The following is a 57,209-nucleotide window of genomic DNA, read 5'->3' on the forward strand; positions in this document are numbered from 1 at the left end:
GCGTGCCGCCACGGTGGCCAGGATGTCGGGGTTTTGCGCGAACTGCAGTTCCGGCACGGAGCCGTCGGCCTGCTTTTTCATCTTTTGTTCGCTGGCGTTGGCCACGCGCCAGTCGGCCACGGCGGCCACGGCGACAAAGACATGCTGGCCGTCGACGTGGGCAAGAACCGCATCATGCATCTGCTGCGCGCTTTGCACATCGATGCGGCGCACGCCGAAGGGCGCGTCCAGGGCCGTGGGGCCGGAAATGAGCAGCACCTCGGCGCCCGCTTCGCGCGCCGCGCGCGCCACCGCATAGCCCATCTTGCCGGAGGACAGATTGGTGATGCCGCGCACGGGGTCGATGGCCTCAAAAGTAGGGCCGGCCGTGACCAGCACGCGCCTGCCCGCCAATACCTTCGGCTGGAAGGCGGCGATCAGCTCCGTCAGCAGCTGCTCCGGTTCCAGCATGCGGCCCAGTCCCACTTCGCCGCACGCCTGTTCGCCGGCGGCCGGTCCAAACAGCTTGATGCCGTCGTCGCGCAGCTGCTGCACATTGCGCTGCGTGGCGGGGTTCTGCCACATTTCCACGTTCATGGCCGGCGCCACCAGCAAAGGCAGGTGGGCCGGGCGGGCCAGGCACAGGGTCGACAGCAGGTCGTCGCACACGCCGTGCGCCAGTTTGCGCATAAAGTCGGCCGAACACGGGGCGATCAGGATGGCGTCCGCATGGCGCGTCAAATCGATATGCGCCATGTTGTTGGCTATGCGCGCATCCCACTGGCTGGTGTGCACGGGGTGGCCGGACAGCGCCTGCATCGTGACGGCCGTGATGAAGTGGCTGGCCGCATCCGTCATCACCACCTGCACCGAGGCACCGGCCTTTGTCAGCGCGCGGCACAGTTCCGCCGCCTTGTAGCAGGCGACGCCGCCAGAAAGTCCCAGGACGATTTTTTTGCCGGACAATTCCATGCCGTTCTCCTGCGTGTTTATTTGTTTACCCGGCGCAGTTCATCGATGATGAACAGGGCCACGCCAATGACGATGGCACTGTCGGCGATATTGAAGGCGGGGAAGTGGCCCCAGCTTTTCCAGTGGAAGTCGAGGAAGTCGACCACGTGGCCATACATCAGGCGGTCGATGGCGTTGCCCAGGGCGCCGCCGAGTATCAGCGCCAGGGCCCAGCAGAACATGCGCTGGCCGGCGTGCTTTTTCAGCAGATAAATGATGTAGATGGCCGCCCCGAGGGCGATGGCGGTGAAGAAATAGCGCTGCCAGCCGCCCTGGTCGGACAGGAAGCTGAACGCGGCGCCCTTGTTATACGCGAGCACCAGATTGAAATACGAGGTGATGACCATCTCCTGCGCATAGCGCAAGGTCTTCAGGATCGTGATCTTGGTGATCTGGTCGAACAGGATGACGATGGCGGCAATGCCCAGCCAGGGCACCAGTGACGCCGAGGAGGACGATTTCGATGAAAAACGGTTTTTAGTGGCCATATTTTTCCAGGGAAGATAAAGCCGCCGCCTGGTGGCAGGCGGCGGTTGGACACGGGACGCAGGCAGCGCCCCGGGGTGACAGTCTATGCGAATCGGCGAACCTCGCCCTTGCCAAACAGGTTGCTGACGCAGCGGCCGCACAGGGTAGCATGCGCAGCGTCCGTGCCCACGTCGCTGCGGTAGTGCCAGCAGCGCTCGCACTTCGGCGCCGTCGATGCGGCCACGACCACTTCCTCGGCCGCTTCCTCAGGCACTTCGACCACGCTGGCCTGCGAGGTGATGAAGACGAACTTCAAGTCCTCGCCCAGGGTGGTCAGCAGCTTGTACTTCATCGGCGCGGCCTTGATCGTCAATTCCGCCTGCAGCGAGGAACCGATGGCGCCCGAGGTGCGCAAGTCTTCCAGCTGTTTTGTCACGTCCGTGCGCACGGCGCGCAGTGCCGTGTATTTCTCCAGCAGGGCGGCGGCGTCCGTTACTTCCGGCAGCTGCCACCAGGTTTGCGTGAAGATGGTTTCATCGCTGGCGGCATAGGCCTCCGCACCGGCGAAGACGGCCCACGCTTCTTCGGCCGTGAACGACAGCGCAGGCGCCATCAGGCGCAGCAGGCTTTGCGTGATGTGCCACAGGGCCGTCTGCGCCGAACGGCGCGCGTGCGACGTCAGGCCCGAGGTGTACAAACGGTCCTTCAGGATGTCCAGGTAGAAGCCGCCCAGGTCTTCCGAGCAGTATGTCTGCAGCTTCGACACCACCGGGTGGAATTCGTAGCGCGCGTAGTTGTTCTCGATCTGCTGCTGCAGCGAGGCCATGTTGGCCAGCGCATAGCGGTCGATTTCGAACATTTCCGCCACCGGCACGGCGTCCGTGGCCGGATTGAAGTCAGACGTGTTGGCCAGCAGGAAGCGCAGGGTATTGCGGATGCGGCGATACGATTCGGTCACGCGCTTGAGGATCTCGTCGGAGATCGACAGTTCGCCCGTGTAATCGGTCGAGGCGATCCACAGGCGCAGGATATCCGCGCCCAGGGTGTCCGAGATCTTTTGCGGCGCCAGCGTGTTGCCCAGCGACTTTGACATCTTTTTGCCTTCGCCATCGACCGTGAAGCCGTGCGTCAGCAGGGCTTTGTACGGCGGACGGCCATTCAGCATCGACGACACCAGCAGCGACGAGTGGAACCAGCCGCGATGCTGGTCCGAGCCTTCCAGGTACAGGTCGGCCGGGAATTGCAGCTGCGTCGAGTGCGAACCGTGCGCTTGCGGGCCGCCCAGCACCGTCTGGTGCGTGGCGCCGGAATCGAACCACACGTCCAGCGTGTCCTTGTTCTTGGCGTAGATGGCCGCTTCGTCGCCGATCAGGTCAGCCAGGTCCAGCGCCTGCCATGCTTCGATGCCGTTCTTTTCGATCAGCTTGGCCACTTGTTCCAGCAGTTCCGGCGTGCGCGGATGCAGGTCGCCCGTTTCCTTGTGCACGATGAAGGCCATGGGCACGCCCCACTGGCGCTGGCGCGACAGGGTCCAGTCAGGACGGTTGGCGATCATGCCGTGCAGGCGCGCCTGGCCCCAGTCCGGGAAGAACTCGGTGTCGGCGATGCCTTTCAGCGCCGTCTCGCGCAGGGTCGCGCCGCCATCCTTCGGCGTCACGTCCATGCCGGCGAACCACTGCGAGGTGGCGCGGTAGATGATCGGCGTCTTATGACGCCAGCAATGCATGTAGCTGTGGTCGAACATCTTGACTTCGAACAGGGCTCCCGCTTCGCGCAGGGCGTTGCAGATCGGCTTCGACGCTTCCCAGATGGTCATGCCGCCGAACAGGGGCAGGGTCGAGGCAAACTTGCCGTCGCCCATGACGGGCTTGATGATGTCGTCGTCCTTCATGCCGTGCGCCTTGCACGAGATGAAGTCGTCCAGGCCGTAGGCGGGCGCCGAGTGCACCACGCCCGTGCCGCTTTCCGTGGTCACGTATTCGGCCAGGTACAGGGGCGACAAACGGTCATAGAAAGCGTCGGCCGCATGCAGCGGATGGCGGAAGCTGATGCCGGCCAGGGCCGCGCCGTCGCAGGTGGCAATCGTCGTGCCATCGAGCTTGAAGCGCGCCAGGCTGGCCACGACCAGGTCTTGCGCCAGGATCAGCAGCAATGGCTGGCCATCGCGCTCGGCTTTCACCAGCGAATATTTCACTTCCGGGTGCACGTTCAGCGCCTGGTTGGACGGGATGGTCCACGGCGTGGTGGTCCAGATGACGATGAAACCGTTATCGGTTGGCAGGGAAGGCAGGCCGAAGGCGGCCGCCAGTTTTTCCGGCTCGGCGAACTTGAAGCCGACGTCGATGGCGGGATCGCGTTTTTCCGCGTATTCCACTTCTGCCTCGGCCAGCGCCGACTGGCAGTCGAAGCACCAGTTGACGGGTTTCAGGCCGCGGTAGACATAGCCTTTTTCCAGCAGTTTGCCCAGCGCGCGCAATTCGTCGGCTTCATTGCCGTGCGCCATCGTCAGATACGGGTTGTCCCACTCGCCCAGTACGCCCAGGCGGATGAAATCCTTCTTCTGGCGCTCGACCTGCACGTTGGCGTAGGCGCGGGCCTTTTCCAGCACGTCGGCCGTCGGCAGGTTCTTGCCGTGCAGTTTTTCGATCTGGATCTCGATCGGCATGCCGTGGCAATCCCAGCCCGGTACATACGGCGCGTCGAAGCCGGCCAGCGAGCGTGACTTGACGACCATGTCCTTCAGGATCTTGTTGACGGCGTGGCCCAGGTGGATGTCGCCATTCGCGTACGGCGGGCCGTCATGCAGGATGAATTTCGGACGGCCGGCGGCAGCTTTGCGCACGCGCTCGTAGATTTTCTTGTCTTGCCATTGCTGTACCCACTGCGGCTCGCGCTTGGCCATGTCGCCGCGCATCGGGAATGGGGTTTCCGTCATGTTGACCGGGTATTTGCTTTCAGGTTTCTTGTTCTGCTTGGGCGTGGCTGGCTTGTTTTGATCGGACATAGTCTTCTTTAATGGTATCGAGTATATTTTTGCAGCGGGTTTGCGGCGGCGTGAGCCACCAGGCGGCGGAATTGGCCGGCGTCAAATTCGGTCGGTGGCGGTAATGGTGCCGCTGCGCTGCTCGAACCAGGCGCGCGCCTGCTTCGAGTCGCGCTCGATGGCGGCCGTCAGGGTGGGCAAGTCGTCGTACTTTTCTTCGTCGCGCAGTTTTTCCAGGAATTCCACGCGCACCAGCTTGCCGTAGCAGGATTGATTGAAATCAAACAGATGCACTTCCAGCAAGACGCGGCCGCTGTCGTCGACGGTGGGGCGCACGCCCAGGCTGGCCACGGCCGGCAGCGGCAGCGGCCCCAGGCCATGCACTTGCACGATGAAGATGCCGGACAGGGCGGGACGGTGCGCCACGCGCAAGTTCAGAGTGGGGAAACCGAGGGTACGGCCCAGTTTCTGGCCGTGGATCACATGGCCGGAAATGGCGTACGGATGGCCCAGCAGCTGCGTGGCCAGCGGGAAATCGCCGGCGGCCAGCGCCAGGCGCACGGCCGAGGACGAGATGCGCGTGCTGCCGCTCATCACGGTAGGCAAGGTTTCTACATGAAAACCATATTTGCGGCCCGCTTCCTGCAGCATGGCCACGTCGCCGGCGCGCCTGGCGCCATAGCAAAAGTCGTCGCCGACCATCAGCCATTTCACGTGCAAGCCGTCGACGAGGACTTTTTCCGTGAATTCCTGCGGCGTCAAGGCGGCGAACTGGGCACTGAAGTGTTCGACGACGACACGGTCGATGCCGGCGTCGTCCAGCGACTGCAACTTGTCGCGCAAGTTGGCGATGCGCTGAGGGGCTTTGGACAAGTCGCCCGCGCGCTGCGCAAAGAATTCGCGCGGGTGCGGTTCGAACGTCATCACGGCCGCTTCAATGCCGAGCTCGGTGGCAGCGTCGCGCACGCGCGCCAGCAAGGCTTGATGGCCGATGTGGACACCGTCAAAATTGCCGATGGTCAGAGCGCAAGGCGCTCGTGCCTGGGCATTGGGAAGTCCGCGGAATACCTTCATAGGAATCTGATGAAAAACTGTGCCAAAAGGGGGATTATACGGACTGTTTCAGGGATGCACACCCGGCAGGGCGGGCACAGGGCGAATTTCACTGCTGAAATAACAAAAAGCGTTGCCGGCGGGTGTGCTGGCAACGCTTTTGTATTGATTCAATGCACTCTCAACGTCGAACCCAAGCGTAGCGAGCGGCAGTGAGGCTCGGCGCCCCCTTGTGGCCAAGAAGCGCAACCGTACGCTAGTACGGTGAGCATCACAGGCTGCAAAGCGCGACGCGCAGTAGCTTGGGTTTGATGTCAATTACTTGTTCATTAAGGTCCAGTAGCGGGCCAGGTCAGCCGCGCCATCCGTGCCCTTGACGGCTTTGAGTGCCGTCGTGGCATTGGACTTCTTGCCGGCGTGAATGTAAGCGATGCCCAGATGCAGCTTGGCTTCTTCCGCATATTTGGCGGTGCCCATTTTCACGGCGTCATTCATCAAGCCCAGGCCCTTGTCGGCCTGACCATCGTACACGAGGGCGAAGCCCAGCTTGCTCAAGCTGTCGGCGTCCTTGTTCTTGACGTATTCCGCTTCCGACTTGGCGGCGCTGGCTTTCAGCTCGGCCTGGGTTTTCAGGGCCAGGTCTTTCAGGCGCTGGTGACGTGGCGCATCGGCGCCCGTGCCCAGCACGCCTTTTTTGTAGCCTTGCTCGATGATGCTCAACGCTTCGCCTGGATTGCCGGCTTGCAGGGCCAGCTGGCTGATTTCCATGTATTCGGAAGGCTTGGTGAACAGGCCGTTGGCCAGGCGCAGGCGCTGGACGTCCAGGCCCAGGCGCTGCGAGAAGCCAGGTTTACCCGAAACGCGGTTCAGCAGGTCGGCCCAGTAGCTGGTTTTCGGATAGCTCGATGCCAGTTTTTCCAGGGTGGCGACATAGCCGCCCTTGTCGTTTTGCTTCAACTGGATGTTGGCCAGCATTTGCAGGCTCGCTTCCGAGTTGCCGCCGCGCGCTTGCAGCTCTTTCGCCGCTTCGGCGTAGTTGCCGCTGACGTAGTAGGTCTGGATCAGCAGTTCGCGCATCTGTGGATCTTCGCGGTCTTTCAGCGAGCGTTTGATCCAGGTGATGGTGTTCGGCCAGTCCTTGGCGCGGTAGTACATGCCGGCCAGTGCTTGCGTGAATTTGGGGGCTTCGGCGGCGCTCAGGCGGCCGGAATTGATGACGGCTTCGAAGGCCTTGATGGCGGTGCCGTTGTCGCCAGATGCTGCGGCGGCCGAAGCGCGTACGCGTTCGATCTGGTAGCTTTCAAAGGCGGTCTTGCCGCCGACGCTGTCTGCTTCACGCAGTTTGGCCAGCGCCTCCTTGTTTTTGCCGCTGCTAGCGAGTTTTTGTGCTTCTTGCAGTGGCTTGCCGACTTCGGCGCGCACGGTGTCCGCGGCATATGCCAGCGAGCCCAGGCCGATTACAGGAGTTGCTGCGGTAAAACCGATAGCGGCCATGACGAGACCGAGATGAGCGAGACGAAACTTGGACATGAGAAAGTCTTTCAGTAAAAAGCGAATAGGCAGGAAGTCCTGCCTATTCGGATGTAAAGATAACCTGATTGCTACAGCTTACTGGAATTGCTCGTTGCCGACCAGACCGATTTTGGTCACGCCCAGACGCTGCGCCGACGCCATCACACCGGCGACGACTTTGTATTCCACCAGCTTGTTAGGACGCAGATGCACTTCCGGCTGATCTGCTTGCGCAGCAACGTTGCTCAGCTTGGCTTCCAGCGTATTACGATCAGGTACGACCTGATTGTCCCACAAGATAGTGCCATCAAAATCGACATCGATCGTGACGACCACTGGTTCGGTTGTCGGTGGCGGCGGGGTGCCGACCGGCATGTTCAGGTTCACCGAGTGGTTTTGCTTAGGAATCGTGATGATCAACATGATAATCAGCACCAGCATCACGTCGATGAGGGGCGTCATGTTCAGTTCCATCATTGGTTCCGGATCCGCGCCTGCTGCGCTTCCCGAACCGACATTCATACTCATAGTGTTTCCTTTAAGAAGTCCAACGAAGCACCGGGCGAAACTGCCGCCCGGTCAGCTTCTGGCAGTGGCGTCCCCATGTTGCCGGGACGCCGCTGTCAGTCGCTATCAGCCCTTGTCAGGTGGTTCGGTGATGAAGCCGACCTTCTGGATCCCGGCACGTTGGGTCGTGTAAATAACCCGGCCGATCGATTCGTAGCGTGTTTCTTGGTCGCCACGAACGTGTACTTCCGGCTGCGGTACTTTCACTGCTTCAACTTTAAGATAATCGAACAATTCGTTCGTGTCTTTCAGTCTGGTCTGGCCCAGGTAAATCTCACCATCCTTGTTAACAACGATGTTGACGTTTTCTGGCTTGCTTTGAAGGGCTTGGTTGGCCTCGATCGGCAGATCGATTTTCTGCAATTTGAGGACAACCGGACTGGTGATCAAGAAAATGATCAGCAAAACCAACATGATGTCGACGAGCGGCGTCGTGTTGATTTCTGACATTACTTGATCTTCATCTCCGCTGTCGGAGCCGACGGACATCGACATGATTCTTATCCGATCTTTTTAGCGCCGGCAGCACGGCCAGCTTCGCTGGTCGACATTACGCCGGAAACCAGAACCGAGTGAACGTCGGCGCTGAACGAGCGGATGTCTTCCATTGCCGACTTGTTGCGGCGAACCAGCCAGTTGTAACCCAGAACGGCAGGAACGGCGACCAGCAGACCGAAAGCGGTCATGATCAGTGCTTCACCAACTGGACCTGCAACTTTGTCGATCGATGCGTTACCGGTCATGCCGATCGCGGTCAGCGCGCCGTAAATACCCCAAACGGTACCGAACAGACCGATAAACGGTGCGGTCGAACCAACGGTTGCCAGGAACGACAGGCCATCTTGCAGACGCGATTGGACTTTGTCCGAAGCGCGCTGGATCGACATCGTCACCCAGGTCGACAGATCGATTTGTTCCAGCAGGGCGCCATCATGGTGAGCCGTTGCCTTGGTGCCCGATTCAGCGATGAAGCGGAATGGCGAGCCTTCGCTCAAGGTTGCCGAACCAGCAGCGATCGAAGGTGCTTTCCAGAATTTGGAAGCGGCTTCTTTGGCTTGCTTGAAGATCTTCATTTGATCCAGCAGCTTGGTGATGATGATGTACCAGCTGCCGATCGACATGATGGACAGGATGATCAGGGTGGCGCGTGGCACGAAGCCGCCGTCCCATACTGCTTGCAGGCCGAACGGGTTGTGCACTTCTTCGGTTTTGGCTGGAGCTGCTGCGTCAGCGGCTGGGGCTGCTGCGTCTGCTGCTGGAGCGGCGGCATCTGCAGCAACTGGTGCTGGTGCAGCGTCTGCCGCAGGAGCCGTAGCGGCAGCCGATGCTGGCGCGTCAGCGAATGCCGGAGCTGCTACCAGAGCGGTAGTAGCGGTAACGGACAACAGAACCGCGGCAAAAAATGCGGACAAACGGGTATTCTTAAACATGCTTCCTCCAAAATTAAAAATAACAGATCGCTGAACGTAATGACAACGAAATCATGGTGTGAGACAGGGGATAACTGTCTCGGGTTTTAATCCAGCGACCAAACGTATTGCATTTGCTGCCAGCCTTGTTCCGGCTTGCCGTCAACTGTTGCCGGCTTAAATGTACAGCGGCTGATACCTTGCACCGCAGCTTTGTCCAGGTCTCTGAAGCCGCTTGACTTCACGATCTTCGAATCAGCGACCTTGCCGTCGACACCGATCAGGAACGACAGTGTCACCACACCGGTTTCCTCATTGCGCTGCGACGACTTTGGATAAGCCGGTTTTTCGCAGACACTGAAGTCAACCACGGCCGGCGTACGCACCGATTTGGCTGGTCCAGGAGTTGGCGCAGGCTGTGCAGGCTGTGCAGGCGGTGCCAATACATTCGTGGCTGGCTTCACGGCAGTCGTATTTGCAATCACGTTCTGCTGTGGTGGCGGCTGCTGCACGTTCACCTCGACTGGCGGAATGAATGGCGGCGGTGGCGCTTTCATTTCTGGCGGCGGTGGTGGCGGTGGAAGATCCTTCGGTGGAGGCGGTTTGACTTCCTCGATAATCTTGGTTTCAACCGGTTCCATCATTTTGGTAACTAACCGCTTGCCCAAGCCCGTCGCGATCCCGTAAGCCGCGAGAACGTGCAGCAGGACAACGACAGTGATGCCTGTGTAGTTCTTGGGACTTTTCTCGTTCGAAAAATTCATGCCTGCTTTCTCCAAATACCATCTCTTGTCTTGCAACTGAACCCCAAAATGACGACACAAAGCTCCAGCCGTATCCGGGACGTCGCCGAATTATACATACGAATTCTTTATTTTACACAGATTTTTAACGCCTAAAACCGGTTAAATTTTTGGCGCTTTTGCGCCCTGAAAACGTACTTGCTTATGTCATCTTTGCACGCTTTCGGACAGAAAAAAAGGCGGTCTTATCGGTTTTTCACAGCCGTTTTGGGCGACCGCTGCTAAGTTCTCCGATGTGCCTATCTGGCGGAATTATATTTCGTGATATTCAATATGGAAACTGCTAAATTTGGAGAAAAATCTTTCTTTTATGAAATGTTTTAGCTCTGAACCAGACCACTTAGCCATCCTGACGCACCAAACGGGTGCGAAAGACACTTTATCCAGGTCAAAAAAGGCGCTCCTGGCGGCACTTTTGACGCCGCCAGGCCATACGGAATTCCTATACAGGCATAGGATGCGCTTATATTCTTGCTAAAATTCTTGTCAAGAAAGCTATATCAAGGCCGTGCCGGCGCATCGTCGCGCCGGTTGCGCTTCTCGCGCCGGCAATTCAGGGTACCCAGGACGACGCCCTGCGGATCGACCGTATCGAGGTGCACATCGAAGCCCCACAGCCGTGCCACATGCTTGAGCACCTCGGCCGCTTGCTGGTTCAGCGGGCGGCGCTGGAATTGCGTGTGGCGCAGGGTCAAGGCGCGGTCGTCGCGCGTATTCACGGACCAGACCTGGATGTTCGGCTCGCGGTTGCCCAGGTTGTACTGCTCCGCCAGTTGCTGGCGCACGTAGCGGTAGCCGGCATCGTCGTGGATGGCGGAAATGGCCAGTTTTTCATTCTTGTCGTCGTCAAGCACTGCAAAGAAGTGGAATTCGCGGATCAGCCGCGGCGACAGATACTGGGCGATAAAGCTTTCATCCTTGAAATTGCGCATGGCGAAGTCCAGGCTCTTGCGCCAGTCGCTGCCGGCCATGTCGGGGAACCAGGCGCGGTCTTCGTCGGTCGGGTGCTCGCAGATGCGGCGGATGTCGCTCATCATGGCGAAACCCAGCGCATACGGGTTGATGCCGCTGTAATACGGGCTATCGATGGGCGGCTGGTAGACCACGTTGGTATGGCTTTTCAGAAATTCCATCATGAAACCGTCGCCCACCACGCCTTCGTCATACAGCTGGTTCAATATGGTGTAGTGCCAGAAAGTGGCCCAGCCCTCGTTCATGACCTGGGTTTGCCGCTGCGGGTAGAAATACTGGGAAATCTTGCGCACGATGCGCACCATTTCGCGTTGCCACGGTTCCAGCAGCGGCGCATACTTTTCGATGAAGTACAGCAGGTTTTCCTCGGGTTCGGGCGGAAAGCGGGGCGCGGCCTTGCGCTGCTCTTCCTCGTCTTCGTCTTCGTCGCGCCGGGGCAGGGTACGCCACAGCTGGTTGATCTGCGACTGCACATAGGCTTCGCGATCTTTCTGGCGTGCATATTCCTTCACCATCGACAGTTTCGCCGGGCGCTTGTAGCGGTCGACGCCATAGTTCTGGATGGCGTGGCACGAGTCGAGCAGCATTTCCACGGCATCGACGCCATGGCGCTGTTCGCATTCGGCAATGTAATTCTTGGCAAACACCATATAGTCGATGATGGCGTCCGCATCTGTCCAGGCGCGGAACAGGTAATTGCCTTTAAAGAAGGAGTTATGGCCATACGCCGCATGCGCGATCACCAGCGATTGCATGGTCAGGCTGTTTTCCTCCATTAAATAGGCGATGCACGGGTTCGAGTTGATGACGATCTCGTAGGCCAGGCCCATCTGGCCCCGCTTGTAGCTTTTCTCGGTAGACAGAAAGTGCTTGCCGAACGACCAGTGGTTGTAGGAGACGGGCATGCCGACCGAGGTGTAGGCGTCCATCATCTGTTCGGCCGTGATGATTTCCAGCTGGTTCGGATAAGTGTCGAGGCCGAACTGTTGCGCCACTCTGCGGATTTCCTCGTGGATTTGCTCGATCAGCTCGAACGTCCATTCCGACTGCTCGGGCAGGGCGTTCGGGTGGCGCAGGCGCACGAACGGTTCGCCCGGGGTGTTGCTGGCGCGGTCAAAGGCTGCACTCATCATTTCACCTGTTTCTTGAACAGTTCGCGGAAGACCGGGTAGATATCAGCCGGCGTGACGATCTTTTGCATGGCGAAATGGGCGTGATGGTCGAGCACGCCCGCGTATTGCTCCCACAGGTTTTGCTGCGGGCCATCGGTGATCTCGACATAGGTGTAGTACTGCACCTTGGGCATGATGGTGTTGATCAGCAGTTGCCGGCACAGTAAGGAATCGTTGTCCCAGTTGTCGCCGTCGGAGGCCTGCGCCACATAGCTGTTCCATTGCCCGGCGCCATAGCGTTCGTCGATGATGGTATTGAGCAAGTGCAGGGCGGAAGACACGACGGTGCCGCCGGACTCGCGCGAATTGAAGAATTCATGCTCGTCCACTTCGGCCGCCGCCGTATGGTGGCGGATGAAGACGACCTCGATCTTGTCGTAGGCGCGCTTGAGGAACAGATACAGCAGGATGAAGAAGCGCTTGGCCGTGTCCTTGCGCGACTCGTCCATGGAACCGGATACGTCCATGATGCAGAACATGACGGCTTGCGTCATCGGCTTGGGCACCTTGATGCGGTTGCTGTAGCGCAAGTCGAACGGGTCGATGAAGGGAATCGCCAGCAGGCGCGTGTGCAGATGATGGATCAGGCGGCGCAGTTCCACCACCAGCGGGTCGCTGTCGGGCGCGCCTTCGTGCAGCAGTTCGGCCAGGTCTTCCTCGGCCTGCGCCAGCTGCTTGCGGGCGCCGCCGCCGACGGCGATGCGCCGGCCCAGCGCGCCGCGCAGGGAACGCAGCACATGGATGTTCGATGGCGTGCCCGACATATTGTAGCCGGCGCGCTGGTTCTTGAATTCCGTGGTGGCCGTCAGCTGGGTTTTCACCATGTGCGGCAATTCCAAGTCCTCGAAGAAATAATTCATGAATTCTTCACGCGACAATTCGAAGATGAAATCGTCTTCCGTCGTTTCGTCGCTATTGCCCGCCTTGCCCCGGCCGCCGCCACCGCCGCCTTTCGGCCGGGTGATCTGGTCGCCTTTCAGGTATTCCTTGTTGCCGGGATTGACCACTTCCCACACGCCGCCATGCGCGTGGCCGAACGACGGTTCGCCCACATCCTTGACGGGGATGCTGACCTTCTCGCCATTCTCGACGTCCGTGATCGAGCGCCCCTTGATGGCGCGCCCCACGGCATCCTTGATCTGGCCCTTGTAACGCCGCAGGAAACGCTCGCGGTTGACGGCGGATTTATTCTTGCTTTGCAAGCGCCTGTCGATAAGGTATGTCAAAGGGTGCCTCCTTGCCTCTCGTCTCGCGCGCCCCGCCATTCATCGGGCGGGAGCGCGCCTTCGCTGTCCGCGCTATGACGACTTGCGTACGCGCAAGTACCATTCGCATAACAGGCGTACCTGCTTGGCCGTATAGCCTTTTTCCACCATGCGGGCGACGAAGTCGGCGTGCTTGTTGGCATCGTCGGCGCTGGCCTTGGCATTGAAGGAAATCACGGGCAGCAATTCCTCCGTATTCGAAAACATTTTCTTTTCAATCACGGTGCGGAACTTTTCATAACTGGTCCAGGCGGGATTCTTGCCGCCGTTCGAGGCCCGCGCGCGCAGCCCGAAGTTTACGATTTCATTGCGGAAATCCTTCGGATTGGAAATGCCCGCCGGCTTCTCGATCTTTTCCAGTTCATTGTTCAGCGATTCGCGGTCGAAACTTTCGCCCGTGTCCGGATCGCGGTATTCCTGGTCCTGTATCCAGAAATCGGCAAACGTCACGTAGCGGTCGAAAATGTTCTGGCCGTATTCCGAATAGCTCTCCAGGTAAGCCGTCTGGATCTCCTTGCCGATGAATTCCACATAGCGCTGCGCCAGGTGCTCTTTGATATACGAGAAGTAGCGCTGCTCGAGTTCCGGCGCGAATTGCTCGCGCTCGACCTGCTGTTCCAGTACATATAATAGATGCACGGGATTGGCGGCCACTTCGGAATTGTCAAAGTTGAACACTTTTGACAGGATCTTGAAGGCAAAGCGCGTCGACAGGCCGTTCATGCCCTCGTCCACGCCCGCGTAATCGACGTATTCGTGCATGGACTTGGCTTTCGGGTCCGTATCCTTGAGGTTTTCGCCATCGTAGACGAGCATCTTCGAGAAAATGCTGGAGTTTTCCGGATCTTTCAGGCGCGACAGGATGGCGAACTGGGCCATCATGCGCAGGGTGCCGGGCGCGCACGGGGCCTTGACCAGCGAGGAATTGGCCACCAGCTTGTCGTAGATCTTGATTTCATCGGTCACGCGCAGGCAGTACGGCACCTTGACGATATAGATACGGTCAAGAAACGCTTCGTTGTTGCGGTTGTTCTTGAAGGTCTTCCATTCCGACTCGTTCGAGTGGGCCAGGATGATGCCGTCAAACGGAATCGCGCCGAAGCCTTCCGTGCCCTTGTAATTGCCTTCCTGCGTGGCTGTCAGCAGCGGATGCAAGACCTTGATGGGGGCCTTGAACATTTCCACGAATTCCATCAAGCCCTGGTTGGCCAGGCACAGGCCGCCCGAATAGCTGTAGGCGTCCGGGTCGTCCTGCGCATAGTCTTCCAGCTTGCGGATGTCGACCTTGCCCACCAGCGAGGAAATGTCCTGGTTGTTTTCGTCGCCCGGTTCCGTTTTCGAGATGGCGATCTGTTTCAGCACGGAAGGATAGCGCTTGACGACGCGGAACTGGTTGATGTCGCCATTGTATTCATGCAGGCGTTTCACGGCCCACGGGCTGGGGATGTTGCGCAGGTAGCGGCGCGGGATGCCGTAATCCTCTTCCAGGATGGTGCCGTCCTCCTGCTCGTTAAACAGGCCCAGCGGCGATTCGTTGACGGGCGAGCCTTTCAGGCAATAGAAGGGCACGTGTTCCATCAGCGACTTGAGTTTTTCCGCGATGGACGACTTGCCGCCGCCGACAGGCCCCAGCAAATACAGGATCTGTTTGCGTTCTTCCAGGCCTTGCGCCGCGTGGCGGAAATACGAGACGACTTGCTCGATGACTTCCTCGGTGCCATAGAACTCGCGGAAGGCTGGATAGATCTTGATGACCTTGTTGGCGAAGATGCGCGACAAGCGCGTGTCGTTGCGCGTGTCGACCAGTTGCGGCTCGCCGATGGCGGCCAGCATGCGTTCGGGCGCGCTGGCATAGGTCAGCTTGTCCTTCTTGCACAGGGCCAGGTATTCGGTGAGCGACATTTCCTCTTCGCGGGTGCGCTCGTAGCGTGCTGCATAGTTATCAAAAATGGTCATGTCAATGTCCTTTAATGTAAACCCGTACTGCCAGTCACCATGGCCGCCCGCCTGGCACTCGCCTGGGCTTGCCGTCTGAACTTTTCCTGTACCCCGTATCGATTTTTATTGTTGTTTCAAGCCCGGCTGTCTTTGCGAGTCCGGATTGCCCGGACCAAAAAACTGGCGCTTGATGCCGTGCGCTGACGTGGCCAGCCGGCTTTTTTTTACTGTTGATAGCGCTTGTTGCACCTACCATTACCCCATGAAATTTATTATTGCTCTAAAGGATCAGGAAGTCAAAAGATATGTCAGCATATCCTTAATAATTGTTTGTAAATTGTTGATTTAATTGGATAAATCATGAAATTTTTCATCGGTTTCAATGCATCTTTTTGTACCTTTTAAAGCATCATACGACAATTCGCCAGCGCGTGCCGGTGCCGGCCATGGCGCTGCTGCCGCCGGCGCCACGGCGGCCGCCCGCCGGTGAGGCCGGCCATCTTGCGCTAAGATGCCTGCATGTCTGATGGCCCTGCGCGCCGCGCGTGCGCGTGCCAGCACTTTTATCGTCACCCTATGAGGAACACCCATGATGAACCCCCAATTGCGCGCGATTGTCCGCGGCATGCCGAAGGCCGAACTGCATATCCATATCGAAGGCTCGCTGGAGCCAGAACTGATTTTCGCACTGGCAGCGCGCAATGGCGTGCCGCTGGGCTATGAATCGGTGGAACACTTGCGCAGCGCCTATGCTTTTACGGATTTACAGTCTTTTCTCGACATTTATTACGCTGGCGCAAGCGTGCTCTTGAAAGAGCAGGATTTCTATGACATGACGCAAGCCTATCTGCGTCGCGCCGAAGCCGATAAGGTGCTGCACACGGAAATCTTCTTCGACCCGCAAACGCACACGGCGCGCGGCGTGGCCATCGCCGATGTGATCAACGGTATCCATCGCGCCTGCCAGGACAGCCCCGTCAGCGCGACCCTGATCCTGTGTTTCCTGCGCCATTTGAGCGAGGAAGAAGCCTTCGAGACCCTGGAAGACGCCTTGCCACACCGTGACAAATTCATCGGCATCGGCCTCGATTCCTCGGAAGTGGGCAACCCGCCCGAGAAATTTTCGCGCGTGTTTGCCCGTTGCCGCGAGCTGGGCCTGCACCTGGTGGCCCACGCGGGCGAGGAAGGTCCGCCAGCCTACATCCGCACGGCGCTCGACGACTTGCAGGTCGAGCGCATCGACCATGGCGTGCGCTGCTTGGAGGATGCGGAACTGACGGCCCGCCTGGCGCGTGAACAGATCGCCCTGACTGTCTGCCCGCTGTCGAACACCAAGCTGCGCGTGTTTGACCAGATGCATGACCATAACCTGGTGCAACTGCTCGACGCGGGCCTGCTGGTGACGGTGAACTCGGACGATCCCGCCTATTTCGGCGGCTATATGAACGACAACTTCGACGCCATCTTCGACGCCTTGCCGCTGGGCCTGTCCCACGCGCAACGCCTGGCGCGCAACGGATTCATCGCCGCCTTCCTGCCGCAGGCGCAGAAAGACGCCTTCCTCGCCACTGTCGACGCGTATTTCGCGCAGCACGCGGCCGCCCACGGCATCGCGCAATAACGCCTCACAATCAACTCGCATAAAGACCCGCCGCCCATGCTCCGCCTCTCCCTGAAAATGACCGGCCGCGACTGGCGCGCCGGGCAACTGCGTTTCCTGCTCGTCGCGCTGATCGTCGCCGTGGCGGCCCTGTCGGCCGTCGGCTTCTTCGTCGACCGCCTGCGCGCGGGCTTGAACCGCGACGCGCACCAGTTGCTGGGTGCTGACCTGGTCATCAACGCCGACCAGCCCGTCAATGCGGCCTGGCGCGCCGAAGCGCAAAAGCGCGGCTTCCTCCTGGCCGACACGGTAACGTTTCCCAGCATGGCGCAGGCGGGCGAGGGCGAGCAATCGCTGTCGCAGCTGGCGTCCATCAAGGCTGTCTCGCCCGGTTACCCGCAGCGGGGCAAGCTGAAAATCACCACCCAACCGAGCGAAGCGCAGGATGCCGTGGGGCGGCCCACCGACCAGGTGCCGGCGCCCGGCACCCTGTGGGTCGATGCGGCGATCCTGTCCAGCCTGAACGCGAAGCTGGGCGACAGCCTGACCCTGGGCGACAAGGCCTTTACGGTCACGCAGCTGATCGCCAGCGAACCGGACCGCGGCGCTTCCTTCCTCAATTTCGCCCCCCGCGTGATGCTGCCCTTGAGCGATCTGGCCGCCACGGCGCTGGTGCAGAACGGCTCGCGCGTGTCGTACCGGCTGCTGCTGTCGGCGCCGCCCGCCAAGGCGGCCGAGCTTGTGCAATATCAAGCCTGGCTGGAAAGCCAGATCAAGACGCAGGCCATCAAAGGTGTGCGCATCGAGTCGCTGGAATCGGGCAGCCCGCAGATGCAATCGACTCTGGACCGTGCCGACCGTTTCCTGTCCCTCGTCGGCTTGCTGTCGGCCATGCTGGCGGCCATCGCCGTGGCGATGGCGGCGCGCCGCTTCATGCTGCGCCACCTGGACGCCTGCGCCATGCTGCGCTGCCTGGGCTTGACGCAAAACCAGGTCACGGCCATGTACGTGATCGAATTTCTCCTGGTTGGCCTGGCCGGCAGCGTCGTTGGCGTAGCCATCGGCTTCGGCGGCCATTTGGTGCTGCTGGAGCTGTTGGGCAAGCTGGTGCAGAGCGATTTGCCGCCCGTGTCCCTGCTGCCCGCGCTGCAGGGCGTGGCCACCGGCATGTTGCTGCTGCTGGGCTTTGCCCTGCCGCCGATTTTGCAGTTGCGCAATGTCCCGCATAACCGCGTGATCCGCCGCGAGCAGGAGCCGCCGCAGGCGCTGGCCGTGGCGACCTATGGCCTGGGTATCGCCGCCTTTGTCGTGCTGCTCTTGTGGCAGGCGGGCGACGTGAAACTGGCGTTGCTGACGGCGGCCGGTTTTCTCGGCGGCTTCGCCCTGTTCGGCCTGGCCGGCTGGCTGGGCATCCGTTCGCTGAAAACCCTGCGCGGCGCCTTCAATCACCAGGGCTGGCGCTTTGCCGTGACTTCCCTGCAGCGCCGCCCGGGCGCCACCGTCATCCAGGTAGTGTCCCTGGCCCTGGGCCTGATGGCCTTGCTGCTGCTGACGGTGGTGCGCGGCGACTTGATGGTGGCCTGGCGTAATGCCACGCCGCCGGACGCGCCGAACCGCTTCATGATCAATATCCTGCCCGAGCAAAAAGACCCGATTGCCGCGCGCCTGGCCCAGGCCGGCGTGCTCAACGCGCCTTTGTATCCGATGATACGCGGGCGCCTGGTGGCCGTGAATGGCAATGCCATCACGGAAACCACCTATGAGGATGACCGCGCCAAGGGCCTGGCCGACCGCGAATTCAACTTGTCGACGATGGCCACCATGCAGGAAGAAAACAAGCTCGTCGCGGGCAAGTGGTTCGGCAATGCGCCGGGTGCGCCGTTTGAGGCGTCGGTGGAAGAAGGCATCGCCAAGACCCTGAAACTGAAACTGGGCGACAAGCTGCGCTTCGACATCGCCGGCCAGCCCGTGGAAGCGGCCATTACCAGCCTGCGCAAGCTGGAATGGGGCTCGATGCGCGTGAATTTCTTTGTCATCATCAATCCGGCCGCCATGGCGGACACGCCGCAGACCTGGATCACGGCGTTTCACCTGCCGCCCGCGCAGGCGGACCTGAGCAACGCCTTGCTGCGCGACTACCCGAACCTGACGGTGGTCGACGTGGGCGGCGTGCTGAAACAAATCCAGGGCGTGCTGGACCAGGTGGTGACGGCCGTCGAATTCCTCTTCGCCTTCACCTTGGCCTCGGGTTTGCTGGTGCTGTATGCAGCGCTGATGGGTTCGCAAGACGAGCGCACGCGCGAAGCGGGGCTGCTGCGCGCGCTGGGTGCCACGCGGCGCCAGCTGGCGCAGGCGCAGCTGATCGAGTTTTCCCTCGTAGGCGCCCTGGCCGGCTTGCTGGCGGCCACGGGCGCGGCCGCCATGGGCTGGGCCCTGGCCACTTACCAGTTCAAGTTCGCCTGGAGCTTCGCGCCCGGCGTGTGGGCCTTCGGCCTGCTGGCCGGCGCCCTGTGCGCGATCGCCGGCGGCTGGCTGGGCTTGCGCAATGTCCTGAAGCATCCGCCGCTGCAAACCTTGCGTGAAAATTAAGGTAGCAACTACGCGCTGACGCTGTCGCCTGCGCCTGCGCGTAAAAATTGCGCATACGACATGACCGGTTGTCCCAGCTGGTGCGGCGGCACGTCGAACAGCGCCCAGAAGTAGCTGACGCGCCCCAGGCAGATGGTCGGCGCGGCGCAGTAGCGGAACCAGTTTTCGCCGATGTGCGCCGCATACATGCCGTCGCTGTCGGCATCGGAAAAATACGGGATCACGCGCATTTCCAGCAAGGCCAGCAGCAAGGACTCGGGCGCGTCGCTGTCACGCGCCATTTCGTATTGCGTGTGCAGGCCCCGTTCCGTCTCGATGATCATCAGCTTGGCCTGGCCGTCGCGCGTGAAGAACAGGATGCCGCTGGGATTGGGGAAAATATAGTATTCGACAAAACCATGGCGCTGGCACAGCTCGTGCACGACGGCGGCCAGTGCTTCGTCTTGCAGGAAGCGATAGTCGTGCAGCAATAGCAAGTCGCGCACGGTGTCCGATTGCTGCAGGAAGAACTCGCGCTGCAGGGTAACGATTTCCTGTTCCAGGATGTCGAGCGCGTCGTCGTCGCTCTTCTTGATGTAGCGGTCGATCAAGCCCCGGTTAAAGGCCGTCACGGCCACTTTTTCATCGGCCGCGCCTGTAAATAGAATCTTCTTGCACGGCAAGTCGCGCACGGCCTGGCAGAATTCCAAACCATTCATCTGCGGCATCGAATAATCGACTACCAGCACGGAGGGCATGGCAAAGCGCTGCGCCTGGCCGCTGATGCGCCAGATGCGTTCGAGGTCGAGCGCCACGTTGCACTGGTCGGGTGGCAGGTTTTGCGTGTCGAAATTGACGTGCAGCGGCGTTTCGCCCGGTTGCGCGCTATGGCGCAGCCAGTGCAGGGCGCTGCTGGTGTCGTGGAAAGTCTTGCGCGTCAGGCCCGGATCGAGCTGGAACGCCAGGCTTTTCAGGAAGGAATCGCTGTCGTCGATCAAGACGGTCAGGGTCGGATGGGTGTAGACGGGCAGTTGCATGCGTCACCTTGCGGGGGAAGAGGGTTGGAAGCGGGCAGGCACGGGCTGGGGAAATTCCAGGATGAAAATCGCATACGCGTGCTCGCGCGACACGCAGCGGATGCGCGCCTGCCAGGCAGTGACGATCTGCCGGCACAGGGCCAGGCCGATGCCGCTGCCGTTATGCACGGGATAGGAGTAAAAACGCTCGAAGATCAGCGGCAGGCGGTTTTTCGCGATGCCGCAACCCGTGTCGATGAACAGCAGCCTGGGCACGGGGCGGGCGCCATCGATGATGATGCGCACGCGGCCCTTGCCGGCCCGCTGGATGGCTTTCAGCGCGTTTCTCAGCAGGTTCAGCAAGATCACCACGCACAGTTCGTCCTGGCCGGCGAACTGGAAGTCGGCGCGCACGTCCACCTTGACGCTGCTGCGCTGGCTGTTGCCGGTAAACGGATAGCGCTTGAGCACGCAGCTCACCATCGCCAGCATCGATAGCGTCTGGCTGGGCTGCAGATTGCGGTTCACGGCACTGGCGCTCATCAGAAACAAATCGATCATGTGATGCATGTGGCGCACTTCGAACTGGATGCGCGACAGGGCTTCCTGCAACGGCGGCATGTCGTCCGCCTGGCCGGCCAGCTGCGCCAGCAGCCGGCGCATGCCCCGCACATTGGCTTCCACGCTGGTCAGCGGCGTGCGCAGCTCGTGCGCCACGGAACCGAGTCCGGCCGCCAGGCCAGCCAGCCGTTCCAGTTCCAGCACCTTGCTGCCCACTTTCACCACGGACAGCGCGGCAATGGTGAACCAGTGCACGGGCAGTTGCTGCAGCACTTCACGCTGCAACAGGAAGCCGCCTTCTCCTTGCAGGATGACGGCGAGGCAGGCGGCGCTGGTGCCGATCAGGTAGGCGCGGCAAGCCAGTTTCGTCTCGAAATGAAACAGCACGACCAGGCCGATCAGCAGCGATTCGCTCCAGATGGACGAGGCATGGTTCATCAAAAACATGAAAGTAAAGAAGAAGGGCAGGATGTAGCTGAGCGCGAACAGCAGATAGCGCGACAGCCAGCGGGCCGCGAAGCGGCGCGCAAACAGGCCCACCACGCAGATGCCCACGCCCGTCAGGCGCAGGGTCAGGTTTTCATAGGTTTGCGGAAAAAAATAATGCCATAGCAGGTAGTACAGCGGCATCGCCACCGTGCCCACGGCGGCCAGCATGGCGACTCTGCCGGCCAGGTTCTCATGCTGCAGGCGCTCATGCAGCAGCGAATGGAGCAGGCGCCTGCGCCAGTATGTCCATCGTCCTTGCCATTGCTGCGTCATGACTCTGCCTTGATACTCTTCAGAGCATGATCATCGCGTACATTTTCCTGGTTGAATGCTTATCTCACTGGAGCTTGATATACGTCAATGGATGGGTTGGCGACACAGTCAAGGTTTTAAGTTGCAACAAACTTTTCCCCAGGAGAAAAACCATGACCATCGCTACCAGCTTGCACCACCCATCCTTCGCCCGTGCCGAACACTGCCTGCCAGACTACATCGTGCGGCGCATGGATGCGCATCACATCACGCGCATCGAAAAACTGCTGGGCGGCCAGCATCCCCATGCCTGGCAAGCGACACCCGCGCATGCCATTTTCCTGGCCGGCAACGATTACCTGTCCATCGCCGCCGAGCCGGCGCTGGTGGCGGCCCAGGTGGCGTGCCTGCAGGCGCATGCGGGTGGCATGCTGATGTCGGCCGTGTACTTGCAGGAAGGCAGCGAACAGCACCGGCTGGAAAGCCGGCTGGCCCGCTTCATGGGCTGCGAGGATGGCATCCTGGCGCAGTCCGGCATGGCGGCCAACGTGGGTTTGATCCAGTGTATCGCCGGCCCCGGCATTCCCGTCTACCTGGACATGCAGGCCCATGCCTCGCTGTGGGAAGGCGTGCTGTCGGCGCAGGCCCAGGCTGTCCCCTTCTTGCACAATGACATGACGCACCTGCGCCGCCAGGTGGCAAAGCAGGGCCGCGGCGTGATCGTCGTCGACGCCCTGTACAGCACCAACGGCAGCCTGGCGCCGCTGCTGGAACTGCTCGATATCGCCGAGCGCAGCGACTGCGTGGTGGTGGTCGACGAGTCGCATTCGCTGGGCACGCATGGCCCGCAGGGCGCGGGCCTGGTGGAAGCCTGGGGATTGGGGCATCGCGTGCATTTCCGCACGGCATCGCTGGCCAAGGCCTTCGCGGGACGGGCCGGTTTCATCAGTTGTTCCAGCCGTTTCAAGGGATATTTCCTATCCGAATCACGCCCCGCCATTTTCAGTTCCTGCCTGCTGGCGCATGAGCTGGCGTGGCTGGGCGCGGCGCTCGATTTCATCATGGCCGCCGATGCGCGCCGCGCCACCTTGCGGCGCCATACGCTGCAGGTGCGCGAGGGCTTGCGCGAGCTGGGCTACAACGTCAGCGATGGCACGGAGCAGATCGTGGCGCTGGAGGCGGGCGGCGAACCGGCCACCCTGGCGCTGCGCCAGGCGCTGGAACGGCAAGGCATTTACGGCGCCATGTTTTGTGCCCCGGCAACGGCGAAGAACCGCGCGCTCGTGCGCCTGACCCTCAACGCGGGACTCGACGAGACTGGCATCGCCCGACTGCTGGCAGCCTGCGCAGCGGTTCGCGCCGAAGTGGGCGTGGAACACTGGCCGTCGACGCAGCGCCTGCGCAAGCTGGCGCTGGTGTAAGCAGTGGCGCCGGCTGGCAGCGTCAGCCGGTCAGCCGGCCCAGGATGGCCGAAAGGGCTCCCAGCTGTTCTGCCGGCGCGTCCTGCAGCAATTCGCGGCCCACCGCATGCGCCGTGGCGCTGGCATGTTCCAATAATTCCTGACCGGCGGCAGTCAGCACGGCATAGCCGACGCGGGCGTCGCGCACATCGGCCTGGCGCGTCACCAGGCCGATTTTTTCCAGCGGCATCAAGGAGCGCGTGACGCCCGAGGCCGTCAGCGCCAGGCGTTCAGCCAGGTCGATGCGGCGCAGGCGCGCACCGGGGGCGCGCTGCAGCTGGTACAGCAATTGATAGTCGCTGAAGCTCAGGCCATGCAAATTGCCCAGGGTGCTGTCGAAGCGGCGCACGATGAGCGCCTGGGCGCGTGCCAGGCGCAGGCAAAAGTCCAGCGCGCCATCGCTGTCCGGCGACAGGGGAGTGTGATCGTTCATGGCTTCCATTTTATTCGCTGCGAAATGCTTGAGTACGCAAGTGTAATGCACCGCAGCTCAATACAGTGGTTGACCCTGTTCCAGCCACTGTGCGCGGTGCAGGGCCAGCAGGGCGCCCAGTTCGGCGTCCGCATCGAAGGCGGGGTCATCAAGCAGCCTGACGGTGTCGATGATCTCGCAGGAAAAGGCCGCCGCGCCGTCGCGCCGCCAGTCCGCCTGCAGCAGGGCGTTACGGTGCTTGCCCAGGTTGAGCTCGAAGCGGTGCCGGTTCAGCATGCCGGGCGCGTTACGGCTGCATTCGAGCAAGGTTCGCCCGCTGGGCAGGTGCCGCAGGGCGATGATGCCCAGCGGCGGCGGCTGTTGCCGGTAGTGTGCTTTCAATGTTGCCTGTCGTGTCTTGTCCATGTTTCATTGCTCTCCTATCGTTTGTTTACATCGTTTCTGGTCCGGCGATGCGCGGGATGGCCGTGCCGGCCGGGATGGCGAAGGCGGACGCGATGCCCAGCGCCAGCGCGGCCGCATACGCCAGTGCCAGGCTGGCCTGGTCCAGCATCAGCAGCCCGGCCAGCAATAGCAGGATGGCGGCATTGGCCAATTTGCTCGCCAGCAGCACGCGCCGGGGTGTATAGCGGTCGGCAACGGTGCCGCCCAGCAATATGAGCACGGCGCGCGGGGCGCCCATCAGGGCCAGCATGCTGAACTGGTCGCCCAGCATGGAAACGAGGCCGCCACCCAGCAGCCAGCGGAAGTTGCTATTGCGCATCATGTGCGGTTCTGCGGCGGTTGACATGTTTTTCCTGCTTGCATTTAAAGATTGCATAGTAGTTGATATAAGCGTGAGTAGTCAAGTATATTGCTCTTTATTGTCGCAGCGGCAGCGGGCGCCGCATGGGCCGCCGGTGCTTGCGCTATCATGGCGGCCATGACTGATACCACTGCCCCCACCCTGTACGAGACCATCGGCGGCGCCCCCGTGCTGCGCGAAATGGTCGACCGTTTTTATGACTTGATGGAACTCGAAGCCGAGTTTGCCGGCATCCGCGTCATGCATCCGCCCTCGACGGACGGCTCGCGCGACAAGCTGTATTTCTTCCTGACGGGCTGGATGGGCGGCCCAGACCTGTATATCGAGAAATTCGGCCACCCGCGCCTGCGCGCGCGCCACTTGCCTTACGCCATCGGCACCAGCGAGCGCGACCAGTGGCTGCGCGCCATGGCCTGGGCCATGGAAGACACGGGCATCGAAGAGTCCCTGCGCGTGCGCCTGATGGAATCGTTCTATCAGACAGCCGACTGGATGCGCAACAAACCTGATTGATACCCATGAGCCCAATCGAGTTTTACAGCCTGCTGGGCGCCGCCATCGTCGCCATCGTCTTGTTGCTATTGATCTTGCTGCGTCCGCGTGGCGCGGCCGGCGATGGCGCCACCACCCTGGCCCTGGTGCAGCAGCACCAGCAGCAAAGCCTGGAGCGCATCGACCGCGTCGAGCGAGAAGTGCGGCTGCAGCTGCAGGCGTCGGCGCAAGCGACGCGCCAGGATCTGGCCAGCAGCCTGGCGCAATTCCAGGCGGCAACCCTGCAACAGCTCGACAGCCTGCGCACGCAGATGCAGGCGCAGGGGAAAGTCGGGCGCGAAGAACAGGCGCAAAGCCTGGCGCGCTTTGCCGAGAGTACCAATCAAACTCTGGCGCAACTGACGGAATCGAATGCGCAGCGCATGCTGGAAGTGCGCGCCACCCTGGAAAACAAGATCCGCGATTTGCAGGCCGACAATGGCGCGCGCCTGGAAGAGATGCGCAAGACGGTCGACGAGAAACTGCACGCCACGCTGGAAACGCGGCTTTCCGCCTCGTTCCAGCAAGTGTCCGAGCGGCTGGAAAAAGTGCATCAGGGTCTTGGTGAAATGCAGCAGCTGGCGCTGGGCGTGGGCGACCTGAAGCGGGTGCTCACCAACGTCAAGACGCGCGGCACCTGGGGCGAAGTGCAGCTGGAAATGCTGCTGGAGCAGGTACTCACTGTCGACCAGTACGCGAAAAACGTGGAAACGCTGCCGGGCAGCGGCGCGCGCGTGGAATTTGCCCTGAAACTGCCGGGCCTCTCCGATGGCGGTCCGCCCGTGTGGATGCCTATCGATGCGAAATTTCCCAAGGAACAGTACGAGCGCCTGGTCGACGCGGCCGAGCGGGCCGATGCGGACGGCGTGGCCCAGGCCGGACGCGAGCTGGAGCGGGCCGTGCGGAGCGAAGCGAAAACCATCGCCGAGAAATACCTGGCGCCGCCGCAGACCACCGACTTTGCCATCCTGTTCCTGCCCACGGAAGGCTTGTATGCGGAAGTGCTGCGCCGGCCCGGACTGGCCGACGAATTGCAGCGCGTGCACCGGGTCAGCATCGCCGGGCCCTCCACTCTGACGGCCTTGCTCAACAGCCTGCAGATGGGTTTCCGCACGCTGGCGCTGGAAAAGCGCTCGTCCGAAGTGTGGCAGGTTCTGGGCGCCGTCAAGACGGAGTTCGGCAAGTTCGGCGACGTGCTGTCGCAAACCCGGCTGACCCTGGAAAAGGCGGCGAAGAATATCGAAAGCGCGGAAGTGCGCAGCCGGCAGATGGCGCGCAAATTGAAATCCGTGGAAGCCTTGCCGGGCGAGGCGGCCGCCTTGCTGCTGGGGGCGGCAGATGCTGGCTTGCCAGGCGACGGCGAGTAGGATTGTCGTTCAGGCCGCTGGCGCTTGCCTGCGGCGCAGCGCGGCAAAGGCGACCAGCGCCAGTCCCGCCATCAGCATGGCCCAGGTCTGTGGCTCGGGCACGGCGGGCAGAATACTTATATCGGTGGGGGGCAAGGTTGGCAGGATCACTGTGGGCGGCACGATGATGCTGCTGCCCTGGTCTGGCGGCAGGCCACCGCCGCCACCACCTCCACCGCCGCCCATGCCGGCAGGCGGCGCGCTGCCGCCAGCGGTACGCACGTAATCGAAGGGCAGGAAAGGAATGCTGGCCACCTCGGGCGGCATGGCGCCACCCGTGAAGGAACCGCCGCGCAAGGCGTCGGGATTATCGATAAGGGGCACGCCTGCCGCTTCCGGCGCGGCGGGCGCGGCGGCAACGGGTGCTGCGCCACCGGGAGCGGCACCGGCTGCCGGCGGTGCTGACGCTGGCGCCTGCGTAATGCGGCTGACATTGCGGCAGATCGTCGGCACGAGAATACATTGTCCCTGCACGCAATACACGAGTCCCCGTTCCTGCATCTGCTCGCTCCAGCCTGCGCGGGTCACATTGCGGCAGACGCGGCCTGGGCCGAAATGCATGTCGCTGATGCGCGCGTTGTAATTGCCCTTGCCGCGGATGGCGTCGCGGCTGATCACGACGATTTCATCATACTGGCGCGCGCGCATGCGCGTCTTCAACTCTTCGCGCACCTGTGGCGCGATGTCCGGATACCGGTCCACGGCCGCCACCACGTCGCCCATGAACGGGTCGACGCCGGGGCGGTTCCAGCTGCAGTTCTCCAGTACGTTGGCCCGCGGAGCCCCTTTGGCATAGGCGGGCAGGGGCGCCAGGGACAGCATGCCAAGCAGGCAAGCCGCTCCCAGCATGCTGGCGCCTGCGATCCATGAACGGTGTCTCATTATTAGTTTCCTCGTGAAAACAATATCAAAATTGAACTTTTGCTATGAGTTCGAATGTTATCACCGAAGAAACTTCAATATCAACTAATAAATAAAATTATTACAATTTGTGTTGTGTTTATTATTTTGTTTTTATGGGAAATGATTAATATTTTTATCTCGACGGGCGAACGTTTGCCGCGCAGGGGAATTGATTGCAATGGGGAAATGCAAACGGCCCGCGCAGGGCGGGCCGTTGAGGGGAAGGAGGGGGGTGGCTTACATCAATCCATGGAACAGCACGATATCGACCAGGTCGCCGGCCGCCACGTGGCCTTGCGCTTCATGCAGCACGATCATGCAATTGGCTTGCGTCATGGAGCGCAGGATGCCCGAGCCTTGCGCACCCGTCACGCGCACGTGCTGGCGCCCGTCAGCGCCGCGCTCGACGATGCCGCGCTGGTATTCCGTGCGGCCCCGTTTCTTGCGGATAGCCGCTTGTGCCGCCACCTGCAGCAGCGGCAGGCTGGCAGTGTCCGCATCAGCGCCCATCAGGCGCAGCAGGGTCGGGCGGGCGAGGAAATAAAACGCCGCCATCACGGCCACGGGGTTGCCGGGCAGGCCCAGCAGCAATGCCGTCTCGCCTTCGCTGGCAATCCGGCCAAAGGCCATGGGACGGCCCGGGCGCATGTTGATTTGCCAGAAGGCCACTTCACCGAGGCGCGCCAGGATCTCGCGCGTAAAATCGGCCGCGCCGCTGGACACGCCGCCCGAGGTGATGATGACATCAGCCTTGGCGCAGGCGCCGCGCAAGGCCGCTTCCAGCGCTTGCGGTGCATCCTTGACGATGCCCATGTCGAGCACTTCGCAACCGAGACGGGTCAGCATGCCCAGCAGGGTGTAGCGGTTGCTGTCGTAGATGCAGCCGGCGTCCAGCGGCTCGCCGATCGAGCGCAATTCGTCACCGGTGGAAAAGAAGGCCACGCGCAGCCGGCGGCGCACGGGCACCGTGGCGATGCCCAGCGAGGCCAGCAGACCCAGTTCGGCCGGGCCCAGGTGCTTGCCTTGCAGCAGGGCCGGCTGGCCCTGCATCAAGTCTTCGCCCTTGAAACGGCGGTTGTCGCCGGCGCGGATGCAATCCGGCGCCAGCGTAATGCTCGTTGCGCTGGCCTGTTGCACCAGTTCCTGCGGCACCACGCTGTCGCAGCCGTCCGGCATGACGGCGCCCGTCATGATGCGCGCGCATTCGCCGCGCCCAACTTTGACCGTGCCGGGGCGCCCGGCCAGGATGGTGTCGACCACGGCCAAGGTCACGGCAGTGTCGCCACCGAGGTCGGCACCGTGCAGCGCGTAACCATCCATGGCGGAATTATCGTGCGCGGGCACGCTGATGGGCGAGATGATGTCGGATGCCAAAATGCGCCCGAATGCTTGCGGCAGCGGCAATGTTTCGATCCCGGCGACGGGGACGACGGTGTCGGCCAGGATGGCTTGCGCCATCGGCACGGACAGGCCCTGTGCCTGCAGGGCGGCCAGTTCGTCCGGGGTATTGATGTTGCCGAACGCGCTATTGTTCTCGAAGAGCACTTCGGTCAGTTTCAAGGGGCCGTGCCAGGTGCGCATGCGGCGTTCTCCGCTGTGCAGATACGCATCCAGCTGGGGCAGGGCCGATGTTTTCACCAGGCAAAAGACGGGATGCGGGCGGCGCACGGCCGAGCCCGTTGCCGCATCGATTTCTTCGGTGACGGCGATGGCCAGGTCGGCATCGCTGTCGCTCAAACCGGCCGCCAGGCGCGTGGCCAGATCGGGCGGCAGCAAAGGCGAATCGCACGGCACCGTGAGCAAATAGGGCGTGCTGGCGTGCTGCATGCCACTGTGCAAGCCGGCCAGTGGACCCAGCTGGCCCGGCAGCACGTCCGGCCACACGGGCAGGCCGAAGTGCGCGTAAGCGCCGGCATCCGCGTGGACGCTGAGGGCCAGCTGGCCCACTTGCGGCGCCAGGCGCTGCAGCACGTGGCGCGCCAGGGGCTGGCCATGCAGGGGCAGCATGCCCTTGTCGCGCTGGCCCATGCGCGTGCCGAGGCCGCCGGCCAGGATCAGGCCGGTAATATCGTGTTTGTTGATCATGAGAGGCGAAAATGTGGATGCATACGCCATGGTAGCAGCGGCGGGCGCGCGCCGCGTCCGATTCAGCCGCCGATGTACGACATTTCCACTTTCTTTTTACCGTGCTCAAGCGCACCGCCCGTCAAATCCGTCTGGCTGGTGCGCAACTGCGAATAGCGGTCGCCACGGCCGCGCCACAGTTGCGCCACGGCAGAGGAAATTTCGGCATCGCTGTGGCCGCCGCGCAGCAGGCTGCGCAAGTCGTGGCCGCTGCTGGCGAACAAACAGGTGTACAGCTTGCCCTCGGTCGAGAGGCGGGCGCGGCTGCAGTCGGCGCAGAATGCTTGCGTGACGCTGGAGATGAGGCCGATCTCGCCGCTGCCATCCGCATAGCGCCAGCGCGCCGCCGTCTCGCCCGTGTAGTTGGGGTTGATGGGTAGCAAGGGCAAGTGCGCGGCGATGCGCCGCACGACTTCGGCGGACGGGATGACTTCCTGCAAGTTCCAGCCGTTCGAGGCGCCCACATCCATGTATTCGATGAAGCGCAAGATGTACGGCGTGCCCTTGAAGTGGCGCGCCATGGGCACGATTTCCTGCTCGTTCATGCCGGCCTTGACGACCATATTGATCTTGATGGGCCCCAGGCCAGCGGCGTGCGCCGCATCGATGCCGTGCAGCACGTCGGCCACGGCGAAGTCGACATCGTTCATGCGCTTGAAGGTGGCGTCGTCAAGCGAGTCGAGCGACACGGTGACGCGGTTCAGGCCCGCATCCTTGAGCGCCTGCGCTTTTCTCGCCAGCAAGGAACCGTTGGTCGTCAGGGTCAGGTCCAGCGGCTGGCCCGATGGCGTGCGCAGCTCGGCCAGCATGGCGATGAGCTTTTCGATATTCTTGCGCAGCAGCGGTTCGCCGCCCGTCAGGCGGATCTTTTCCACGCCGTGCGCGACGAACAGGCGGGCGATGCGCGTGATTTCCTCGAACGACAGCAAGTCCGTGTGCGGCAGATACACGTGGTTCTTGTCGAACACGTCCTTGGGCATGCAATACACGCAACGGAAATTGCAGCGGTCGGTAATCGAGATGCGCAAGTCGTGCAGGGGCCGGCCCAGGCTGTCGGCCACGTTGCCGCTGGGGCTTTCCAGCCGCGCGGGAATAGCCAAGGCCCCGTTGCGGGCCTCGGCGAGGTAGATAATCTTGTCAGCCATGAAAGGTGATACCACTTACGTTAAGTCGTTCAAGGCAGATACGATAGCACGAGGCCGAAGATGGCACAGGCGAGCAGCAATTTGATGGTGCCCATTTGAAACCTGAGCAGCGCCACGCCGGCCGCCAGCGCGATGGCGATCGCCAGCCAGTCCCAGTGCGGCAGCGGGTTTGCTTGCCAGAAGACATGGCGGCCAAAGAACAGGGCCAGGCTGGCGATGACGCCCACCACGGCCGCCGAGATGGCCGTCAGGGGCGCGCTCAGGCGCAAATTGCCGCGCGACGCTTCCACCAGCGGCGCGCCGGCCAGGATGAAGATGAATGAGGGCAGGAAGGTGAACCAGCTGGCGACGAGCGCGCCGCACACGCCCGCCAGCCACAGGTGTTCACCAGCGATGCCTGCGGCATGGCTCCAGCCGCCCACAAAGCCGATGAAGGTGACGATCATGATCAGGGGGCCGGGCGTGGTTTCGCCCAGCGCCAGGCCATCCATCATTTGCGCGCTCGTGATCCAGTGGTAATGGTCGACGGCGCCCTGCACCAGGTAGGGCAGCACGGCATATGCGCCGCCGAACGTCAGCAGGGCGGCCTTGCTGAAAAACACGCCCATCTGCGCCAGCGGCTGGTCAACCCCGCCCAGTAGCGCCAGACCCAGCCAGGCGAGCAAGGTCAGTGCCAGGCCGACGGCGGCCGTGCCGAGCAGGCGCGGCCATTTGAGCTGCGCGTGGTCCGGCGTGGGCGTATCGTCATCGATCAGTGCGTCGCCGTAGCGGGCCGCGCCGCCATGCGGCGTGCCGCCCGTATGAAAGTGGGCCGGCAGCCAGCGCCCGCCCGCCATACCCAGCAGGGCGGCGGCGAGCACGATCAGTGGAAATGGCAGCCGTAGCACGGCGATGGCGATAAATGCGCCCGCCGCGATGGCGATCAGGCCGGGGCTGCGCAAGGTGCGTCGGCCCAGGCGCCAGGCGGCGGCCAGCACGATGGCGACGACGGCCGGCTTGATGCCGTACAGGACGCCGGCGATGGCGCCCACGTGGCCATACGCCATGTAGAGCCAGGACAGGGCGATCAGCAGCAGCAGCGAAGGCAGCAAAAACAGCAGGCCTGCCACCAGGGCGCCGCGCGTGCGGTGCATCAGCCAACCGATGTAGATGGCCAGCTGGGTCGCTTCCGGCCCCGGCAGCAGCATGCAGTAGTTGAGGGCGTGCAGGAAACGCTGTTCGGAAATCCAGCGCCGCTTTTCCACCAGTTCTGCATGCATCATGGCGATTTGCCCGGCCGGGCCGCCAAAGCTGACGCAGCCCAGCTTGAGCCAGTACCAGAAGGCGCTGCGCAGGCTGACGGCGGCGGGGCGGGCAAGGTTGGCGTTCTCGTGCATGGCGGCTGGCTGGCAAAGAAGTGGACGTAAAAAAAGGGGAAGCCTGAGCTCCCCCTTTCATCATTGGCGGCTGGGCGAACCCGGCGCGCTTATGGACGTTGCGTGTTGACCTGGATCAACGGCTCATCCGATTGCGGCGGCAATGGCTTGCGTTCGCGCGGCTTGCGCACGGGAGCGACTGCCTTGGCAGCGGCTTCCTGCGCCAGACGCAGTTTTTCCGGATCGGTGGCAGCCAGGGTCAGGCCGGCCGAACCGAGCACTGCGCTCAAGTCCAGCGGCGCGGCAGGAGCCGGTGCCGCAGCAACGACAGGCGCAGGAGCAGGAGCAGGAGCAGGAGCAGGAGCAGGAGCAGGAGCAGGAGCAACAACCACCGCAGCGGCTTCCACCACGGCAGGCGCCGCTTCAGCCACTGGCGCTGGTGCTGCCTCGATCACGGCGATGGCTTCCACCAGCGGCACAGCTTCTACGGCAGGCACGGCTTCGATGATGATTTCAGCAGGTGCAGCTTCCGCTTTCTCGACAAAGCTGTACTCGGCAGCAGGTGTCGCTTCGGCAGCGGCTGGTTCAGCTTGCGTTGCAGCCGCTTCGACAGGGGCTGCCGGCACGATCACTTCAGCAGTTGGTGCGGCTTCAGCTGCAGGAGCAGCTTCTTCGACCTTGGCCACTTCCACCACTTCGACCACTTCCACGACGGCAGCTTCCACTGGCGCAGCGACGGCAACGACAGCGGCGGCGGCCACGGCGGCTACTGGGGCAGCATCAGTTGCAGCTTCCGGCGCCGGAGCGACCGTAAAGCTGATCACGGGCGCGTCCTGGCCTTCGTTCTCGCCGTTTGCCGATTCTATCAGCTCGCCCGTTTCGCGGTCGCGGCGGTTGCGGTTGCGGCCACCACGACGACGACGGCGGCGCGGTTCTTCGCCTTCCACGTCGTTTTCCGTCTCTTCGCCTTCAGGGCCGGCATTCGCCGGCGCTTTCAGCAAGCTCATTGGTGCTGCATCAGCGTCCGGACCGCTTGACGCCACGACGATATTTACCGCGCTGGCGCTGGCGCCAACCAGGGCCAGCTCTTCAGCTTTCACTTCAGCAACAACCTTGTCGGCGCGTGGTTCGCGGCCTTCGCGTGGCTGGCGTGGCGGACGCTCGGCGCGTTCCGGGCGCTCTGCGCGCTCTGGACGTTCCGCGCGTTCCGGACGCTCGGCGCGCTCTGGACGCTCACCGCGTTCGCGTGGCGCCGCCGTTGCATCGCCGGCTTCACGCGGTTCGCGTGGCGGACGCGGTGGACGTGGCGGACGGGCCGCTTTTTCCAGTGCTTCCGCTTCCTTGGCTGCGTCGTCCTGGGCTGGACGGCCCTGGCCCGGTTCGCGTTCTTCGCGGCCAGGTTTGCCGTTGCGGCCACGGCCACGCGGGCCACGGCTGTTGCGGTCGCCACGGTCGGCGCCGGCCGGCTTGGCTGGTGCGACAGGGGCGGGCGCTGGCGCCACCGGCGCCGGGGCGCCGGTGAAGAAGCTGATGATCTTGGCGATCAGGCCTTGTGGTGCGGCAGGCGCTGCCACCGGAGCCGGTTTGGCTTCGACGGGCTTGCGCTCGACCAGCGGAGCCGGCTGGTCAGGCGTGATCGTCTTGACGACGGCTTCCTGGCGCGGCTTGGCTTCTTCCTTCTGGCGCTTGCTGTAAGCCATGTCGGTTTCAGCGCTTTCCGCCAGGTTGTAGCTGGCCTGGCTGTCTTCCAGACGCGGATCGTCGTGCTTGATGCGTTCCAGCTTGTAATGCGGCGTTTCCAGATGCTTGTTCGGGATCAGGATCACGGCGATGCGGTGGCGGTTCTCGATTTTGAGTACTTCGCCGCGCTTTTCGTTCAGCAGGAAGGCGCCCACGTCGACGGGCACTTGCACGTGGATGGTGGCCGAGTTTTCCTTCATCGCCTCTTCCTGGATGATGCGCAGCACCTGCAGGGCGGACGATTCCGTGTCGCGGATGTGGCCGGTGCCGGAGCAGCGCGGGCAGGTCACGTGCGAGCCTTCGGACAGCGATGGACGCAGGCGCTGGCGTGACAGTTCCATCAGGCCGAAGCGGGAAATCTTGCCCATTTGTACACGTGCACGGTCATGGTGCAGCGCGTCTTTCAGGCGCTGTTCCACTTCGCGTTGATTTTTTGCCACTTCCATGTCGATGAAGTCGATGACGATCAAGCCGCCCAGATCGCGCAAACGCAGCTGGCGGGCCACTTCTTCGGCCGCTTCGCAGTTGGTGTTGAAGGCGGTCGTCTCGATGTCCGAGCCGCGCGTGGCGCGCGCCGAGTTGACGTCGACGGACACCAGTGCTTCCGTATGGTCGATCACGATGGCGCCGCCCGATGGCAGCGGCACGGTGCGGCTGTAGGCCGTTTCAATCTGGTGTTCGATCTGGAAGCGCGAGAACAGCGGCACGTCGTCGCTGTAGCGTTTGACGCGGTGCACCATGTCGGGCATCACGTGGCTCATGAACTGGTGCGCCTGGTCGTAGATCTCGTCGGTGTCGATCAGGATCTCGCCAATGTCGGGCTGGAAGTAGTCGCGGATGGCGCGGATGACCAGGGAGGATTCCTGGTAGATCAGGAAAGCGCCGTTGGCCGACTTGCCGGCGCCTTCGATGGCGCGCCACAGTTGCATCAGGTAATTCAAGTCCCACTGCAGTTCATCGACGTTGCGGCCGATGCCGGCGGTGCGGGCAATGACGGACATGCCAGCAGGCAAGTCCAGTTTATCCATGGTTTCGCGCAATTCCTGGCGCTCTTCACCTTCCACGCGGCGCGATACGCCACCGCCACGCGGGTTGTTCGGCATCAAGACCAGGTAACGGCCGGCCAGCGAGACGAACGAGGTCAGGGCGGCGCCCTTGTTGCCGCGCTCTTCCTTTTCCACCTGGACCATGATTTCCTGGCCTTCGCGCAGCGCTTCCTTGACGGAGGCGTTACGCACGTCGACGCCTTCGCGGAAGTACGTGCGAGCAACTTCCTTGAAAGGCAGGAAGCCGTGGCGGTCTTCGCCATAGCTGACGAAGCACGCTTCGAGCGATGGCTCGATGCGCGTGATCACGCCCTTGTAGATGTTGGATTTGCGCTGTTCGCGCCCGGCTGTCTCGATATCGATGTCGATCAGTTTTTGTCCGTCGACAATCGCTACGCGCAGTTCTTCTTGCTGCGTGGCATTAAACAACATGCGTTTCATTTTTATAACTCCGCGACCCGTAGGCCATCTCAAAGCCGCTTCCGGGGAAGCGGCGAAGTACAGGGATATATGCGAGAAAGGGAGTGCTGGCGGGGGGAATGCCCAGGCGTGCGGAGCAACAACGCGTACGAGGTATACGTTACGGCCGCAACAGGCGCGGTGAGGTCGATCGTCATGCCGAGTGCACAGGACACTTGCAACTCATCTGAAGCAGCCCGAACGAGAATGAACTATATCGGGGGCAGAGAATGCAAGTGGTCAGCAAATTCAGAGCCAAATCGTCAGCCGGCTCATTACAGGGATCGCGATGGCGAGGCTTGGCCTCAGCCTATCATCGACAACCCTCAGTATTGTGGCCGCATACGGGGTTTGGCGAAAACGGCAAGCGTTATCAACTTCATCAACCCGCGAGCCCGACTCGATAAGTCGCGCTAACGGGTACTTATCCTTATAATCCCACACTCACTTCAGCATCTCCACGCGTTATCCGATTACAACTACGGTGCAACCTTGATTCGCGCAGCGATGGTGCATATACATTTTTTTCCACCGAATTTGCAATTTGGCGAGGCCGGTGGAGACGCCCCTGTGTAAAATGTGCTTTTATTCTTACACTCGCAGCAGCCAGGGCCGCAGCAAAAACAATTATATATTCAAAATGAAGGACTTAGAGAGATTTCTGGGAAGACATAGTAAATGAAGAGTCAAAATGATGTTGTTCCCCCTTCAACACCCCCGGTTCAGCCGCAAGCCCAATTCGTAACGATCGCCGAGGAAGAAGCAGGCCAGCGCATCGACAACTACTTATTAAGAGTGTGCAAGGGAGTGCCTAAAAGCCACATCTACCGGATCTTGCGATCGGGAGAAGTGCGGGTTAATAAAGGCCGTATCGATCAGCTGTACCGTCTCGCCGCCGGCGACGTGGTGCGCATTCCACCCGTGCGCGTGGCCGAAAAGGCGCCCACGGGCGCGCCGGCCGCCGAATTCAAGATCATCTTCGAAGATGCGCAACTGCTCGTCATCGACAAGCCGGCCGGCGTGGCCGTGCATGGCGGCTCGGGCGTGTCGTTCGGCGTGATCGAGCAATTGCGCGCCTCGCGCCCCGACGCCAAGTTCCTGGAACTGGTGCACCGCCTGGACCGCGACACGTCCGGCTTGCTGTTGCTGGCAAAGAAACGCACGGCATTGACGAATTTGCACGAGCAGATGCGCGACGGCGTCACCGACAAGCGCTATCTGGTGCTGGTGGCCGGCGACTGGAAGAATGCGCGCCAGCATATCAAGTTGCCGCTGCATAAATATACGACGGCCGAAGGCGAGCGCCGGGTGGCCGTGCAGGCCGATGGCCTGGCGTCGCACACGGTGTTTTCACTGTTGCATAAATATCACAACTTCGCCTTGCTGGAAGCGGAATTGAAGACGGGACGCACGCACCAGATCCGCGTGCACCTGTCCTCGTCCGGTTTCCCCATCGCCGGCGACGATAAATATGGCGACTTTGCCCTCAACCGTGCCCTGTTGAAAGCCGACAGCACGCGCGGGGCCCTGAAACGCATGTTCCTGCACGCGCACCAGATCACGTTTACGCATCCTGAAACGGGCAAGACGATGACACTGAACGCACCGCTGGCTGCCGAATGCGAGCGTTTCTTGGTAAGCTTGGGCAAACCATTGGCCGTTGCTGCACGATAAGTGTGGCCGGGACTATCCACAAGATAGTGAGGCCATTATTCATTCTCAAGGAGCCGGCGGTTATGCCGTCGGGAAACATGGCAAGAAAGCAATTTGATCTGATCGTCTTCGATTGGGACGGTACGCTGATAGACAGTACCTCGACCATCGTCAAGTGCATCCAGGCGTCGGCCAAAGACCTGGGCTTGCCAATTCCCACCGAGTTGGTCGCTTCGCATGTGATCGGCCTGGGCTTGCAGGAAGCCATGCAGCTGGTGATGCCCGACGTGGAGCCGAAATACCATGCGCGCATGGCCGAGCGCTACCGCTATCACTACCTGTCGCGCGACCACGAACTGGCGCTGTTTCCGGGCGTCTACGAAATGCTGCAGGAATTGTCGCAGCAAGCGTACTTTCTGGCCGTTGCCACGGGCAAGAGCCGTGTCGGCCTGAACCGCTCCTTGAATGCCGTCAAGCTGCTGTCGCTGTTCGATGCGACGCGCTGCGCCGACGAAACCTTTTCCAAGCCCCATCCGGCCATGCTGCAGGAGCTGACGCGCGAACTGGGGCAGGATATGCGCCGCACCGTGATGATCGGCGACACCAGTCATGATTTGTTGATGGCAAGCAATGCGGGCGCGGCCAGTATTGCCGTAGAGTATGGGGCGCATCCGGTGGAGCAGTTGCAAGCTTGCAATCCCCTGTATTCGGCCGCCACGGTGGCCGACCTGCATCAATGGCTGAGCGAGCACGCATGATGAGCGATGTTGTCGATGTTTTCATTTGCGCTGCCGACGCCGTGGCCGATGGCGGCAAGGGCGTGCGCTTTCCCGTCTCGGCCGGTGGCGAAGCGACTACCGGCTTTGTCGTGCGCCACGGCGGCAAGGCGTATGGCTACCTGAACCGCTGCGCCCACGTGCCAATCGAACTGGACTGGGCAGAGGGCGAGTTCTTCGAGTCCAGCGGCTTGTACCTGATGTGTTCGACGCATGGCGCCATCTATGTGCCGGAAAGCGGCCTGTGCGCGGGCGGTCCCTGCAAGGGCGGGCGCTTGCGTCCGATTGCCGTGGCCGAGCGCGATGGCCAGCTGTACTGGCAAGCCGACGAGTATGTCCAGCCAATGCCGGCCTGAGGCCGGGGCAGGTCTTCTGTAATTTAAGCAAAGTGAACCATGAGCGATAACACGAATGACAAGCTGGACAGCAGCGCGCCAGCCGCCGGCCACGGTGCCCCTGCGGGACGCTGGGAGCGCGACGTGCTGGAAAAGCTGGTATTTGCCACTTTGCAAGAGCAACGCGCGCATCGCCGCTGGAGCATCTTTTTCAAGCTCTTCGGCCTGTTGATCGTGCTGTTCGCACTGTGGGTGTTTTATGACTACAACACGGCCGACGACAGCGAAACCCTGGGCCGCCACACGGCCCTGATCGACATCAGCGGTGCCATCGACTCGGAAGGCAGCGGCTCGGCCGCCGTTGTCATCCCCGCGCTGGACAAGGCATTTTCCGATGCCGGTTCCGTCGCCGTGGTGCTGCATATTAATAGCCCGGGCGGCAGTCCCGTGCAGGCCGGCATGATCGTCGACGAGATGCAGCGTCTGCGCAAGGGCTATCCGGACAAGCCTTTGTATGTGGTGGTCGATGAAATGTGCGCCTCGGGCGGCTATTACATCGCGGCCGCCGCCGACCGTATCTACGTCAACAAGGCCAGCGTGGTCGGTTCCATCGGCGTGCTGATGGATGGCTTCGGCTTTACAGGCGTGATGGAAAAGGTCGGCGTCGAGCGGCGTTTGCTGACGGCGGGTGAGAACAAGGGCTTCATGGACCCGTTCAGCCCCCTGACGGAAAAACACAAGGCGTATGCGCAAGGCATGCTCAATGAAATCCACCAGCAATTCATCGATGTCGTGCGGGCGGGACGGGGCAAGCGGCTGAAGGAAACGGCCGAGACCTTCTCGGGCCTGTACTGGACGGGTGCGAAAGCCGTGGAAATGGGCCTGGCCGACGATTTCGGCACGGTCGACAGCGTGGCGCGCGATGTCGTCAAGGCGGAAGACATCGTCGACTACACGCAGCATGAGGGTTTGCCGGAACGGGTGCTCAAAAAGTTTGGCGCCGCCATGGGTGCCGGCGCCATGAAGGCAGCCGTGCAGCAGTCACAACCGGCGTTGCGCTGAGGACATCACTCTTGGCTGGCAGGCAAGTCAGTCGAGAATGATTTTCAATAAGGTGGTAAATTGACTTGAAAATGGGGCTGCTTGGGCTATAGTGAAAGCGTAGTTCTTTTCAAGGAGGGGCGATATATCAACTATGTTGTCAGTACTAACTTGATTGGCAGGTCTTGGAACTACTCGCCGCATCGCAGATGTGGTTTTGAGTGAATTTACATTCCTCACTGAAGTCCCGATGGGGCTTGGGAACGGCGGCGCAATGCCGCCGTTTCCTTTTGTGCGTCGTATGTACTGGATGGGCCGGTGTCGCCGGATGTTGTGTCTGGGTTGCTGGCAAGGCAGGCATGCGGGGGCGGGGCATGGCTGGTCGGATGGGCCGCGCTCAGGCGGCGCAGCCGTTGCAGTGCGCGGGCAGGGGTGAGGCGTCTGATTGCCGGGCTGCCGTTGCACTGGCGCTGATGCTGGTGCTGGCGCTGGTGCCGATGTCGGGCGGCGTGTCCGCCATGGCAGGCGCGGTCACGTTGTCGGCTTCCACATCCGCGTGCGCAAAACCGCCCAGTTCCAGCCAGCACATGAAGTGGCGTTGTGCCTCGGCATGCCAGTGCGTCTGGCTGGCGGGCGATGGCGGCGCGTCCGCATCTTGCGGCGCAGGGGCGCTGCTCCAGCGCGCCACGCCGAGTCTGACTTTATGCATGGCCGCCTGTTCCGCAGCGATGCGCTGGCGCATGTCGGCGATGCTGCCTTGTAAGGCGATGGTATCGGTATGCTTCATACAATGTCCTTGTGAGTCGTTGCTGGTTATTATTCCTAAAGCGCATTAGGCGGATTCCTAACGAAGTTTCAGTCTATCAATGCGATATTCCGAGCGCTTGATATATCTCAAAGGAATCATCCATTTCTCGCCAAATCTCACCTTGTACTTTTTGGTATTTCTGCCTGCGCGATGATTTTGTGCTGCTGGCACCACCGCACAGGCGCCAGGTGCCGCCGCTTCACGCTGCCAGCCGCTTCTGGTAAAGTCACGCCCATGAGTAAATTATCCCTAGACCGCATCCTGCAATCGCAGGGTTTTGGCACCCGTAAATATTGTCGTTCCCTCATCGAGGATGGCGATGTCGTCATCGATGGCGTGACTCAGACCAGTTACCGCACCACCGTCGAGACCGAAGGCCTGGTGCTGCACGTGTTCGAAGAAGAGTGGGTCTACCGCGCGCACCTGTACCTGGCGCTGAACAAGCCTGCCAACTTCGAATGCTCGCGCAAACCCAGCCATCATCCTGGCGTCCTGACCCTGCTGCCGGAGCAATTCACCTGGCGCGAAGTCCAGCCCGTCGGCCGGCTCGACCACGATACGACCGGCATGCTGCTGATGTCCGACGATGGCCCCTTTATCCATGCACAATCGTCACCGAAGCGTCACGTGCCAAAGATTTACCAGGCTACCACGCAAGAGCCTGTGACCGATGAACTGGTGGCCCTGTTATTGGCTGGCGTGCAATTGCACGACGAACCGGCCCCGCTGGCAGCCCTCGTTTGCGTCAAGCGCGGAGAATTCCAGCTGGAAATCGTCCTCGAGCAAGGCAAATACCACCAGGTCAAGCGCATGCTGGCCGCCGCCGGCAACCATTGCAGCGCGCTGCACCGTTCCGCCATCGGCAGCCTGACCCTGGAATCGCTGGGCATCGCCGAAGGCGAGTGGTGTTATCTGACGCCTGAGCAGATCGCGCTGCTGGCGTAAATCCCTTCTGACCGCCAAAGCCGGGGACTTCCCGGCTTTTTGGCGTCTTTAGCCTCCACTACCTGCATTTGACGAAGTTTCCTCCACATGAAATTAGCTACCCTGAAGGATGGCACGCGCGACGGCCAGCTGGCTGTCGTCTCGCGCGACCTGAAAACGGCCCATCTGGCCGATGGCATTGCCTCGACCCTGCAAAAGGCGCTCGACGACTGGAGTTTCATCGCGCCCCAGCTGGACTTGCTGTACCAGACCATCAATAGCGGCCGTGGCCATCGGGCCTTCGAGTTCGACCCCGCCAACTGCATGGCGCCCCTGCCGCGCAGCAGCCTGCGCGTGGGCGGCACGTCCTACCTGCAGCAGATCGAGCGGGCTTGCAAGGCGGCGGGCGTTGACGCGCCCGCCAATTTGCGCGAGGCGCCACGCATGTATCAGGGCGCCAGCGACGATTTCCTCGGCGCCCACGACGACATCACTCTGGCGCACGAGCAGTGGGGCATCGATTACGAGGCCGGCATCGCCGCCATCACGGACGACGTGGCCATGGGTTCCACGCCCGACCAGGCGCACCTGAACATCAAGCTGTTGATGCTGGTCAACGACATCACCCTGCGCAACCTGGCGCCCGACGAGCAGGCGGGCGGCTACGGCTTCCTGCAAGCGAAACCGGCCATGGCCTGCTCACCGGTGGCCATCACGCCCGACGAGCTGGGCGACGCCTGGCGCGGCGGCAAGGTGCATTACGCCCTGCGCTGCAGCCTGAACGGCAAGTTGACGGGCCAGCCCCACGCAGGCGCCGACATGGCGTTTAATTATCCGCAATTGCTCGCCCATCTGTGCCAGACGCGCAATGCCCGCGCCGGCAGCGTGGTCAGCGCGGGCGGGGTCGCCAACAAGGAAGTCAAGAAGGGATTTTCCAGCATCGTTGAGCGACGTAACCAGGAGATGATCACCGATGGCGTCGCCAGCACGCCATACTTACTGTTTGGTGATGTTGTCCGATTGGAAATGCTGGGCGATGACGGCAAGTCGCTATTTGGCGCGATAGAACAGACGGTGAAACAGGCTGAAGCGCGCAAGTCCCGCTAAGCTTACTGGGGAGCAAAGGAAAAGCAGGGGATTCGCCCTCCTTTTCCCTTGATGGCATTGCGGTAATTGAACCGATAATGTGTCATGCCCAGTCCGTATTGCGCCTAGCCAGGCTGCAGGACTTCACCGGAGTTGATTGATGTCGGAAGACAGCGACGCAGAAAAGACCGAAGCCGCGTCACCGAAGCGCCTCGAGCAGGCGCGTGAGGAAGGCGACGTTCCGCGATCGCGTGAAGTGGCAACGTTCACTGTGTTGATGGCGTCCGGCTGCTGCCTGTGGTTTGCCGGCGACGCCATCGTGCGGCGGCTGACGGCCGTCATGGTCTCCGGGCTGACCCTGGACCGGGAGCAGATACTCAATCCCGACGCGATGATGTTGCGCATCGGCTACGACGTGGGCTCGGTCTTGCTGACTTGCCTGCCGTACGCGCTGGCCATCATGCTCGTCGCGCTGGCCTCGCCCGTGCTGGTGGGTGGCTGGCTGTTCAGTTCCAAGGCGTTCACCCCCAATTTTGGCAAGCTCAACCCGATTCGCGGCCTGGGCAATATGTTTTCGAAGAATGCGCTGGTGGAATTGCTCAAGGCCATCGCCAAGACCCTCGTCGTCGGCGTCGTCGCCTGGATGGTGATGCAGCATCAGAAAGACGCCGTGCTGGGCTTGTCGGTCGAATCCTTGCGCTCCGGCTCGGCGCATCTGATCAGCCTGCTGATCACGGCCTTCCTGCTGATCGTGGGCGCGCTGGGCCTGATCGCCGCCATCGATGGCCCCTACCAGATGTGGCACTACGCCAACAAGATGAAAATGTCCTTGCAGGAAGTCAAGCAAGAGTCGAAGGAATCGGATGGCAATCCGCAGATCAAGGCGAAGATACGCCAGATGCAGCATGAAATGTCGCGCCGCCGCATGATGGCCGACGTGCCGACGGCTGACGTGGTGGTGACCAATCCTACCCACTACGCGGTGGCCCTGAAGTATGGCGAGAATTCGCGCGGCGCGCCGCAGGTGGTGGCCAAGGGCATCGACGAGGTGGCGGCGAAGATCCGCGAACTGGCCGGTGAGCACAAGGTTGCCATCCTGGAAGCGCCGGCCCTGGCGCGCGCGCTGTACAAGCATACGGACATCGGCGACGAGATTCCCGAGGCGCTGTATGGCGCCGTGGCCGAAGTGCTGGCGTATGTGTTCCAGCTGCGCAGCTACGGCAAGGGCCAGGGCGAGCGACCCGACAAGCCGAAGAAACTCGACGTGCCGGCCGAGCTTGACCCGCAGAATCCCGCATCGCAGACACCGCCCGCAGCCGGCGCAGCAGACAAGAATAAAGGAAGTACACCATGAACGGCCTGAGATTGCCAGCCTGGCTCAGCGGAATGAGCAACAACGCCAGCAAGGGCCTCGCCGCGCCTATCATCATCATCATGTTGCTGGCGATGATGGTGCTGCCGCTGCCGGCGTTCATCCTCGACATTTTCTTCAGTTTCAATATCGCGCTGTCCATCATTGTGCTGCTGACGGCGCTGTACACGGTCAAGCCGCTCGACTTCATGGCCTTCCCGACCATCCTGCTGGTGTCGACCATGCTGCGCCTGTCGCTGAACGTGGCGTCCACGCGCGTGGTGCTGACGGAAGGCCATACGGGGGCCGACGCGGCCGGTAAAGTGATTGAAGCGTTCGGTCACTTCTTGATTGGCGGCAACTACACGGTCGGTATCGTGGTGTTCATCATCTTGACGATCATTAACTTTACCGTGGTGACCAAGGGTGCGGGCCGTATCGCCGAGGTGGGCGCCCGTTTCGCGCTGGACGCCATGCCTGGTAAACAGATGGCCATCGATGCCGACCTGAACGCGGGCCTGATCGGCGAAGACGAGGCGCGCCGCCGCCGCACGGAAGTGGCGCAGGAGGCGGAATTCTATGGCGCCATGGACGGTGCCAGCAAATACGTGCGCGGCGACGCCATCGCCGGCATCATGGTCACCGTCATCAACATCGTCGGCGGCTTGCTGGTAGGCTTGTTGCAGCATGATATGGGCTTTGCCGATGCACTCAAGAACTACACCCTGCTGGCCATCGGTGACGGCCTGGTGGCGCAAATTCCTTCGCTGATCATTTCCACGGCGGCCGGTATCGTCGTCTCGCGCGTGGCCAGCGACCAGGACATCGGCACCCAGTTGGTGGGGCAGCTGTTTGCGAAACCGCAAGTGCTGTATATTACCGCCGCCATCATCGGCGGCATGGGCTTGATTCCCGGCATGCCGAACATGGTCTTCCTCTTGCTTGCCTCGCTGCTGGCCGGCTCCGCCTATCTGATCAGCAAGAAACGCACGCAGGAAAAAGAGGCGGCCGAAAAGCCGGCCGACGTGCCGCAAGCGACCGTGGCGCCCGAGCAGGAAGAAGCCAGCTGGCAAGACATCATGCCTGTCGATACCCTGGGGCTGGAAGTGGGCTACCGTTTGATCCCCCTGGTCGACAAGACGCAGGGTGGCGAATTGCTCAAGCGCATCAAGGGCATCCGCAAGAAATTTGCCCAGGAAGTGGGCTTCCTGGCGCCGCCCGTGCATATCCGCGACAACCTGGAGTTGAAGCCGTCCGCCTACCGCATCACCCTCAAGGGCGTGGAAGTGGGCGTGGGCGAAGCGTTCAACGGCCAGTTCCTGGCCATCAATCCCGGCATGGCCAGCGGCACCTTGCCGGGCCTGGCCACGAACGACCCCGCCTTCGGCTTGCCCGCCACCTGGATCGACGCCAGCTTGCGCGACCAGGCGCAATCGATGGGCTACACGGTCGTCGATGCCGGTACCGTGGTGGCCACGCACTTGAACCACCTGATCACCTCGCACGCTTCCGAGCTGCTGGGCCGTGCGGAAGTGCAGTCGCTGCTCGACCACCTGGGCAAGGATGCGCCGCGCCTGGTGGAAGACCTGGTGCCGAAGATGTTGTCCCTGTCGACCCTGCAAAAAGTGCTGCAGAACCTGCTGGCCGAGGGTGTGCACATCCGCGACATGCGCAGCATCATCGAAACCCTGGCCGAGCATACGGTCAGCACGCAAGATCCGAACGACCTGACGGCGCTAGTGCGCGTGGCCCTGGGCCGCGCCATCGTGCAGCAACTGTTCCCCGGCGCGGCCGAACTGTCCGTGATGACCCTCGACAGCCGCCTGGAGCGTTTGCTGATGCAAGCGATGGGCAATGGCGGCGATGGCGCCGGCATCGAGCCGGGCCTGGCCGACACCATCGCGCACCAGGCGGGACTTGCCGCCCAGCAACAGGAAGCGCTGGGCCTGACACCGGTGCTGCTGGTGCCGGCGCCGCTGCGCGCCTTGCTGTCGCGCTTCCTGCGCCGCGCCTTGCCGCAGCTGAAAGTGCTGTCGCATGCGGAAGTGCCGGAAACCAAGACGATACGCGTCACCAGCCTGGTGGGCGCGCAATAGTTGACATAGTCAATACCGGGGTCAGACCCTCAACACCGCCAACACCAAGGTCATCGCCAACGTGTGAGGGGGTCTGACCCCAGCCTTTGCTTAGCCCTTGATTTTGGTCAAATAAACATCAATTTCCTGCTGGCAAACTGAATAACGGGTACTTTCCCGTCCTGTTCCTTCGATCGTTTCCTGCAAGCATCGCTAATAATGGAAACTGTCCGGGTGATCTGTGTCCATGTGGAAGACAGCACCCAAGCAACAGGAGTCGACGATGGTCACACAGTTCAGCCAATATTGCGCCACCCCCGCCTTGGGAGGCCGGTCATGAATGTGAAGAAATTTACCGGCGCCTCGTCGCGCGATGCGCTGCGCAAGGTGCGCGAAGCGCTGGGTCCCGATGCCGTGATCCTGTCGAACCGCCAGGCCGATGGCGTGGTGGAAATCCTCGCGCTGGCCAATGACGATGCCGCTTCGCTGGCGTCGCCGCCGGCCGCCTCCGAAATGGCCCAGCCCCGTCCCCAGTTGCAGACCCAGTTCGCCACGCCGCAGCGTGCGGCCGCCCCGGCCCAGCGCCCGGCTGCGCCACGTCCTGCTGCACCGCGCCAGGCTGCCTCTGAGCCAGTGGATATGGCCCGCATGCAGCAGATGATGGCCAGCGCGCTGGCACACGTCAAAGAAAACGCCGCCGCCGAAATGAGCGGCATGATGAATGAAATCCGCGCCATGCGCGGCATGATGGAAACCCAGCTGGCGGAAATCTCCTGGGGTTCGACGCAGCAGCGCGAGCCGCAAAAAGCCGTCGTGCTGCGCGAAATGCTGGCCGCCGGTTTTTCCGCCAGCCTGGCGCGCTACCTGATCGACAAGCTGCCGGCCGGCCTGGATGGCGCGCAAAGCATGCGCTGGATCAAGACTGTCCTCAGCCGCAACCTGAATACGGTGGCCAATGAAGACGCCATGCTGGAGCAGGGCGGCGTGTTTGCCCTGGTGGGCCCGACCGGTGTCGGCAAGACCACCAGCACGGCCAAGCTGGCGGCCCGCTGCGTCATGCGCCACGGCCCGGAAAAGCTGGCCCTGATCACCACGGATGCCTACCGTATCGGCGCGCATGAACAGCTGCGCATCTACGGCAAGATCCTCGGCGTGATGGTGCATTCGGTGAAGGATGAGGCGGACTTGCGCATCGCTCTGAAGGAGCTCAAGAACAAGCACACGGTGCTGATCGATACGGTGGGCGTGAGCCAGCGCGACCAGATGGTCACGGAACAGGTGGCCATGCTGTCAGGCGCCGGCGCGGACGTGAAACGTTTGCTGTGCCTGAACTCGACGGCGACGCAGGAAACGTTGAACGAAGTGGTGCGCGCCTACCAGGGCAGCGGCCTGGCCGGCTGTATCATGACCAAGCTCGATGAAGCGGCCTCGATCGGCAATGTGCTCGACGTGGTGATCCGCCAGAAACTGAACCTGTTTTATGTGTCGAACGGCCAGCGCGTGCCGGAAGACCTGTACCTGGCCGACCGCGGCTACCTGATCGACCGCGCCTTCAAGCTCAAGCGCGATGCGGCGGCGACGCAGTTTTCCGATGCCGAACTGCCGCTCTTGATGGCACAGGCAGCCGCCCGCAACAATGAAGCGCGCGGGGTGCGCCTTGGCTAATTTCGATTTCGACCAGGCCGAAGGCTTGCGCCGCATGCTGGCCGGCCCGCAGCCGCGCGTCATGACATTCCTCTCGGCTACGCCGCAGGACGACAAGGGCGCCATGCTGGTCAACCTGGGCGCCTCGCTTGTCTACGGCGGCAATGACGTGCTGCTGCTCGACGCCAGCGGCGGCAGCGATGGCGTGGCTGCGCGCCTGGGACTGGCGCACGGCGCCAGCCTGCGCGACGTGGCGCGCCAGCAATGCGCCTTGAACCAGGTCATCCACCAGGTGCAGCAAGGCTTTGGCGTGGCCAGCCTGGGCGCGCGCAACCATTTGATGGACAGCATGGACTATGCGGGCGAGGACGAACTGCGCCGCCTGGGCAAGACTTTCGACGTGCTGGCGCGCCAGAGCGGCATCGTGCTGGTCGACGGCGTCGTGGCCGACGAGGGCGATTGCTTCCCCGTGCCGCTGATGGCTTCGTCCGATATCGTCGTGCAAGTGTCTACCAGCGCCACCTCGATCAAGGCGGCGTACTGCCTGATCAAGCGCCTGAGCCAGGAACTGGGACGCCGTCCGTTCGGCATTCTCGTCACGGGCGCTTCCGAATCCGAGGCAAAAGTGGTATACGATAATATGACGCAGGCGGCGAGCCGCTACCTGGCCGTGAAGCTGACCTCGATGGGCTCGGTGCCTGCCGATGAATATCTGCATCGCGCGGCGCGGCTGGGCCGCAGCGTGGTCGATGCGTTTCCGCTGGCGGGCGCTTCGGTGGCGTTTCGCGGACTGGCCGAGCGGCTGGCCCGTTCGGCGTCGCCGGTGCTCGGCGGCACCTTGTACCAGACGGGGAGCCCGCACCAGTTCAGCGCCTGAATCGAACCGTAGCACCAGATAAGATAAGAAAACAATAAGCAGCCTATGTACACGGTCAAAGGGAAATCGAACAAGGACTATTTGCTGACGGAGCACATTCCGCTGGTGAAGCGTCTGGCGCACCATATGAAGGCGAAATTGCCGCCTTCGGTCGAGGTCGATGACCTGATCCAGGCCGGCATGATCGGCCTGCTCGATGCCATCAGCCGCTATGAAGAAACGCATGGCGCGCAATTCGAGACGTATGCCGTGCTGCGCATCCGCGGCGCCATGCTTGACGAATTGCGCACCAGCGACTGGCTGCCGCGCAGCATGCGCCAGAACATGCGCAAGATCGAAGAGGCGATGAGCACCTTGCAGCAGCGCCTGGGCCACCCGCCGACGGAGTCGGAAGTGGCGAAACTGCTGAAGATGTCGCTGGCCGACTACCAGGAAATGCTGGGCGACGGCGGCGGCCACCAGTTGGTGTACTACGAAGACTTTCATGACCCGGACGGCAATGACAGCTTCCTCGACCGCCATTGCGTGGACGAGGACAGCGACCCCTTGCGTTCCCTGCTCGATACCGATTTCCGGCAATCCGTGATCGATGCCATCGACGCGCTGCCACCACGCGAGAAAATACTCATGGGCCTGTATTACGAAGAAGAGCTGAATCTGAAGGAGATCGGCGCGGTGATGGGCGTGTCCGAATCGCGCGTCTCGCAGCTGCATACCCAGGCCGTCGCGCGCCTGCGCGCAACCTTGAGGGAGCAGGCGTGGACTGGTCCAGCGTAATCGGGCTGGCGCTGGCGCTGGCGGGCCTGTTGGTCGGCCAGGCACTGGAAGGCGGCAAGATGGCCTCCCTGCTGCAGCCGGCCGCCTTTGCCATCGTGGTCATCGGCACCTTCGGCGCCGTGCTGCTGCAAACGCGGCTGCGCACCTTCGTGCGCGGCCTGGAAATGCTGCGCTGGGTGTTCCTGCCGCCTGCCGACACGCGCGCCGCGCTGGCGCGCGACATCGGGCAATGGAGCCTGACGGCGCGCCGCGACGGCCCGCTGGCGCTTGAACGCCTGATGGAAAACACTGCCGACCGTTTCAACGCCAAGGGTTTGCGGATGATCGTCGACGGCATCGCGCCCGACAAGCTGCGCCAGCTGCTCGACGTGGAAATTTCCGCCTATGAGCTGGCCGAACGCCAGGCCGTCAAGGTGTGGGAGTCTGCCGCTGGCTATTCGCCCACCATCGGTATCCTGGGCGCCGTGCTGGGCCTGATCCACGTGATGGAAAACCTCACCGACCCCAGCAAATTAGGCAGCGGCATCGCCGTGGCGTTTGTCTCGACCATCTATGGCGTGGGCCTGGCCAATCTGCTGTTCCTGCCGGTGGCCAATAAACTCAAGGCCATCGTCTCGCGCCGCGTGCTGCAATACGAAATCACGGCCGCCGTGCTGTACGACATCGCCACGGGCGACCACACGCGCATCATCGAAGAGCGCGTGGCCAGCCTGCTGCACGAGCACTGAGCATGATGCGGCGCGCGCGCAGGAAGTATGATGAGGAACCGGACAATCAGGACCGCTGGCTGATCTCGTATGCCGACTTCATCACCTTGCTGTTCGCCTTTTTCGTCGTGATGTATGCGATTTCGCAAGTCAATGAAGGTAAATACCGCGTTTTCCAGAATGCCATCGGCCAGGCCTTCAGCCTGGAAAAGGGTGCGCCACCCATCATCATGGAAGCACCGCAAGCGATCCCGCTGCCGAATCCCGCCCTGAAACGCCGCGCGGAAGCCATCCGCCGCGAGCGCGAACACATGACGCGCCTGGCGCAGGACCTGACCTCCACCCTGGCGCCACTGGTCAAAGAGGGTAAAGTCCGCGTGACGCAGACGAGCCGCGGCGTGAGCGTGGAAATCAATGCCAGCGTGCTGTTCGATCCGGGCGCGGCGCGCCTGACGACGGAGTCGGACCAGGCCTTGCGCGCCGTCGCCGTGCTGCTCAAGGACGATACGCACGACGTGCAGGTGGAAGGGCATACGGACGTGCAGCCGATCAGCAATTCCAATTTTGCCTCGAACTGGGAATTGTCGGCCGCGCGCGCCAGCGCCGTGGTGCGCTTGTTCATCGCCAGCGGCGTCAAGGCGTCGCGTCTGACGGCCGTGGGCCACGCCGACAACATCCCCGTGGCACCCAACGACACCGGGGAAGGACGCGCGCGCAACCGCAGGGTCGCCGTGACGATTTTGTCCGGCATTCCCGAAACGGTGACGGAAGTGCCGACGGCGCCGCCGGCCAACTAGGACTGGCTTTCGGGCCGGCGCTAGTCCGGCAGGGCCAGGCCCATGTCATTCGCTGGTCATACTGGAATGCTAGGCTGTCGCACTTCTTTTCAGCTTCCAGGTTTAACCCATGTCTTACTCCAAAATGTTGCTTCCTTCGGCCATTGCCATCCTCCTGGGCGTTGCCGCTTGCGGCGGCAATAGCGATCCCGCTGGCAGCGTGCCACCGTTACCCGCCGGTCGCTGGATCGCCGGCGATTTGCATACCCACACCACCCAATCGGCCGACGCCGATGTCAGCCAGACGCTGGACAAGGTACTGGCCAAGGCCTTCGGCAGCTACGGCCTCGACTGGATGGCCCTGTCGAACCATTTGCGCGTCTCCACGCGCGACGCACTGGGCGCGCCGCTGCCGGCGCCCATCCCGATGTCCATCGGCGCCGAGCGCTATGAAATTCCACGCGTGCAGGCCTTGCAGGCGGGCGGCAACTACGCCGACAAACTGATCTTTTCCGGCTTCGAGTGGGACATGCCGACCCACGATCACATCGGCATCGGCCTGTTCGAAGGGGCGGATAAACTGACTGCCAGCACCAGGGGCATGAAGGAGTTCGAGTACCTGTTTACGACACGTGACGCCAGCATGTTCGACGCTGCCGATGTGGCGGCATGGAAAGCCAAACATGGCGAAACCCGCTATAACAAGACGGCTGCCGATGCGCTGCAAGCCATCAACTGGCTCAAGCAGAACTATCCGGAGACCAGCTACGCCGTCATCAACCATCCGTCGCGCAACAAGGGCAGTTACAGCATCGCCGACTTGCGTGCCTTTAACGATGCCGCCCCCAACATCATGTTCGCCATCGAAGGCATGGTTGGCAACCAGATGGAACCGGACCGTGGCGGCTACACGGCAGCCTATACGGATGACAATGCGCTGCTGCGCGTGTATGGCGGCGTCGATTACGTGGTGGCCAAGCTGGGCGGGCCATGGGATGCGCTGCTGGGCGAGGGGCGCCGCATCTGGAACCTGACCGATTCGGATACCCACTTCAAGATTGTCGGCGGTAACAGCAGCGGCTATTTCCCCGGCGAGTATGCAAAGAACTATGTGTTCAACGGCGCGCAAGGTGCACCGCTGGCAAAGGACTTGCTGGCTGGTTTGCGTTCGGGCAAGATGTTCTCGACATACGGCGACCTCATCAACGCGCTGGACTTCAACCTGGCCAGCAAGGATGACCGCAAGGAGATGGGCGGGGAGCTGAAAGTCGGCAACGGCGATAAAGTCACCATTACCATCCGCTTCAGGAGCCCGGCCAAAAACAACTACGAAAAGCCCGTCGATAGCGGCGTGGCCGCCAACGTCAAGCCCGTGGTCGACCATGTCGATCTGATCGTCGGCGATGTGGGCGCGAAGGCGGCGGCGGGCACGCCGGCCTACAACGTTGCCGCCAATGCCAGCACGCGGGTACTCAAGCGCTTCACCAGCGCGGACTGGAAGGTCGGGGCCGACGGCTACTACAGCGTGAGCTACGAAACGACGGCGACGAAGAACCAGTATTTCCGCTTGCGCGGCACCAATCTGGGTACCGATGTCGCCGGTCTGACGCAGGGCGGCGAGCCGCTGGCCGACCAGCGCACGGGCACGACGGACAGCACCCAGCGTTTCAATGACATCAACGACCGCAATTACCGCAGCCTGTGGTTCTATTCGAATCCCGTGTTCGTTACCTTGCGTTAATAGCACAGTCGGCCGCGCGCCGCCGGACGGGTAGGGAGTCCGCTTGATCCCGCTCCGGCTTGGTACAATCGCGGCCTTCTTTCCTTTTATTTCATCATCATGAAAAGCAACTCCCTGGGCGGTCTCGTGTATTCCACCGAAACGGGCCGCATGTGTCCCGCTTGCCGCCAGCCGCTGGCGCAATGCGCGTGCAAGGCGCAAGCGAAGGCGGCGCCTGCGGGCGATGGCGTGGTGCGTGTGTCGCGCCAGACCAAGGGGCGCGGCGGCAAGAGCGTCACCGTGGTCAAGGGCTTGGCGCTGGACGCCATCGCGCTGGCCCTGCTGGGCAAGCAGTTGCGCACGCAGTGTGGCTCGGGCGGCACCGTCAAGGATGGCGTGATCGAAGTGCAGGGCGACCATGTGGACACTATCCTGGCCGCGCTGGCCAAGCTGGGCCACCAGCCGAAAAAGGCCGGCGGCTGAGGGTGTGGAGGCGTGCGGCCCGCTGCCGCGCGCCTGTGGTAACGTGCGTTTCCCATCCACGCGCGCCACTCAAAATGAATATCAAGCTTACCGGCATCGCCATTGCCGCCGCCATCGCGGCAGTGCTGGCGCTGGCGTACTGGCCCGCGCCTGACGGCGGCGCGCCGCAAGCGGACGTGGCTGCCGCCGGTGCACCGCCGGGACGCAGCCTGGAATCGTATTTGCATATCGATGCCAGCCCGCTCGCCGCTGCCGCGCCCGTTCCCGTAACCCTGGCGCAGCAGCTTGCGCGCCTGACTGTCAGTGGCAAGCCGGAAGACGCGTATGCGGCCTTCAAGCTGCTCGACGACTGCATCGTCTTCCAGCGCGAAAGCCGCTTGCCGGGGCTGGAATTCGAGCTGGGGCGCGAGATGACGGTGGAAGAAAAAGCCGTCCAGCAACATCTGTGCGCTGGCCTGACGCAGCGCCAGAGCGAGGACCGCCTCGGCTACCTGGCCACTGCCGCCCAGGCGGGCGTGCCGGGCGCCGCCACCCTGTTCCTGTCGGAAGGGCCGTTCGGCGACCGCAGCGCGCTGCGCAACCGTCCCGACGATCCGCTGGTGCAGGCGTGGAAGCGGCAAGCCATCGCCCAGCTGACGGCGCAGGCGGATGAAGCTGAACTGAGCAGCGTGGCGACCCTGATGATGGTGTATCTGCGCGATGGCGAGGTGGTGCAGAAGGATGCGCCGCAAGCGTATGGCTACCTGCTGGTTCTGCGCCAGGTCTACGACGATATCCTGGCGCCCGGCGTTACCAATCCGTATCAGGATGAATACTGGCACTGGCTGCAGGCCGAACTGACGCCGGAGCAGCAAGCTGCCGCCAGCGCCAGGGCGCAAGCCATCGTGGCGAAATATCGCCAGCATGCGGGGCGTCCCGCGCACGGTTGAGCTGGCAAGGCCGCTGCGCCTTGCCGGGGGAGGCTAATTAAATAAGGGAAATCAACCGATGACGACGCGCCGGCTGGCCATGTTCGTCGTCGCTTGGCCGCTGGGGCCGTAGAAATTGCCGCTCTGGGCCGGGGGACGCATGGCGTTCAGGGCGCCTTGCGTATGTACCATGTGCTTGTTGACGAGCAGGCTGTTCAGGCGGTTTTGTTCCTTGGCTTCGCGCGTCGTCTCGAGCAGGGCTTTCCACAGGGGCGCCGCTTCGGCCTCATTGGCGCCGACCAGCCAGTCTTCCATGCCCGCTTCTGCGGCCGTGAAGCCCGCTGCCGCCAGCGCCTGGTGGCGTTGCGCCGCCAGCTGGCTCAATTGTCCCACCAGTGCCGTCTTGCGCGCCGTGAGCTCCGTGATTGCATCGATGTCAGCGGCAACCAGATGCCGCTGTTCTTCTTTCATCAATGCCAGCAATGTGGTCATGAGCTGTTGCTCGTCGCGCAGGCTGGAAAACGGAGTCACTGATTGCATGAGGGAACCTATCTATTTCGTGAGTGCAGCAAGTCCTTGACTGTGTCGAGGAGACCGTCCGCCACTTTTTCTGAGTTGACCTGGAACTGGCCGTCGGCGATCGCCAGCTTGATGCGTTCGACTTTTTTCGTGTCGAACACGGCGCCGCTGCCGGCAGTTGCACTGGCCGCTAATGCCTGTCCTTGCGGCGACAGGCGTACATTGTCCGACGTTGTCGGTGTTGCCTGGGCTTTCTCGGCATTCCGGGCGCCGGAGGTACTCGCGGGCGCCACCGGCAGGCCGGGATTGCTTTTAATGGTGTTATCGGTAATTTTCACAGCGTGATCCTCGTCTGGTCGAAGTCAAAAAACTCCGGGATATGTGTCATTATCGGCACCTTTTGCGGAAACTTTAGTGCGCCAGACCACAATATCGCTGTCCATCCGTGTTTAAAACGCGACCTCCACCAGGCCGCCCGCCCGCGCCACGCCGCTGATCTGCTGGCCGCTCTGCGTGCGTACCTGCACCGTTTGGCCATCGCCGGCGCTGCCGATGGCGCGTCCTTCTGATGCTACCTGGAAACCGTTGCCACTCGAAACGACACGCACCAGCTGGCCCTGCATCACCACCGGCTTGCGGCGCAGGGTGTCGAGGCGCATCGGCGTACCGGGTGGCAAGGAAATATTCGTGCTGGCGCCCACCACCTGGGCCATGTCGGTGGCGATGCCTGCCGGCAATGCGGCCAGGTCGCCCTGCATCGTCACCAGCTGACTGGCGTCGATGGCTTGCCCTTGCGCCAGCGGCACGGCGCTGGCCACGTAGTCGCCGACGACGGCCACGTTCGCTTGCAAATAGATGGTCCAGTTGGCGGGCGCGGTGCAGCGCACGCCGACGGTGGTCTTGCCCCAGGCGCGCGCACCCGGTGCCATGAACGCTTGCGGCGCGGGGCAGGCAGCCAGGTTCAGGCGCGGATCGACGGCGCCGACGCTGATCGTCACCTTGCCCGGCAAGCCGTTGCTTTGCACCTGCAGGAATTGTTCCACGCTGTTGCGCAGCGCTTCCGGCGTCTGCCGGCCGGCGTTTTGCGCCTGCGCCAGCAGTGGCAGGGCGGCAAGAGCGAAGAGGAAAGCAAGCGGTGTTTTCATGGTGATAGGCCTCTGGAATATTGCCATGATAGAGCGCGCGGCCCCGTTCGAAGCGCCGATTAAGGGGTAAAAGTATGGTCTGATCCGGCGATGGCCTTGCCGGTGGGCACCGTACTATGTTTCCTGTCATCACTATACCGCCATCCTTTCGCCATCTCGGGCGCCAGTGGCAGATCTTTCCGGAGCCTGACATGATAGGGAAACTCGACGATTACATGCGCTTCAACGAGACGGCGCTAAGCCTGCGCTCGACGCGCCAGGAATTGCTCGCCTCGAATATCGCCAATGCCGACACGCCCAACTACAAGGCGCGCGATGTCGATTTCGCCAGCGCGCTGAAGGGGGCGATGGCGCGCAAGGATGGTGTGCCGCCGGCCCTGAAGGGCACGGCGCCGCAGCATATGCCGGGCAAGGGCGTCGCCGCTGCCGCAGGGAGCAGCACGGGCGGCAAGGTCGAGACCCTGGCCGACGGCACGCCGCTGCTGTACCGCGCACCGGCCCAGGGCGCCGTCGATGGCAATACGGTGGACATGGATCTCGAACGCAACGCCTTTGCCGACAACGCCATCCGCTACGAGGCGGCGGTGACGTTCCTCAACTCGCAGATCAAGGGCATGCTGACGGCCATCCAGGGAGGACAATAATCATGTCGCTATTTAATATCTTCAATGTGTCCGGTTCGGCCATGAGCGCCCAGGCGCAGCGCCTGAATACGGTGGCCAGCAACCTGGCCAATGCCGACAGCGCCACCAGCGCCTCGGGCGAAGCCTACCGCGCCAAGCAGGTGGTGTTCGAAGCCGTGCCCATGGCCAACGGCGCCACGGCCGTCAAGGTGCAGAAGGTGATCGAAGACCCGTCGCCGATGAAGCTGGTCTATGACCCGAAGAACCCGCTGGCCGACGAGAAGGGCTACGTCACCATGCCCAACGTGAATACGGTCGACGAGATGGTCAACATGCTGTCGGCTTCGCGCTCGTACCAGACCAACGTGGAAACCATGAACGCGGCCAAGTCGCTGCTCCTGAAAACCCTCACCATCGGCCAATAAGGCTGACTGATCATTATGGCAACCATCGATACGAACAGCACCGTCACCACCGACCTGATGGCGACGATGAATCCGAAGAGGACAACGGCCGCTGCAGGCAGTGTCGAAGCGGAAACGAACAAATTCCTCACCCTGCTGGTTACCCAGTTGAAAAACCAGGATCCGATGAATCCGCTGGACAATGCACAGCTGACCAGCCAGCTGGCCCAGCTGTCCACGGTGACGGGCGTCAACAAGCTCAATACCACCGTGGAAAGCTTGAAAGCCAGCTACCAGCAAGCCGAATCCATGCAGGCGGCCAACATCATCGGCCATGGCGTGCTGACGGCGGGCAAGGACATCAACCTGAGCAAGAGCGCCGCGCTGCTGGGCGTGGACCTGGCCACGCCAGCCGACAAGGTCAAGGTCATCATCTACAAGAATGGCAAGGAAGTCCATTCCATCGACCTGGGCGCACAGCCAGCGGGCACCTTGCCGCTGGGCTGGAACGGTTCCACCGCCGATGTCGGCAAGGACGGCAAGCCGGTCGTGCTGGCCGACGGCGCCTATACCTTCACGGTGGAAGCGACGCGCGGCGGTACCAAACTCAAGGATGCTACGGCGCTGATGTTCGGTTCGGTCGCCAGCGTGTCGACGGGCGCGAATGGCGTGAAATTGAATGTCCCTGGCGTGGGCAGTATCACCATGGCCGACGTGAAACAGATTCTGTAAGCCGCTTCCCCTTAGCGTGACCCTCTACCCCTAATTTATACCAGGAGAACACAATGTCTTTCCAACAAGGCCTGAGCGGCTTGAATGGCGCCGCCAAATCGCTGGACGTCATCGGCAACAATATCGCCAACTCGTCGACCGTGGGTTTCAAGCAGTCGCAGGCCCAGTTCGCCGACATTTATGCCAATTCGCTGTATAGCGTGGGCGGCAACCAGGCGGGGATCGGCGTATCGGTCTCGCAAATCGCCCAGAAATTCAATCAAGGTAACCTGGAATCGTCGTCGAATCCTCTCGACATTGCCATCAATGGCGGCGGCTTCTTCCGTACCAGCGTCAACGGCGCCATCCAGTACTCGCGCAACGGCCAGTTCCAGGTCGACAAGAGCGGCTTCATCGTCAACGCCCAACTGGCGCAACTGACCGGCTATCCGGCCGACGTCAACGGCAAGATCGTGGCCGGCGCCATCGTGCCCCTGCAGATCGACCAGTCGGACATGAAGCCCCAGGCAACGACCAAAGTCAACACGGAAGTCAACCTCAATTCGAATACGGCCATGCCGACCACGGTGCCGTTCAAGACAGGGGAAGACACCTCGTACAGCAAGCAGTTTCCCGTCGAAGTCTTCGATTCGCTGGGCAATTCTCATATCATGTCGAATTTCTACGTCAAGACGGGCACCAACACCTGGGATGTCTACTCGGCCGTTGACGGTACGGAAGTGACCAGCATGAAGGTCGCGGCAGCCCTGCAGACTGACCCTGCCTCGCTGGCCGCGCGCGCCGCCTACCAGGCGGCCGCCACGGCCGTGCCGCTGGTGCC

General features: G+C 62.1%; 51 protein-coding genes (2 of these 51 running past the window's edge). 25 read left to right on the forward strand and 26 right to left on the reverse strand.

The window, feature by feature from the left end; translation table 11 throughout:
• From coaBC to ACQ4WS_RS13370, 12 genes are all read right to left on the reverse strand, one after another.
• Positions 1–951 carry the 5' portion of a bifunctional phosphopantothenoylcysteine decarboxylase/phosphopantothenate--cysteine ligase CoaBC gene (coaBC, locus tag ACQ4WS_RS13315; protein WP_436476932.1) on the reverse strand. Its footprint begins 270 nt before the window's first position, so only the first 951 of its 1,221 coding nucleotides appear in the window; it begins with the start codon at positions 949–951; the stop codon falls past the left edge of the window.
• A 17-nt stretch (positions 952–968) separates the two neighbouring features.
• Positions 969–1,478 carry a signal peptidase II gene (lspA, locus tag ACQ4WS_RS13320; RefSeq protein WP_436476934.1) on the reverse strand — a complete coding sequence of 170 codons (510 nt, stop codon included), beginning with the start codon at positions 1,476–1,478 and terminating at the stop codon, positions 969–971.
• A gap of 83 nt (positions 1,479–1,561) precedes the next feature.
• Positions 1,562–4,462: an isoleucine--tRNA ligase gene (ileS, locus tag ACQ4WS_RS13325; protein ID WP_436476936.1), complete on the reverse strand. Its 2,901-nt coding sequence runs from the start codon at positions 4,460–4,462 to the stop codon at positions 1,562–1,564.
• 81 nt (positions 4,463–4,543) lie between these two features.
• Positions 4,544–5,515, reverse strand: coding sequence for a bifunctional riboflavin kinase/FAD synthetase (locus tag ACQ4WS_RS13330; protein WP_436476938.1), 972 nt, complete (start codon positions 5,513–5,515; stop codon positions 4,544–4,546).
• 297 nt (positions 5,516–5,812) lie between these two features.
• Positions 5,813–7,024, reverse strand: a complete 1,212-nt coding sequence (locus tag ACQ4WS_RS13335) for a tetratricopeptide repeat protein (RefSeq protein ID WP_436476939.1) — start codon at positions 7,022–7,024, stop codon at positions 5,813–5,815.
• Between the two features lie 78 nt (positions 7,025–7,102).
• Entirely contained in the window at positions 7,103–7,534 is a 432-nt protein-coding gene (locus ACQ4WS_RS13340) for an ExbD/TolR family protein (RefSeq protein WP_170840419.1), read from the reverse strand.
• Between the two features lie 105 nt (positions 7,535–7,639).
• Complete coding sequence (locus ACQ4WS_RS13345; RefSeq protein WP_034785240.1) at positions 7,640–8,068, reverse strand: ExbD/TolR family protein; 429 nt, start codon at positions 8,066–8,068, stop codon at positions 7,640–7,642.
• A 5-nt stretch (positions 8,069–8,073) separates the two neighbouring features.
• On the reverse strand, positions 8,074–9,003 hold the full coding sequence (locus ACQ4WS_RS13350; protein WP_436476941.1) for a MotA/TolQ/ExbB proton channel family protein: 930 nt from the start codon (positions 9,001–9,003) through the stop codon (positions 8,074–8,076).
• Positions 9,004–9,089: 86 nt separating this feature from the next.
• Positions 9,090–9,746, reverse strand: a complete 657-nt coding sequence (locus ACQ4WS_RS13355) for an energy transducer TonB (RefSeq protein ID WP_436476943.1) — start codon at positions 9,744–9,746, stop codon at positions 9,090–9,092.
• 539 nt (positions 9,747–10,285) lie between these two features.
• Entirely contained in the window at positions 10,286–11,887 is a 1,602-nt protein-coding gene (locus ACQ4WS_RS13360; protein ID WP_436477024.1) for a SpoVR family protein, read from the reverse strand.
• Positions 11,887–13,155, reverse strand: a complete 1,269-nt coding sequence (locus ACQ4WS_RS13365; RefSeq protein ID WP_436476945.1) for a YeaH/YhbH family protein — start codon at positions 13,153–13,155, stop codon at positions 11,887–11,889. Before ACQ4WS_RS13365 ends, ACQ4WS_RS13360 begins: the two co-directional genes overlap by 1 nt.
• A gap of 72 nt (positions 13,156–13,227) precedes the next feature.
• Positions 13,228–15,150 carry a PrkA family serine protein kinase gene (locus ACQ4WS_RS13370; protein ID WP_071075815.1) on the reverse strand — a complete coding sequence of 641 codons (1,923 nt, stop codon included), beginning with the start codon at positions 15,148–15,150 and terminating at the stop codon, positions 13,228–13,230.
• Between the two features lie 571 nt (positions 15,151–15,721).
• Here ACQ4WS_RS13370 and ACQ4WS_RS13375 point away from each other — a divergent pair.
• Both ACQ4WS_RS13375 and ACQ4WS_RS13380 read left to right on the forward strand, forming a co-directional pair.
• Positions 15,722–16,753: an adenosine deaminase gene (locus ACQ4WS_RS13375; protein ID WP_436476947.1), complete on the forward strand. Its 1,032-nt coding sequence runs from the start codon at positions 15,722–15,724 to the stop codon at positions 16,751–16,753.
• 36 nt (positions 16,754–16,789) lie between these two features.
• The gene (locus ACQ4WS_RS13380) at positions 16,790–19,321 is read left to right on the forward strand and encodes an ABC transporter permease (protein WP_436476949.1); all 2,532 of its coding nucleotides are present in this window, start codon (positions 16,790–16,792) and stop codon (positions 19,319–19,321) included.
• 8 nt (positions 19,322–19,329) lie between these two features.
• Here ACQ4WS_RS13380 and ACQ4WS_RS13385 read toward each other — a convergent pair whose 3' ends face one another.
• Together ACQ4WS_RS13385 and ACQ4WS_RS13390 are read right to left on the reverse strand one after the other, a co-directional pair.
• Positions 19,330–20,337 (reverse strand): response regulator, encoded by a 1,008-nt coding sequence (locus ACQ4WS_RS13385; protein ID WP_436476950.1) that lies wholly within the window; start codon positions 20,335–20,337, stop codon positions 19,330–19,332.
• A 3-nt stretch (positions 20,338–20,340) separates the two neighbouring features.
• Positions 20,341–21,639: a sensor histidine kinase gene (locus ACQ4WS_RS13390; protein ID WP_436476952.1), complete on the reverse strand. Its 1,299-nt coding sequence runs from the start codon at positions 21,637–21,639 to the stop codon at positions 20,341–20,343.
• A gap of 152 nt (positions 21,640–21,791) precedes the next feature.
• On the opposite strand from ACQ4WS_RS13390, the gene cqsA reads away from it, so the two are divergent.
• A complete protein-coding gene (gene cqsA, locus ACQ4WS_RS13395; RefSeq protein WP_436476954.1) occupies positions 21,792–23,039 on the forward strand; it encodes an alpha-hydroxyketone-type quorum-sensing autoinducer synthase in 1,248 nt (415 codons plus the stop codon).
• 22 nt (positions 23,040–23,061) lie between these two features.
• Here the strand turns inward: cqsA and ACQ4WS_RS13400 are convergent, their stop codons facing one another.
• Genes ACQ4WS_RS13400 through ACQ4WS_RS13410 form a run of 3 tightly spaced genes read right to left on the reverse strand, consistent with a single transcriptional unit; the run spans position 23,062 to position 24,301 of the window.
• Positions 23,062–23,511: a MarR family winged helix-turn-helix transcriptional regulator gene (locus ACQ4WS_RS13400; RefSeq protein ID WP_436476956.1), complete on the reverse strand. Its 450-nt coding sequence runs from the start codon at positions 23,509–23,511 to the stop codon at positions 23,062–23,064.
• Positions 23,512–23,568: 57 nt separating this feature from the next.
• A complete protein-coding gene (locus ACQ4WS_RS13405) occupies positions 23,569–23,916 on the reverse strand; it encodes a GIY-YIG nuclease family protein (RefSeq protein ID WP_436476958.1) in 348 nt (115 codons plus the stop codon).
• A gap of 25 nt (positions 23,917–23,941) precedes the next feature.
• The gene (locus tag ACQ4WS_RS13410) at positions 23,942–24,301 is read right to left on the reverse strand and encodes a hypothetical protein (RefSeq protein WP_436476960.1); all 360 of its coding nucleotides are present in this window, start codon (positions 24,299–24,301) and stop codon (positions 23,942–23,944) included.
• Between the two features lie 132 nt (positions 24,302–24,433).
• On the opposite strand from ACQ4WS_RS13410, the gene ACQ4WS_RS13415 reads away from it, so the two are divergent.
• Positions 24,434–24,829, forward strand: a complete 396-nt coding sequence (locus ACQ4WS_RS13415; protein WP_034785429.1) for a group II truncated hemoglobin — start codon at positions 24,434–24,436, stop codon at positions 24,827–24,829.
• Positions 24,830–24,834: 5 nt separating this feature from the next.
• On the forward strand, positions 24,835–26,214 hold the full coding sequence (locus ACQ4WS_RS13420; RefSeq protein WP_436476962.1) for a DNA recombination protein RmuC: 1,380 nt from the start codon (positions 24,835–24,837) through the stop codon (positions 26,212–26,214).
• A gap of 9 nt (positions 26,215–26,223) precedes the next feature.
• Here the strand turns inward: ACQ4WS_RS13420 and ACQ4WS_RS13425 are convergent, their stop codons facing one another.
• From ACQ4WS_RS13425 to ACQ4WS_RS13445, 5 genes are all read right to left on the reverse strand, one after another.
• On the reverse strand, positions 26,224–27,135 hold the full coding sequence (locus tag ACQ4WS_RS13425) for an MHFG family PEP-CTERM protein (protein WP_436476964.1): 912 nt from the start codon (positions 27,133–27,135) through the stop codon (positions 26,224–26,226).
• A 258-nt stretch (positions 27,136–27,393) separates the two neighbouring features.
• Positions 27,394–29,241, reverse strand: a complete 1,848-nt coding sequence (gene moeA, locus ACQ4WS_RS13430) for a molybdopterin molybdotransferase MoeA (RefSeq protein WP_436476966.1) — start codon at positions 29,239–29,241, stop codon at positions 27,394–27,396.
• A gap of 62 nt (positions 29,242–29,303) precedes the next feature.
• Positions 29,304–30,425 carry a GTP 3',8-cyclase MoaA gene (gene moaA / locus ACQ4WS_RS13435; RefSeq protein ID WP_436476968.1) on the reverse strand — a complete coding sequence of 374 codons (1,122 nt, stop codon included), beginning with the start codon at positions 30,423–30,425 and terminating at the stop codon, positions 29,304–29,306.
• 29 nt (positions 30,426–30,454) lie between these two features.
• On the reverse strand, positions 30,455–31,801 hold the full coding sequence (gene chrA / locus ACQ4WS_RS13440) for a chromate efflux transporter (RefSeq protein ID WP_436476970.1): 1,347 nt from the start codon (positions 31,799–31,801) through the stop codon (positions 30,455–30,457).
• Positions 31,802–31,890: 89 nt separating this feature from the next.
• Positions 31,891–35,007 (reverse strand): Rne/Rng family ribonuclease, encoded by a 3,117-nt coding sequence (locus ACQ4WS_RS13445; protein ID WP_436476972.1) that lies wholly within the window; start codon positions 35,005–35,007, stop codon positions 31,891–31,893.
• A gap of 696 nt (positions 35,008–35,703) precedes the next feature.
• On the opposite strand from ACQ4WS_RS13445, the gene ACQ4WS_RS13450 reads away from it, so the two are divergent.
• The 4 genes from ACQ4WS_RS13450 to ACQ4WS_RS13465 all read left to right on the forward strand — a co-directional run bounded on the left by ACQ4WS_RS13450 (position 35,704) and on the right by ACQ4WS_RS13465 (position 38,851).
• Positions 35,704–36,699, forward strand: coding sequence for an RluA family pseudouridine synthase (locus ACQ4WS_RS13450; RefSeq protein WP_034754116.1), 996 nt, complete (start codon positions 35,704–35,706; stop codon positions 36,697–36,699).
• 77 nt (positions 36,700–36,776) lie between these two features.
• A complete protein-coding gene (locus ACQ4WS_RS13455; RefSeq protein WP_436476974.1) occupies positions 36,777–37,436 on the forward strand; it encodes an HAD-IIIA family hydrolase in 660 nt (219 codons plus the stop codon).
• The gene (locus ACQ4WS_RS13460) at positions 37,433–37,810 is read left to right on the forward strand and encodes a Rieske (2Fe-2S) protein (RefSeq protein WP_436476976.1); all 378 of its coding nucleotides are present in this window, start codon (positions 37,433–37,435) and stop codon (positions 37,808–37,810) included. Before ACQ4WS_RS13455 ends, ACQ4WS_RS13460 begins: the two co-directional genes overlap by 4 nt.
• 39 nt (positions 37,811–37,849) lie before the next feature.
• Complete coding sequence (locus tag ACQ4WS_RS13465) at positions 37,850–38,851, forward strand: S49 family peptidase (protein WP_436476978.1); 1,002 nt, start codon at positions 37,850–37,852, stop codon at positions 38,849–38,851.
• A gap of 376 nt (positions 38,852–39,227) precedes the next feature.
• Here ACQ4WS_RS13465 and ACQ4WS_RS13470 read toward each other — a convergent pair whose 3' ends face one another.
• Positions 39,228–39,617, reverse strand: a complete 390-nt coding sequence (locus ACQ4WS_RS13470; protein WP_436476980.1) for a hypothetical protein — start codon at positions 39,615–39,617, stop codon at positions 39,228–39,230.
• A gap of 255 nt (positions 39,618–39,872) precedes the next feature.
• Between ACQ4WS_RS13470 and ACQ4WS_RS13475 the strand changes: the two genes are divergently transcribed.
• The 12 genes from ACQ4WS_RS13475 (at position 39,873) to ACQ4WS_RS13530 (ending at position 52,987) form a co-directional block, all read left to right on the forward strand.
• Entirely contained in the window at positions 39,873–40,583 is a 711-nt protein-coding gene (locus ACQ4WS_RS13475; RefSeq protein WP_436476982.1) for a pseudouridine synthase, read from the forward strand.
• A gap of 87 nt (positions 40,584–40,670) precedes the next feature.
• A complete protein-coding gene (locus ACQ4WS_RS13480; RefSeq protein ID WP_436476984.1) occupies positions 40,671–41,669 on the forward strand; it encodes a fumarylacetoacetate hydrolase family protein in 999 nt (332 codons plus the stop codon).
• A gap of 139 nt (positions 41,670–41,808) precedes the next feature.
• Positions 41,809–43,002 carry a flagellar biosynthesis protein FlhB gene (gene flhB, locus ACQ4WS_RS13485; protein ID WP_436476986.1) on the forward strand — a complete coding sequence of 398 codons (1,194 nt, stop codon included), beginning with the start codon at positions 41,809–41,811 and terminating at the stop codon, positions 43,000–43,002.
• On the forward strand, positions 42,999–45,095 hold the full coding sequence (gene flhA, locus ACQ4WS_RS13490) for a flagellar biosynthesis protein FlhA (RefSeq protein ID WP_436476988.1): 2,097 nt from the start codon (positions 42,999–43,001) through the stop codon (positions 45,093–45,095). The genes flhB and flhA overlap by 4 nt, the downstream gene beginning before the upstream one ends.
• 315 nt (positions 45,096–45,410) lie before the next feature.
• On the forward strand, positions 45,411–46,739 hold the full coding sequence (flhF, locus tag ACQ4WS_RS13495) for a flagellar biosynthesis GTPase FlhF (protein WP_436476989.1): 1,329 nt from the start codon (positions 45,411–45,413) through the stop codon (positions 46,737–46,739).
• Entirely contained in the window at positions 46,732–47,595 is an 864-nt protein-coding gene (locus ACQ4WS_RS13500; protein ID WP_436476991.1) for a MinD/ParA family ATP-binding protein, read from the forward strand. Before flhF ends, ACQ4WS_RS13500 begins: the two co-directional genes overlap by 8 nt.
• Positions 47,596–47,640: 45 nt before the next feature.
• Complete coding sequence (locus ACQ4WS_RS13505) at positions 47,641–48,372, forward strand: RNA polymerase sigma factor FliA (protein WP_010400804.1); 732 nt, start codon at positions 47,641–47,643, stop codon at positions 48,370–48,372.
• Positions 48,354–49,100 (forward strand): flagellar motor protein, encoded by a 747-nt coding sequence (locus tag ACQ4WS_RS13510; protein ID WP_298413925.1) that lies wholly within the window; start codon positions 48,354–48,356, stop codon positions 49,098–49,100. Before ACQ4WS_RS13505 ends, ACQ4WS_RS13510 begins: the two co-directional genes overlap by 19 nt.
• Positions 49,101–49,105: 5 nt before the next feature.
• The gene (gene motD / locus ACQ4WS_RS13515; protein ID WP_436477026.1) at positions 49,106–49,876 is read left to right on the forward strand and encodes a flagellar motor protein MotD; all 771 of its coding nucleotides are present in this window, start codon (positions 49,106–49,108) and stop codon (positions 49,874–49,876) included.
• Between the two features lie 109 nt (positions 49,877–49,985).
• Positions 49,986–51,596 carry a CehA/McbA family metallohydrolase domain-containing protein gene (locus ACQ4WS_RS13520; protein ID WP_436476994.1) on the forward strand — a complete coding sequence of 537 codons (1,611 nt, stop codon included), beginning with the start codon at positions 49,986–49,988 and terminating at the stop codon, positions 51,594–51,596.
• Positions 51,597–51,695: 99 nt separating this feature from the next.
• Positions 51,696–52,058, forward strand: a complete 363-nt coding sequence (locus tag ACQ4WS_RS13525; protein ID WP_436476996.1) for a translation initiation factor Sui1 — start codon at positions 51,696–51,698, stop codon at positions 52,056–52,058.
• A gap of 74 nt (positions 52,059–52,132) precedes the next feature.
• Positions 52,133–52,987 carry a hypothetical protein gene (locus tag ACQ4WS_RS13530; RefSeq protein WP_436476998.1) on the forward strand — a complete coding sequence of 285 codons (855 nt, stop codon included), beginning with the start codon at positions 52,133–52,135 and terminating at the stop codon, positions 52,985–52,987.
• 51 nt (positions 52,988–53,038) lie between these two features.
• On the opposite strand, the gene ACQ4WS_RS13535 is transcribed toward ACQ4WS_RS13530, so the two are convergent.
• From ACQ4WS_RS13535 to flgA, 3 genes are all read right to left on the reverse strand, one after another.
• Positions 53,039–53,506 (reverse strand): flagella synthesis protein FlgN, encoded by a 468-nt coding sequence (locus ACQ4WS_RS13535; RefSeq protein ID WP_436476999.1) that lies wholly within the window; start codon positions 53,504–53,506, stop codon positions 53,039–53,041.
• An 8-nt stretch (positions 53,507–53,514) separates the two neighbouring features.
• The gene (flgM, locus tag ACQ4WS_RS13540; protein WP_034787161.1) at positions 53,515–53,823 is read right to left on the reverse strand and encodes a flagellar biosynthesis anti-sigma factor FlgM; all 309 of its coding nucleotides are present in this window, start codon (positions 53,821–53,823) and stop codon (positions 53,515–53,517) included.
• A 111-nt stretch (positions 53,824–53,934) separates the two neighbouring features.
• A complete protein-coding gene (gene flgA / locus ACQ4WS_RS13545; RefSeq protein WP_436477002.1) occupies positions 53,935–54,630 on the reverse strand; it encodes a flagellar basal body P-ring formation chaperone FlgA in 696 nt (231 codons plus the stop codon).
• Between the two features lie 191 nt (positions 54,631–54,821).
• On the opposite strand from flgA, the gene flgB reads away from it, so the two are divergent.
• The 4 genes in view from flgB to ACQ4WS_RS13565 are tightly spaced (at most 53 nt apart) and all read left to right on the forward strand, a layout consistent with a single transcriptional unit that may run on beyond the window.
• Positions 54,822–55,274, forward strand: a complete 453-nt coding sequence (gene flgB / locus ACQ4WS_RS13550) for a flagellar basal body rod protein FlgB (RefSeq protein ID WP_436477004.1) — start codon at positions 54,822–54,824, stop codon at positions 55,272–55,274.
• A gap of 2 nt (positions 55,275–55,276) precedes the next feature.
• Positions 55,277–55,678 carry a flagellar basal body rod protein FlgC gene (flgC, locus tag ACQ4WS_RS13555; protein WP_071322379.1) on the forward strand — a complete coding sequence of 134 codons (402 nt, stop codon included), beginning with the start codon at positions 55,277–55,279 and terminating at the stop codon, positions 55,676–55,678.
• A gap of 15 nt (positions 55,679–55,693) precedes the next feature.
• A complete protein-coding gene (locus ACQ4WS_RS13560; RefSeq protein WP_436477006.1) occupies positions 55,694–56,389 on the forward strand; it encodes a flagellar hook assembly protein FlgD in 696 nt (231 codons plus the stop codon).
• A 53-nt stretch (positions 56,390–56,442) separates the two neighbouring features.
• A protein-coding gene (locus ACQ4WS_RS13565) for a flagellar hook protein FlgE (protein WP_436477008.1) crosses the window boundary here: on the forward strand, positions 56,443–57,209 show its 5' portion. Its footprint extends 781 nt past the window's final position; the window shows 767 of its 1,548 coding nt (coding positions 1–767); its start codon is at positions 56,443–56,445; its stop codon lies off the right edge, out of view.

It is taken from the genome of Janthinobacterium leeuwenhoeki, assembly GCF_051380795.1.
Taxonomy (GTDB): domain Bacteria; phylum Pseudomonadota; class Gammaproteobacteria; order Burkholderiales; family Burkholderiaceae_D; genus Janthinobacterium.

Bases quoted from the DNA above. Each gene is read 5' to 3' on its own strand.
- lspA (WP_436476934.1), bottom strand. From the start codon at position 1,478: ATGGCCACTAAAAACCGTTTTTCATCGAAATCGTCCTCCTCGGCGTCA.
- ileS (WP_436476936.1), bottom strand. From the start codon at position 4,462: ATGTCCGATCAAAACAAGCCAGCCACGCCCAAGCAGAACAAGAAACCT.
- ACQ4WS_RS13330 (WP_436476938.1), bottom strand. From the start codon at position 5,515: ATGAAGGTATTCCGCGGACTTCCCAATGCCCAGGCACGAGCGCCTTGC.
- ACQ4WS_RS13335 (WP_436476939.1), bottom strand. From the start codon at position 7,024: ATGTCCAAGTTTCGTCTCGCTCATCTCGGTCTCGTCATGGCCGCTATC.
- ACQ4WS_RS13340 (WP_170840419.1), bottom strand. From the start codon at position 7,534: ATGAGTATGAATGTCGGTTCGGGAAGCGCAGCAGGCGCGGATCCGGAA.
- ACQ4WS_RS13345 (WP_034785240.1), bottom strand. From the start codon at position 8,068: ATGTCGATGTCCGTCGGCTCCGACAGCGGAGATGAAGATCAAGTAATG.
- ACQ4WS_RS13350 (WP_436476941.1), bottom strand. From the start codon at position 9,003: ATGTTTAAGAATACCCGTTTGTCCGCATTTTTTGCCGCGGTTCTGTTG.
- ACQ4WS_RS13355 (WP_436476943.1), bottom strand. From the start codon at position 9,746: ATGAATTTTTCGAACGAGAAAAGTCCCAAGAACTACACAGGCATCACT.
- ACQ4WS_RS13360 (WP_436477024.1), bottom strand. From the start codon at position 11,887: ATGAGTGCAGCCTTTGACCGCGCCAGCAACACCCCGGGCGAACCGTTC.
- ACQ4WS_RS13370 (WP_071075815.1), bottom strand. From the start codon at position 15,150: ATGACCATTTTTGATAACTATGCAGCACGCTACGAGCGCACCCGCGAA.
- ACQ4WS_RS13375 (WP_436476947.1), top strand. From the start codon at position 15,722: ATGATGAACCCCCAATTGCGCGCGATTGTCCGCGGCATGCCGAAGGCC.
- ACQ4WS_RS13380 (WP_436476949.1), top strand. From the start codon at position 16,790: ATGCTCCGCCTCTCCCTGAAAATGACCGGCCGCGACTGGCGCGCCGGG.
- ACQ4WS_RS13385 (WP_436476950.1), bottom strand. From the start codon at position 20,337: ATGCAACTGCCCGTCTACACCCATCCGACCCTGACCGTCTTGATCGAC.
- ACQ4WS_RS13390 (WP_436476952.1), bottom strand. From the start codon at position 21,639: ATGACGCAGCAATGGCAAGGACGATGGACATACTGGCGCAGGCGCCTG.
- cqsA (WP_436476954.1), top strand. From the start codon at position 21,792: ATGACCATCGCTACCAGCTTGCACCACCCATCCTTCGCCCGTGCCGAA.
- ACQ4WS_RS13400 (WP_436476956.1), bottom strand. From the start codon at position 23,511: ATGAACGATCACACTCCCCTGTCGCCGGACAGCGATGGCGCGCTGGAC.
- ACQ4WS_RS13405 (WP_436476958.1), bottom strand. From the start codon at position 23,916: ATGGACAAGACACGACAGGCAACATTGAAAGCACACTACCGGCAACAG.
- ACQ4WS_RS13410 (WP_436476960.1), bottom strand. From the start codon at position 24,301: ATGTCAACCGCCGCAGAACCGCACATGATGCGCAATAGCAACTTCCGC.
- ACQ4WS_RS13415 (WP_034785429.1), top strand. From the start codon at position 24,434: ATGACTGATACCACTGCCCCCACCCTGTACGAGACCATCGGCGGCGCC.
- ACQ4WS_RS13420 (WP_436476962.1), top strand. From the start codon at position 24,835: ATGAGCCCAATCGAGTTTTACAGCCTGCTGGGCGCCGCCATCGTCGCC.
- ACQ4WS_RS13425 (WP_436476964.1), bottom strand. From the start codon at position 27,135: ATGAGACACCGTTCATGGATCGCAGGCGCCAGCATGCTGGGAGCGGCT.
- moeA (WP_436476966.1), bottom strand. From the start codon at position 29,241: ATGATCAACAAACACGATATTACCGGCCTGATCCTGGCCGGCGGCCTC.
- moaA (WP_436476968.1), bottom strand. From the start codon at position 30,425: ATGGCTGACAAGATTATCTACCTCGCCGAGGCCCGCAACGGGGCCTTG.
- chrA (WP_436476970.1), bottom strand. From the start codon at position 31,801: ATGCACGAGAACGCCAACCTTGCCCGCCCCGCCGCCGTCAGCCTGCGC.
- ACQ4WS_RS13445 (WP_436476972.1), bottom strand. From the start codon at position 35,007: ATGAAACGCATGTTGTTTAATGCCACGCAGCAAGAAGAACTGCGCGTA.
- ACQ4WS_RS13450 (WP_034754116.1), top strand. From the start codon at position 35,704: ATGAAGAGTCAAAATGATGTTGTTCCCCCTTCAACACCCCCGGTTCAG.
- ACQ4WS_RS13455 (WP_436476974.1), top strand. From the start codon at position 36,777: ATGGCAAGAAAGCAATTTGATCTGATCGTCTTCGATTGGGACGGTACG.
- ACQ4WS_RS13460 (WP_436476976.1), top strand. From the start codon at position 37,433: ATGATGAGCGATGTTGTCGATGTTTTCATTTGCGCTGCCGACGCCGTG.
- ACQ4WS_RS13465 (WP_436476978.1), top strand. From the start codon at position 37,850: ATGAGCGATAACACGAATGACAAGCTGGACAGCAGCGCGCCAGCCGCC.
- ACQ4WS_RS13470 (WP_436476980.1), bottom strand. From the start codon at position 39,617: ATGAAGCATACCGATACCATCGCCTTACAAGGCAGCATCGCCGACATG.
- ACQ4WS_RS13475 (WP_436476982.1), top strand. From the start codon at position 39,873: ATGAGTAAATTATCCCTAGACCGCATCCTGCAATCGCAGGGTTTTGGC.
- ACQ4WS_RS13480 (WP_436476984.1), top strand. From the start codon at position 40,671: ATGAAATTAGCTACCCTGAAGGATGGCACGCGCGACGGCCAGCTGGCT.
- flhB (WP_436476986.1), top strand. From the start codon at position 41,809: ATGTCGGAAGACAGCGACGCAGAAAAGACCGAAGCCGCGTCACCGAAG.
- flhA (WP_436476988.1), top strand. From the start codon at position 42,999: ATGAACGGCCTGAGATTGCCAGCCTGGCTCAGCGGAATGAGCAACAAC.
- flhF (WP_436476989.1), top strand. From the start codon at position 45,411: ATGAATGTGAAGAAATTTACCGGCGCCTCGTCGCGCGATGCGCTGCGC.
- ACQ4WS_RS13505 (WP_010400804.1), top strand. From the start codon at position 47,641: ATGTACACGGTCAAAGGGAAATCGAACAAGGACTATTTGCTGACGGAG.
- motD (WP_436477026.1), top strand. From the start codon at position 49,106: ATGCGGCGCGCGCGCAGGAAGTATGATGAGGAACCGGACAATCAGGAC.
- ACQ4WS_RS13520 (WP_436476994.1), top strand. From the start codon at position 49,986: ATGTCTTACTCCAAAATGTTGCTTCCTTCGGCCATTGCCATCCTCCTG.
- ACQ4WS_RS13525 (WP_436476996.1), top strand. From the start codon at position 51,696: ATGAAAAGCAACTCCCTGGGCGGTCTCGTGTATTCCACCGAAACGGGC.
- ACQ4WS_RS13530 (WP_436476998.1), top strand. From the start codon at position 52,133: ATGAATATCAAGCTTACCGGCATCGCCATTGCCGCCGCCATCGCGGCA.
- ACQ4WS_RS13535 (WP_436476999.1), bottom strand. From the start codon at position 53,506: ATGCAATCAGTGACTCCGTTTTCCAGCCTGCGCGACGAGCAACAGCTC.
- flgA (WP_436477002.1), bottom strand. From the start codon at position 54,630: ATGAAAACACCGCTTGCTTTCCTCTTCGCTCTTGCCGCCCTGCCACTG.
- flgB (WP_436477004.1), top strand. From the start codon at position 54,822: ATGATAGGGAAACTCGACGATTACATGCGCTTCAACGAGACGGCGCTA.
- flgC (WP_071322379.1), top strand. From the start codon at position 55,277: ATGTCGCTATTTAATATCTTCAATGTGTCCGGTTCGGCCATGAGCGCC.
- ACQ4WS_RS13560 (WP_436477006.1), top strand. From the start codon at position 55,694: ATGGCAACCATCGATACGAACAGCACCGTCACCACCGACCTGATGGCG.